Consider the following 52,542-nt stretch of genomic DNA (forward strand, 5'->3'; position numbering starts at 1 on the left):
TCCCATTCTCTCCAGCACGTGCCGCTTCAATAGCGGCATTTAAGGCAAGAAGATTCGTTTGTTCGGCAATATTAGTAATTGCAGCGAGAGCTGTATCAATCTGTTGTGTACGTGTAACAAGTTTATTTATTACTTTTGATGTTTCCTCGACAACATCATGCACACTATTCATTTGAAGAATAGAGTGATTTATCACTTCACTACCGATATTTATTCGTTCTGTAGTCGTTACTGCTACCTCAGCGACTACTGCTGAAGATTCAGCTACAGTTTGCACCCCGGTTGTAATTTCTTCCATTGAGGATGAGCTCTCCTGAATACTAGTTACCTGTCCTTCTATTTTTGTTTTTACTTCTAAAACAGTCTGTACAACCTCATTTGAAATACTAGACGCTCGATTTGTATCTTGTAATACGCCCTCCGTAGTAAAAATAACCTCTTGTGTTGTCATCTTAACATTCGCAATTAATTGTTGAAGGTTATCTAACATACTATTAAAAGACTGAACAATATGCCCTAATTCATTATTTGCTTTATAAGGAGTACGTGTTGTTAAATCTCCAGCTGCTACTTTTTCCATATCATTTTGTAGTAATGCAAGTGGTTTTCGGATAGTTAATTTAATAACATATCCAATTAATATAATTATTAAAATTGCTAAAATCGAAATACTAACAAACATTATCATTGTATTTTGAGCACTATTATTATTTTCCTTCTGTAAAAGCTCTGCATTATTACTATTATATAAAATCAATTCACGAATTGATTTTATTGATTTTTGCATATTAGGTTCAATCTCTTTTAGATAATATGCATATGCTTCCTCATTATTAGACTTCCCTAATTCTTGTGCTTTCTTCATTTGAGTCCTTAATTCATTAAATGTTTCATGAAACGTGTTATATAATTCTTTTTCTTTAGTAGAAATAAGTTTAGCCTCAAACTGCTTTAAAAGATGATCATTTTCCTTACGAATCCCATCCATTTCTCTTATTAATTCGTTCATTCTTTTTTCATCTTTTGATAACATTATTTCCATAAAGTTCATATTAACGTGATAAAAATTAGATTCTACAATTCCAATCCACTCAATTGGCAGTAAATTATCCTCATACATATTAGAGGAAGTACTTTTCCCTCTTTCTAACCCCCAAAACCCTATTAGGGATAATACTATACATGCAATACTTGATATAGTTATTAATATGTTTAGTTTTGTACCAATCTTACTGTTTCTTAATAATTCCAATTCACTTTCCCCATTCTAATATATAGTTTAAATAATGTATTTTATACCAAGAATCCAAAAATTACGATGTTTATTTTGTAATATGTAATTTTGCATATCGTCCACTACTGATTCAAAATAACCTAACATTGTAATTTTCGTTTTCCAAAAATTCATGATCATGAACACATCTCATTAATTCTTGAACTTCTTACCCAAAATATCCGCATATACTGTGGCACCAGGGAAAACCATCACTGGTATGATATATAAATTACGCTTCCATACAAGACTAGCTTAAAAATATTTTTCTTATTGCTCATTTTTCTATTTCCCCTCTATTAGAAGTACTCCTAGCACATCACACTAATAAAAACGATAGTATTAAAAAATAAGGAAAGACATAATACGTATGTCTTTCCTCTAAAATTGTAATACTCAATATGCTCTTGGCTCTATTTGATTTTCCATTTAAATCCTCACATATCTTTCTTTATAATATCTCCTAACTCCATCCAATTTGTAATACGCGGGATATTGAGATATTGATTGTAAGAAGTAGTTTTTGCATATACATTTATCGGTTTTCCTATTAACGTTTCTAAAACAGCCGGCTTATCATCAAAGAAATAGTTTAATTTTATTTCTTGTATGAAGTGTATTTTTTCTTCATCCTTCATTCCATAGAAAAAGCGATCTTCATGTACCGGAAATCCTTTTTCTATTAACCATTTTTTTGTTTGCTCTCCATGCTCTTTAGGTCGCGCCGTTATATAGTAAATTTCATGTCCCTGTCTTTCTAATTCTTGCAATGTCTCTACAGCATACGGAAACGGTGAACAAGAAGTATAATAAATCTCATCCAGCAAACTATTCCACATATGACCGCCTTCCTCCGAAGTCATGCCAAATGCTTCATGAATTTCAATTGTTTTTAAAGAATGGAATACATCCAACCCTACTTTTTTGTTTAATTTCTTATTATATAAATGAAAAGCATGCTGCCTTAAATCAATTAATGTATCATCGATATCAAATCCAAACTTCACTCTTCATCGCTCCTTTCTGCAATCCATTTACCGGAACATATAAGTAGTTTTTATTCCCCTTATTTCTCATCTTTCCGATATGCTGGATAGCCAATAAATCTATAATCTTTTCCAATCTGGGTAAATGATATATCCTTAAATTCAATTGCATCTTTCATTTTAGTAATACCAGTCCCCTCTACAAAACTAGGCGCCAATCTACCTCCAATAATTTTAGGTGCGAAATATAAAATAATTTTATCCATTAGTTTATTTTCAATAAACGAAGCATTTACTTCTCCACCACCTTCAATAAGCAGGGAGGAAACTCCTTTTTGTCCTAAAACATCAAGCATTTCATGTAAGTTTATATGCTTTTCTCCGCTAGTAACAAATACTTTAACTCCTGCATTTTCTAATGCTTTCTTTTTTTCCTCTGCATGATTACTTGTTGTAAATATCCAGGTAGGAGCTTCTCTATCTGTAACAACGTTAGCTTCCATCGGTATGCGTAACGTCGAGTCCAATATTACTCGAATTGGATTTCGGCCATTTGGAATACGCGTTGTCAATGATGGATTATCCTTTTGAACAGTATTCGCTCCTACTAAAATAGCCGCATTTTCGTTTCGTATTTGGTGTACTTCTTGTCTTGCTTCTGTAGATGTAATCCACTTACTATCCGATAAAGACGTAGCGATTTTCCCATCTAATGTAACTCCTGATTTAATCGTTACAAATGGGCGCTTTGTCAAAATATATTTATTAAAGACTTCATTCATTTTTTTAGATTCTTCTTCACACACTCCTACAAGTACTTCAATACCTGCATCTTGTAGAATTTTAATTCCACGTCCAGAAACAAGCGGGTTTGGATCAAGTGTAGCAACTACTACCTTCTTAATTCCTGCTTGTACAATTGCTCCAGCACAAGGCCCTGTTCTACCATGATGAGAACAAGGTTCAAGAGTTACATAAATTGTACCACCACGTGCCTGTTCTCCAGCCATACGTATCGCATGTATTTCGGCATGTGGTTCTCCGGCCTTCATATGTGCTCCGACCCCTACAATTCGATTATCATTTACAATTACAGATCCAACCAATGGATTTGGAGTCGTTTGTCCCTTCATAGCCTTGGCATTTTCTAGTGCTAGCTTCATATACAATTCATGCTCAAGCATGTAAGTGTCCCCCTTCAAAATGTCCAGAACGCTGAATCTTCGTTTGCAAATATTTCTCATTAAACTCTGAGACATCACCCCATAACGGTTCACGACTCGTAACATTTAATCCAGCTTTTTGTAACGCTTCTAATTTTTTCGGATTATTTGTAATAAGTTTTACAGGTTTTGAGCGTAGCGCTTTTAATACTTCAATTGTATCATCATAGTTTCGAACATCATCTTCAAAACCTAGGTTCAGATTAGCTTCTACTGTATCTAACCCATTTTCTTGCAAGAGGTACGTCATAGCTTTACTAAACAAGCCAATTCCTCTTCCTTCATGATTCGCTAAGTAAAATAAAGCACCTGAACCATGTTCTATAATCATTTGTAAAGACTGCTTTAATTGGAATCCACAGTCACAACGTTTACTACCAAAGATATCACCGGTGTGACAAATACTATGCATACGAATTAGGGCATCTTCAGAATTCTCAAAATCACCATATACAAGTACACTAGATTGCTGCATATCAGCTAAATTAATAGATGAGAGTTTTTCGATAATTCCTTCTACACTATTTGTAACCTCACTACATTGTAACCAAGAATACCATTGAAAAACTTTAGTCTCCCCATATAAATTAATTGGCAATTTGATAGGGCCTACTAAATAAATATCCTTTCCATCTTGATGTATAAATTGAATTTTATCTTCTAACATATGAATTGTATCTGTTGTAACCATTAGGTACCTCCTAGTATAGAGAATCTCTAAAATTCTCTTCCATTGTTATATTTTTTATTGTTTAACTTACACAACGTAAGTGTTTTTACAGATGCTATTCTTTTTTCTCTCAGCTTATATGCAATATGTATCATTACAACTTTGGCCATTTAAAGAAAAGAGTTTTAGTTACATAAAACAACTTAGTTACTTTATGTAAGTGAGTATACATTCGTAATCAATTTACGTCAAGTAATTAATTATAAAAACATTTGTTACTAATAGTAAGATGTTATATAATTTATTTTAGGAGGTGAAGGAAAATGAATGATTCTACATTATGCCCTCGCTTTGAAAAAGGAATGAAATTTTTTAGTCAACGATGGACAGCACTAATTATTTACCAACTTTTTTCTGGATCTCAGCGCTTTTGTACACTTGAATCTTCTCTTCCTGTTAGCGGAAGATTACTTTCAGAAAGATTGAAAGAATTAGAACTAGAAGGAATTGTCGAACGTAAAGTCTTTCCTGAGACACCAGTTCGTATAGAATATTCTTTAACTCAAAAAGGATTTGCTTTAGAAGCTATTATTCGCGGAATAGAAGAATGGTCACAGGAATGGATAGAACTTGAGGAATAACATAAAAGCTTTTTCGTATATAGTTTTAAGTAATCAAATTACAGATACCTATTATTAAAACGCTAATTTTTCAAGCATTTATGAAAAGCTAGCGTTTTTTAATAAATAAAATGTAAGAAATAAAGCAAGGTGATCAAAACGATCACCTTGTTCCCTTACAGATTAAAATAGTGTTTTAAAATCTTTTATTCATACATACTCGATTAATAAAAAAAACGAATAAGCTTTTTTATTAATAAACAGTTTTATTTTTACAATACAGTTAGCTTCCCCTGCTATTTGCGGACAGTAAGACCACCACTGATTAAATTTCGATTTTATTACATTCGAATATTACTTATGAAATTTCACACGCTCTTCAAGTGGTTGGAATTCTTTTTCACCTGGTGCAGCTGTTGGATTACCAAATGGCATTTGTGCAATTAGTTTCCAATTAGCAGGGACATTCCATTCTTGTTTTACCTCATCGTCAATTAACGGATTATAATGTTGTAATGATGCCCCTAATCCCTCTGCTTCTAAACCTGTCCACACGACTAATTGGTGCATACCTGATGCTTGGTGTGACCAAATTGGGAAGTTTTCAGCATATGCAGCAAATTTTTCTTGAAGCGATTTAACGATAGCCTCATCTTCAAAGAATAATACTGTTCCATAACCAGCTTTAAAAGAATCCATTTTTTGTTGCGTTCCTGAAAAATCTCCATCTCCAACTACTTTTCTTAATGTTTCAGTGGTAATATCCCATAATTTATCATGAGCTTCACCAAATAATACAACTAATCGTGCAGTTTGAGAATTGAAAGCGGATGGAGTATATTTCACAGCAAACTCCACGATTTCTTTAATTTTTTCATCCGATACTTGTACCTCTTTATTAATCCCATAGTAAGTACGTCTTTCTTTCAGTGCAGTATAGAAATCTTTTGTCATAATTACGTTCCTCCTAAGTTTTAATATTCTTCAAAATGATACATCTCGAAGATAATATGCGTTTAAATGAGTTCATTTTTGAATCATTGAACTTCCTAGCACCCATTGCCAGTCATTCTAAATCTAAACACACTGCTTCCTTCAGTTTTCCTAAAAAAAGCCTTATAACATCATTCATAAAATCTAATCATCATTCGGTACTATTTTACCCATTCTCTATTCATGTATCCTGCTTGTTTCATATTTACACAAAGATGAAATGTAGCTACTTTAATCACCAAATTTCACATTAATTTAGAGCATCTTCAATTACAGCAATTTCGCTCACTCGAACAAAACGATGCAATTTAAAGAACATTGCACAATTAAGTACTACCTGTAAAAGAACCCTCTTAGCCGACTATAAGAAAAAATAATAAAAAGCCAAAAACGAACAATAATATGTTCATTCTTGGCTTTTACTTAACCATCACATTTACTTTTACTATTGCTTCAAATGATTTTTAACTGCCCTTATTACCAATTCGTGATCTTCTTCTGGTGGTAATCCTGAAACTGTTATCATTCCAATAGCCCCTACGTTTTTTATTCTGATAGGAAAACATCCACCAAACGCAGCGTATTCTGAAGTATCTAAAAGATATTTTTCATTATAGGAGACCCCAGTTATTTCACTTTGTATCTGCATATAATACGAGCTACGATCATGCAGGGAAACGACTCGTTTTTTACGCTCAATCCATTTCGTATTTTCCTCATTTGTCCCTGTCATCTTGAAATGAAATAATTGCACACCATTTTTCGTTATATCAACAGCAATCAATTTCTCCTCTCGCTTTGCTGTTTCAACGATAAATAAACCTAGTTGCAAGGCATCATCATTTGTAAAAGAGGAAAATTGAAGTGTTTCCTCCTCTTTTAAAATTTGTTTACTTATTTCATTCAAATTTGAAGTACTCATATCTTTAACCTCCATAATTGTTTTATGCCACACCGACATTTTTTCGAAATTATTAGGCCATATAGTACAACCTTTCAATCAATCTGATTCTAAATAAACTACTGTAACATCTTTGGTAACTAGTAGTACCGTAAAGCTTGTTTTCTTCTTACTGGTGCTATTATGAATGACATTCAAAGTTATAAAAAGTACTATTCTACTTATCCCTATCTTACAGAGACTATTATGAAATATATTTAACATCTTAAAAATGTATGTACTAAAGAATAATATTTTTAATCACTAACTTTTTTGATCAATCGTTATAATCCAATTTCATCAAAATTTTTATCAATTATTACACTATCCAACAATAGGAGGAAACAAAGATGGATGAAAATATATCCAAAAGCTGAAAAGCAGTTGAGTCCCTTGAGAGAATAGTTATAATTCACTACATATAGAAATAGACATACAAAAACGCCATCCTTTCCTATAATTCTAAAGAAAGAATAGCGTATTCTTTTCAAAAATGAGTTCTTTTATTGAAAAACTTTGATTCTATATTATACATAAAAGGGCAACCAATGCTAAAACAGCTGGAAGTCCTTGTTTCACAATAATTGATTTATTAGATGTGAAACCTCCGAAAATAGCTGCTATCACCACACAAATCACGAAAAATAATTGGACCATATAACCAATTGGATTGAGCCCAAGTACAAGTCCCCAAATGAGACCAGCCGCTAAAAATCCATTATATAAACCTTGGTTTGCAAACATAATGGCTACGTTTCGATCTCCTTCTAAATGCTTCGGTAATTTGAAAGCACGTTTCGCTACTTTTGAATCAATAAAAAACATTTCAAGGATCATGATAAACAAATGTTCTAATGCTACGATCCCGACTAAAATAGCTGCGATTATTTCCACACTATTCTGCCCCCTACACTCTCTATTCTTTAATATTCTCTACATTTTTTTGCATCTGTAATAGAACATGAATAAGTATTTTGCGTTCTTCTCCACTGATATTTACGAACATTTCCTTCATAAAATGTTCCTTTTCTTTCTTGTTAAAATATTAATTGATGTATCAATTATTGATACATCAATTAATATACATCTCTCTTTTTATTTTTGCAAGTTTTTTGCTCAATTGGTTTTATTTTGTTCCAGCAACTTTAAACCAATTCAAAACATCAGTTCGTATTTCTAGAAATCATAATTACTTTAAGTTCATTCTGACAATCATATTTAACTACATATATAAAAGAATTGAGTTATATCTCCATCAATTTATAAAAATTAATTTTTTCTAAAAACAGATACTTTACGTTTTTTATAGTAATAAAAATCATTTTTGTTTCAGAGGCAATCCATTTTGTTAGCTTGATGGGCATAGGATAGCACCCAGATGACGAACCAATTATCTTTCAAGAAGACGGCTAGAAAACTGGATTTGGTACAGGAATTGCCTACTTCCCCCGATTCAGATAGTACTAATTTAGAGCTAATTGCTCCAAAAGGTCCATTTAGACGTGATTAATTAAAATATATTAATACTGAAAAACCACCTTTATGAGAGGTGGTTTTTTGTTGCTAATGGTGAAGATTAATATTGAGGTCTGATTGAGACCTATTCCTTTTCCACATCTTTCATCATACCATCGAAAGAATAGTCTTATAGCTATTTCAAATATTTCGGCAGTACTATATCGCTAGCAAGCTAAAATTTCATGGTACTCAAAAAAAATCTGCTGAATCATAACCAAAAAGTTCATTTTATCATTTCGGGGTAATTCGAAATTCTTAAGTTGTCGGGCACGGGGTACAGCTGAAAAACAGTGTATATTCATTAACTTCAAACTAATTTTGATGTAACAAAATTTGTATTTATACCTTTTTAACGAATTCAGATTTTAATTTCATAGCTCCAAAACCATCAATTTTACAATCAATATCATGATCTCCATCAACTAATCGGATACTCTTTACTTTTGTACCAATTTTTACAACTGATGAAGTTCCTTTTACTTTAAGATCTTTAATTACTGTTACAGAATCACCATCGTTTAAAATATTTCCATTTGCATCTTTAATTACCTTTGTATCTTCACTATTTTCAGCTTCTAATTCTAAAGTCCACTCATGAGCACATTCTGGACAAACAAAAAGATTCCCATCTTCGTAAGTGTATTCTGAATTACATTTTGGACAATTTGGTAAATTAGGCATATTTTTATTTCCTCCACTCGTTTTCGTTTATTCTATTAAATAAATATTATTTTTAATTTCCGTTTTTCGTTTTTCGTTTTTCGTTTAAATGTACGGAAAATATTCTCTTCTTGCTTTTTGATACTTATTTGTTGAATGTATAAAAAAACTACTTGTTCACACCTTGTAAAAAATCTTCTCCACATTCTCCAAAGCAAACTTTCTTCTTCTCTACTTTTTTAATAAAATGATTAAAAAAGTAGATTAACTCAAACAAACTTTGTATGTGAAGTGAAATTTTTAAAAATCTAATGCATTTTCTTTATTCTTTATTGTATTGATTTCCTGAGATTGCTGAGAAAGCCCTGTACATTCATGAAAAGCAAAATGCTTACACCCTATACATTTTTTTGTATTCAGATGTCCTAAAGCACAATTAATTGCTTCTCCGGTATGATTAAAAAAGTTTTCTTCCCCAATCTCAGCGTACAATCCATTCTTATCTAGATTGGCTTTTAGCTCTGATTGAATTCCAGAAATAAGAAGTACGCCACCTTGTTTTTTGAAGTGCTGAACAATATTCCTAAAGTAAGACTCTCCTGTGGTATCAATAAAAGGAACTTTTCCCATACGTAAAATTAAAACATTAGGTTTATAATGAATAGTCGCTAAAATATTTTGTTCAAATGTTTGAGCAGCCCCAAAAAATAATGGCCCTTCTATTGTATAAATGCTAATTTGTGGGCAATCATGAGCTTTATTTACCACATGTGGTAGCAATTTTTCATTTCTTTTTGTATGATCAGGAAGCACTTTTGATATGACAAGCATATTACTCATACGTTTTGTAAACAAAATAATAGCTAATATAAGACCAATCTCTACAGCTGTTGTTAAACTAGTAAATACAGTAAGTAAAAATGTTACCAATAATACAAGAGAATCTCCCGTCTTCATTTTAAGTATGTGATAAAAATGTTTCTGCTCGCTCATATTCCAAGCTACCACCATTAAAATCGGGGCCATACTAGCAAGTGGAATATGTGAAGCATATGGCGCTAACAGTAGAAGTGTAAATAACACAAATCCTCCGTGAATAACACCCGCCATCGGAGATACAGCTCCACTCTTAATATTAGTTGCTGTACGTGCAATCGCTCCAGTTGCCGGAATTCCGCCAAATAACGGGGTAACAATATTGGCAATCCCCTGACCGATAAGCTCTTTGTTACTGTTGTGTTTACTATTTGTCATACCATCTGCCACGACAGCGGATAAAAGTGATTCAATTCCACCGAGCATCGCAATAACAAATGCAGGACCAATTAACTGCTTTATACGTTCTAATGTGATTTCTGGTATATCAAAATGAGGAAGTGTATTTGGAATCGTACCATATGCTGTACCAATAGTAGGTACATAACCTGAGAAAAATACAGTTGCAATTACAGTTGAAATAACAACACCTACTAATGAACCAGGCACTTTTGGTAAAATCTTTGGTGTTATGAGTATAACAAAAAAGCAAATCAAAGCAGTTATAACACTATAAAAATTGGTAGTACTGATATGAGTGAAGAGTTCCTTCAAATTCGCTAGAAATTCCTCATGCTTTTTTATACCTGTTAAACCTAAAAAACTAGCAATTTGTCCCGTAAAAATAATAACAGCAATACCTGAAGTAAAACCAATTGTTACAGGACGTGGAATAAACTTAATTAAAGAGCCTAGCTTGAAGATTCCCATAAGACATAAAATAATTCCAGCTAACAAACCCGCGAGTAGTAAATTTTCGTATCCATAGGTAATTACAACTCCTAAAAGAATCGGAACAAAAGCACCTGTAGGTCCTCCAATTTGATACTTCGAACCACCAAACAGTGAAATGAGTATTCCAGCAATACAGGTTGTATAAATCCCATACTCTGGCTTAACACCAGAGGCAATAGCAAAAGACATAGCAAGTGGAATCGCAACAACTCCAACAATCATTCCTGAAAGAAGATCCTTTTGAAAATGTGCTAATGAATATCCTTCAAACCTTCCTGTAAATAACTTTCTCATTACAAACCCTTCTTTTCTATTTTTAATAGATCTGGATTACAAATGTATTTCTCGGTCCCTTATACAGAAAATTGTCCTTTTCACAAAAAGAAAAACCATCCTAATATTTACTATATGTTTTACTTAAATGACACTCCAATTCACCTATATCTCCACCTTGTTGTACATAGGATTTCAATCTTTCTGCTAGACGTTCTCCGGCTCGACTATCTAGCTTCTTCGTATCAATAAACGATCTAATCCTTACCTTATCTGGAGTAATATCTCTACGAAACATTTGTCCTGGAATTTCACTCCAAAAACGATTCCATTCATCCAGTAATCCTATTTGATCAAATAAAAAACCTTGAATTCCACATAACCAAGCTGTACAAGCAGTATTTCTTTTTCGACATCCAACTCCATCTTGTAAATGTTGGCATGAAAAACAACAAGAATTTCCACTTTTTATACAAACTTCACAAACGTAATGAGCTCCTAATGAGCGAAATGTTTCAATCCCATGTTGGATGATATCTTCTTTCTTAACCTCAATACTCAACCTATCCCTCCTTAGCCATCATTTCACTTTCTGCTCCATCTAGCTCTTCTAACATTGAAATCGTATCGATTAAATGGTTGTTAAAAATCTTCCGTGCAACCACCAATAAATCCACAATAATAGGGTCTCGTAAAGAATATAAAACTCTTTTTCCATCTTTTCTACCAACAACAATGTTTTTTGAACGTAGTACACTTAATTGCTGAGAAACAGCTGAACCTTCCTTATTTAGAATATCTTGAATTTCGTTTACGCTTTTTTCACCTTCTGACAATAATTCTAAGATACCTATTCGCAAAGGGTGTGCTAAGGCTTTAAAGAAATCTGCTTTAAATTGTTGCATTTCGTTTCCCATTGAAATCCCTCCGTTACTTTTCCTCAATTTTCAAAAGTACCATATACATCTTCAAATGTTTGAATATGTATATGGTACTTTTAAAACCTCGAATTTTCAATAAAAATTTTACAATATTAAATAAGCATCAAATAGAGATACTATTCAAATTCAGGTTCAAAATTTATTATCCAAAATAAAAGCGCCTAACATATTAGGGATATATAATACGTTAGGCGCTTGATATTTAAAATTTCTCGATTTAGGTCTTGATAATATTGGATGAGTATATAACCAAAATGCTAGATGACTAATATGAATAAACTTATTTGTAAAATTAATTCATTAGAATATTTTAAGAGCAAGTTTTGAAAAAAACTATTCAAAACTTGCTCCTTCTTTTCTCAGATCCAACTATTTTGATACTAAAACCAACAGTAGTGAATTAGAATAATGATTTAATACTTGCTAAGACAGTAAGTACACCTACAATAATAACAAATACGTTACTCATTTTCCCTTTGTATTTAGCTAGTACTGGAACTTTTTGAATCGCATACATCGGTAATAGACATAAGATAGCAGCAACTAAAGGACCGCTTAGAGAATCAATAAGTCCAAGAATACTTGGATTTGTATAAGCAACAAACCAGCATGATAATACAACAAAAGTAAGGATTATTGTCTTAATTGTTTTTTCTTCAATATCTTTTCCACGTGATTTACCGAACTTAATAATCATGTCACGCATTACTTCAAATGCTCCGATATAATGGCCAAGGAAAGACTTTGTAATAGCCACAAAAGCAATAATTGGAGCTGCAATAGTGATTACAGGCGAATTAAGCTCATTAGCAAGATATGAAAGAATTGATAAGTTTTGTTCTTTTGCCATTTTTATATCATCTGGAGTCAAGCTCAATGCGCTACTCCAAACGAAGAACATAACAACAGCGAATGTCATGATATAACAAACCTTTTGTATTTGCGCACATTTAGCATCAGTGGCTTCGATTCCATACGTAGCTCTCTGTTTCACAACAAATGATGAAATCATAGGTGAATGATTAAATGAGAATACGATGATTGGTAGAATCATCAATATCGCCCCAAAATAGCCTGTTCCTGTTGAAGCAGTTGAAACAGCTGAAAAACTAAGCATTGACGTATTCCACTGTGGAATTAAAGATATTGCAATAAAAAGTAGAGAAACTATGAAAGGATACACTAACATACTCATTACCTTTACAGTAATATCTTGACCAAAATTTAGTATAGCGATAAGACCAAGAACTAATACAAGTGATAAAATAGCTCTTGGAGGTTCTGGCATGTGCAATTGATGCACGATAAAACTACTTGCAGTGTTTGTAAGCGCAACCGAATACATTAGTACGATTGTATAAATTGAACCGAAATATACGATGTTAAAAATGATACTCGCTTTATTTCCGAAATACTCTCTAATTGTACCTGTGATCCCCTCATCAGCAGAATTAGAAGCGTATATCATTTTAGCAAGCGCCCTATGTGAGTAGTACATAACTGGATATGCAAGTAATGTAATTAGTAGTAAAGATAATAAACCACCTGAACCTGCATTAATCGGTAAAAAGAGCACCCCTGCTCCAATTGCAGTTCCAAATAGACTCAGTGCCCATGTAGTATCCTGCTTATGCCACTTTTTCGGATCTGCATATTGCTCATTTTTTGGTGCGGTATTTTCAGCTTGAACTTCTATTTTCTTTGCAGTATTCCCGTTCATATAATAACTCCCCCTTGTATCTATTCCTGCATCTCTCTTTACATTTAACAAATATTCCCTTTCTGGAAAATGAATTCCTTACAAGTTGCCCCACATTGTATGTCCTTCATCATAATAAATCCAAATTGAAACATTCACTAATTAGCGTCCTAATATAATTGTTAGCGTTCACAAAAAAGTTTACTCGTAATATCCGCTCTTTATATAAAGACCCCTTAAGAGAACAATATAGAATAGACTTCATAAATACGTTGCAACATTTCTAATAACAGTGTATTACTTTAATGGTTTCTCTTTTTTACTTTTAACAGTAATTTTAGCTAAACCGGCCTCTCTTCATTTGCGAGGCATTTCTTTCTCAATTCTATACATTACCTTCATAACTTCGGTAGCACTGATGATATTGCTTACACAAGCCACTGAAGCACATTACATACATTTCGCCTCTAATCACACACCTTTCTTACTAATAATCGCATTTTTTATATTTTCTCCAGAGATAATAAAATTTCTCTCGACGCCCTCATTATAACGTGTATATTTATAAAATTAATATTTTTATATTTTCAGAAATATTAAAGAGGAATAATTTTATATGGATAATATTTTACAGTTAGCATGTAGCCATTGTTTTTATCGCTTAAAGCTGAATTAGTTAGTAAAAAAATATAATAATACATTGTTTTTCTAGGTGACTTATTATAAAGATACTTATATCCCCTTTTATCAAAAAATCTTATTTTAAACATAAAAGATATTCTAATAAATAATTAATGTAGGTAAAAAGAAAAAAATCCCAAAATACAAAAACCAAATTTTAGGATATATATTATTAATATTGAATTCATATACAATTTAAAAAGCTACACTGAGCAAAAAGCAAAAAAGCTGCCCCATATGGACAGCTCATTTACATAATTATCGTTATCAGGAATACACAAACAAATCACTTCAATATCATCTTAATTGTAGTTTGTTCGGCTCTTCTTCAGGGATAGCTCTATGTTTGTAATGCATTGTTTTTACATCATTTCCTTTTATGCGAAAAGTAATTGTGTCCTCTTCATAAGGCGGATTGTGTGCACCCTCAAAAGTTTAAATTTTAAAATCCCTCATTAACTAGCTCTTTTATCGAGTTTAATTTTGAAGAAAGCTCGATAAACCATTCTTCATCCCCTGTTAATAATGCAAGATCTATAAGATAAAGGATTTGTTCCTTATTTATTACCTTTGATTCAGGGAGTTTGTTAACGTGTTTACTAAAGAGTAAAATCGCTTCGTTTATTGTGTACTGGCCGTCACGTTTCACAATACTAACTGTAACTATATCCTCTACATCATCAAGTGATACAATATAACCAACTATTAATTCACCTTCATTTGATATTCCACGAACCCAATCTCCTACTTTTAAAACATGATTATTATTTGACATCATACCGTTTCACCTTCCTATAAATATTTTTTGTGACGATAAAAAAGATATAAAAACAATTATACTGTAATATTTTTCATTACATTTAAGTGTTAAGAACTCACGGCTATATAATAATTAAGCCGCTTAACGCTCTTGATTGATAAGGTCAACAACTTCTTTCATTGTATAATTCTTTAAGTATTCACCTAGATGCTCTTCAGCACCTAAGAAAATAGCGAAAAGAACTTTTCGCATGTTCGAACCTACAACACACTGATTGTTTGATTCTGGACACTTCGGCTGCAAAGCACCTTCAGAGGTTATCTGATAAATATGCCAAAGATTAATTTCATCTAAATCGCGAGCGAAAATAAAACCGCCACCAGTCCCCTCTTTCGATTGTATAAACTTATGTTTTTTTAACAAACTTAGTACTTTCCGAATGCGTACTGGATGTACACCTGCACTTTCTGAAATAGCATTACTTGTTGACATCCGATCTGGCTGTAAAGCTAAATAAGTTAAACTGTGTATGGCCAAGGTAAAGTCGCTGTTCATGATTTTCCTCCTACGATCAAAAATATTGTTTCTCATATATTAACTGTAGCCATAAATATTACAGATAGGTTAGAACGTTAAAACATATAGAATACTTCTTGCCATAAAAAATTAATTCTCTTATATTCTATCCGGTCCCACCTATATCTGATAACTTCATTTAGCTTTTTAAGTTGAAAATAAAATTAAACACTCCACTGTTTCTTCACTTGTTCTTCTGCCAACTGTTTAATTTTTGTCCAAATCGTATCTTTACTCACAATAACATTTGTTTGATAATTTCTATCATTATAATTAACTGTAACACATACTTCAATCATCTTCTGCTTCCTCCTTTCAAAAAACTTTTTCTAAAAATACTACTTATTAATTGGCCAATTTTTGCAATTCAATGTTCAAAAACGTTCGAACGCTACGTGGTAAAAATTTACGAATTTCTTCCTCATTAAAACCAATCTGCAATCTTTTCTCGTCCAGCATAATTGGGCGACGTAACATTAGTGGATGCTCAATTATTAATGTATAAAATTCATTGAGCGAGAGCTCCTCAATATTTATATTTAAGTCCTGAAAAGTTTTGGATCTAGTTGAAATAATTTCAGTAGCCCCCTCTTCAGTTAAACGAAGAATTGATTTCAGCTCATCAACTGTCATAGAATTTGATACGATGTTTTTTTCAATATAATCAATTTGATGCTCTTCAAGCCATGCTTTCGCTTTTCGGCATGAGGCACAGCTTGCTGTTGTATATAGAATTACCATATTTAACTCACTCCTTTAATGTTATGAAACGTACATTTTAAACATCGGTTATTGAAATGTATTAAAAAAAATTACAGTTTAGAATCAAATACAAGCAATATTATTTATTCGAGAATATTTAATTTATCTACATTTTACAGACGATAACAACTCACTTCTAAAAACTATACTGTAATTTTAAACTTTACAGTTCTATAAATCAAATGTTAAGTCTTGGATTCATTCTATTAACGTATAATAGGAGCAGTTGAGACAATACTTGCCTCAACCGATTTTTATATCTCTTTATAATTTTTTGCAGTAATGACTGTTTCAAACTCAAATGTTTCGGGTAGATGATCTGCATAAGAATATTCAAAAGTTCGTCCATCCGTTAAGTAAGCTACTTGTTCAACTCGCATTAGGAAATCCTGATTTGTTAAGTTCATAAACTGCTTTTCCCTATCATCTGGGCGAATTCCTTTAACCCTGACAACAGATGTCCCTACTTCAAGACCAAGTTTATTTTGAATATGTGAGTATATCGACTCCTCTAAAACAGAAGCCTCAACACCTGGGATAACCGAAATTGGCATCCATGTATGCTCCATAATCGTCGGAATGCTGTGAATGATGCGGAGGCGAATGATTTTATAGACGAAATCACCGATTGAAACTCCCAATTTCTCAGCAACTACTTCATCAGCCCCAACAATCGCAAACTCGATAATTTTACTTTCTACCTCACTGCCGTATACAGCTTTCGTACCCGTTAAAGTTTGAATCATTCGTGCCTTTTCCTGTTGACGCCAATCTTGCACCACTGTTCCACTTCCGCGTCGGCGGATGATGTAGCCATCTCTAACTAATAGATCCAGCGCTTTCTTAATAGTAAGGGCTGAAACACCAAATTCTTCAGCAAGGACGGGGCTACTCGGAATTTTTTCGTTGATTTTATATTCACCACCTAAAATTTGCTGTTTAATCTTTTGATAAATGCCGAGGTATTTTACTTGTGTTGATCCGCTTGCCATTTTCATACCTCCTTTATACTGCAAACTCTCTTCTATTCATTCAAATGTAAAGCCTCAAGTTTGTAAACTGAAGGTGATGGGGCAGCAAATCCATTTTCTAAGATTTCAATATTCGTTACCGCTTCTTCGTCTTTCACAAGTTTTGGTGCACCATTTATAATTGTTTCATACGCGGCATCATAGAAACGACCGTAATCACCAAGTGGCGTTTTAATTTGTTTTTCAATCCAGTCACCATTTGCATTACGATACTTAGCAACTCCATAGTACATCGGTGAATCTTCACCAAACCCTGCACTCTCAGGCATAATCCCCGCTTTCAAATCATTTTCCTGCTGATCTTCACCATATTTAATAAATGATCCGTTTGTTCCATGAACGATAAAGCGTGGATAATCTTTTGCTACGACATGGTTCGTTTTCAGCTTAATCTTCAACTGATTTCCGTAATGTAAACCAACATCGAAATAGTTATCAACCGCACCTTCCATTTCATTATTACGAATATCGTATGTCACCGTATCTGGACGGCCGAATAGTGAAATCATACGGTCCATCGTATGAATACCTAAACTGTAAAATGAACCTTCTTCTTTTGGAGCTTCATGAGTGATTGAACCAGGACGGAAATAATCAATATGTGATTCAATCTCAATAATATCACCAAGGAATCCTTGTTCAATTACTTGCTTCACAGCTAAAAAATCACCATCAAAACGGCGGTTTTGATAAGGCATAACTACTACACCTTTTTCTCGTCCTAAAGCTAATAATTCTTTCGCATGTTCCACTGTATCGCAAAATGGTTTTTCAACGATAACTGATTTTCCAGCAAGTATAACTTTTTTTGCTAATTCATAATGCGTATGTGCTGGCGTACAGATCGTCACCACTTGAATTTCCTTGTCATTCAACAATTCGTCCAAATCAGTAGTGAAGTAAACACCTTTTTCCTTATATGGAGCCGCTAATTTTTCATTTATTTGACGTACAAAAATCGTTTTTATTTTTATATTATTACGCGTGTTTACATAAGGTAAGTGATAGCGGTTAGCTGACTTTCCAAATCCAATAAAGCCCATTGTTAATGTCATATTTTTCAACTTCCTTGCTCATAAATTTTCGTTTCTATATTTATTATATAATTTAATTATTAAAAGTATATAGTTTTAACTTTATAATTATATATTAAATAAAAAATCCACGATAAAATTCGTTCTCACTATAAGTTATGGACCTATAAAGTGAAACTTTAATCAGTGGGGCGATTTATTCTCTACTGATTATTTACCCGTAAATACCGGGATGAAAAGGAGCGTAATGAACATGGCATATACTACTATATCTATGGAAATTTTCGGATCAACTGAACAAGTATGGCAATTAATCGGAGGTTTCAACTCCCTTCCAGACTGGTTACCTTATATACCTAGCAGTAAATTAACTGAAGGCGGTCGTGTACGTCATCTAGCTAATCCAGATGGTGAAACAATTATAGAACGCTTAGAAGTATTCAATGATAAGGAACGCTACTACACGTATTCAATCATGAATGCACCGTTCCCGGTCACTAATTATTTATCTACAATCCAAGTTAAAGAAGGTACTGAAAGTAACACATCGTTAGTAGAGTGGTCTGGTACGTTCACTCCTGTTGCGGTTAGTGATGAAGAGGCAATAAATCTGTTTCATGGTATATACAGCGATGGACTGAAAGCATTGCAGCAAGCATTTCTAGATTGATTCATGTAATTGATTGAGACGAAAAAGTTAATTAACAGTCAAACATTCGACTTTGTGGTTAAGTTCATTATGAAAGATAAACAAATACAAATTTCATGCCTGCTTGTTAATGACAAGAAATAAAAAATACTACCTCCAAATGGAAGGTAGTATTTTTTTATTAATCAGGAAAAACAATTAATCCCTCTTCTTTTTCCTCCTGTTTTAAATCTTCTTCTGGGAAGGTTACAGTTGAATTTTTATCCCCTGTTTTTTTTGTTTCTTCACCTGGAAATACGAAAGTTGAATTTTCTTTTCCTTCATTTTTTTCTACGTTATCTGGAAATACCATAGAATCATTGGTAGTCAAATCACTATGAAAACCAAGGTTAGACAAAATCGCTTTTAAATCTGGTAAAACCCCTATTTTATCAGATGATGGATTATTAGACTTTGTGCCTGTATTAGGATTACTTAAAATTGCTCTCAATTCTTTTGGTGTATATGCCTTACCTAAATGTTCTTTAGCAATCCCTTGAATTGATACAGCAGCCCCAGCGATTATAGGCGAAGCGCTAGAAGTACCACGGAAATTAGAAGTATAACGATTCATTATACTCTGATCTGTAACTTTTTGTCCTTTACTATTTTGATTTTGATATGTATCTAATGTGTCAACATACTCTCCCCAACCATATACATCAATTCTACTACCATAGTTAGAGAAACCTAAACGTTTATGAGGAACTCTTGCAGTAGATGCTCCAACTATAATAGCTCCTGAATCTTTAAAGTCTGGACTATTTCGATTTAAAATCTGTTTACCATTACGGTCTTTAAATTCATCTAAATCAATCCCACCATTACCAGCTGCTTCTACAATAATAATGCCTTTATCTGTACCTTTGCGAATTGCGTTAAATATACTCGGGTATACTTCTACTGGTAAAGGGTCATCTCCATATCCATCATATTTAAAGGATTCCTCTATTAATAAAACATCTCCAGCCTGTAAAGAATCTACGGCACTTAAAATAGCATCTCTTACATCGATTCTCCCATTATCTCGGATCACTGAAATTACTTTTGCCTTTGCTTTTGGTGCAATCCCAATGTTCCCAATCCGATTGTCAGCTGCAGAAACAACACCTAGAACTGAAGTACCATGAGAAAGATCATTACTCATTTTTCCAGACATAAATTCAATATTTTGACCGACTAAATCTTCATGATTTAATAACCAGCCTTCTTCCAAATCTACAAAAGTTGCTCCTTGACCATCTCCTCCTTTAATTCCCCAAGCATAAGGAGCATTAATTCCTAAAGGTGCCTCTTCAAGATATCCCTGTCTCGAAAATCTAGGTTCATCATAAGGATTGACTGATAATACAGGCAATCTCGAGCTAGTTGTTGTATTTATACTCTTATTAGAACGAACTAGTATTTTACTAGAATTGTCATTAGCAGCATATACTGTATTTGTTACAAATGTCGTACCTACCCCAGCAAAAGTTGTAATTGCAAGTGATGATATCAACATACCTTTAAAATTTTTCATCTTTCCACCCCTAGTTTTCTATTAGAATTAACATATTTAATAATGTGTATGAACCGAAAAGCTTTTTATCTTATTATAAAAATTAATAGATTTTTATAACTTTTTGATTTACATAAAAACTCCTTTCATTCTTGTAATTCAATGTGTATATTTCAAAATAACAAACTCACTGTAACTATTATAGTTACACCTTTATTGATTTTCAACTACGAAATATAAATTTTTAAAAATAAATTTATATTACTTTAAAACAGAGCTAACCTTTTACGCATATAAAAAAACAAATTATCTGTGCAAATTACAGCGGTGAATAAGTTTATAGACTGCAAAAAAACAAGAAAAAGCAAAACACTAAGTGCTTTGCTCCTTATAAAATTCCTTTTAACTTTTCACCAATTAACCTCGCTACATACTCATAGCCTTCTGGTCCAAAGTGTAATCCATCTTTTTCACCATTTTCTACAAATCTTTTATAATCCCGTTCTTGAATCATTTCAGCGAATACGTTTAGAAAATAACTTCCTGTTTCCCTCGCCACTTTCTCCACCACGTCTGCATACTGACCAAGCACTCTATTTGTTCTATTACGCTGTCTTTCTTCATCAACTGGTGCAGGACTAATCAGTAGTACTTTATCTGATGAAATATGGTTCACAATCTTCTCTAAGTTTTCTTTATATGCTTGTAATGACACTTGAGAAAAAGAAACCGCATCATTCGTACCAAGAAAAACTGTTACGAAATCTGGTTTATATGATATTACATCTTCTTCAATCCTATTTAACGCATCGAATGTATTATCCCCTGGAACACCTGCATTCACTACTTTCCACTTCGGAAACATCTCTTGCAAACGTGGTGTTAATCTCGGCATTCCATCAAAAAATGTTTCATCAGCTGTAATACTATCTCCAAAGCATACTAACGTTTTCATTAAGCTACTCTCCTTTTACGTATGAAACAACTTTCCTTCTATTGCTTTTATATATCTTTCAGCAGAACGTTCAACTGCCTCATCTGCATTTTCTTTTACTACTCGATGAAAAGCATTGTATAAACGATTAAACTGTAACGGCTTCACTCGGTTCACCATTTCTTCCACTTTTCTCGCTGGTAATGGAATTAAGTTTGGATAGCTATACATAAAACTTACCCACCGCTCATCCGCTACAACTTGAATAATATCACCTGTTAACAAAATCCCTTTTCCATCATTACCTTCTTCCCAATGCAATACAGAACCACCACTAAAATGTCCTCCAAGACGATGTACAGTAATCCCATCCGCTAATTGTAAAGACTCACCAGACCAATAAATAATACGACTACTTGGGCGCATCACCCATTCTTTATCATCTTCATGTATATAAATTGGTACATCAAATGTCTCTGCCCATTCTACTTGCGTTGAATAATAATGAGGATGAGACAATGCAATCGCATCTAATCCACCAAGCTCTTTTATTTTCGCAATTGTCGTTTCATCTAAATACGTAATGCAGTCCCATAGTAAACGATATGACTCTGTTTTCACTATAAATGCCGTTTGACCGATCGCAAATCCTGGTTTTGTCGTAATACTATAAAGTCCATTTTCCTCTTCGATTATTTCATTTTTATATGTATCATCTGTTTGCAAATTTTCTAAAGTCGTCCAAGACTGCCCTTTCGGATTCACATATTGCCTCTCTTCATCACAAATATGACAACTCACCGGTTCCTCTACACTCGCTGCATACTGCACACCGCACGTTGTACAAACGTAATTTTTCATCATAATTCCCCCTATCCCTATATTTTTATTAAACTGATTTTTGTTGATAATAATCTACTTTTTCATTTCCAATTAATAAACTTATAAAAGTAAGTAAATAAACAACTGTAACTGACAATGGAATTACAGTAAATCCTTTTTGGCTTCTGCAACATTCATCTCACTATCTCCCCCAAAATATTTGTACTATAAAGTCACCTCAACCTCGTCCATCCAATAACGCCAAGCTGCTAAATAATCTTCTAAATCTTTCGGGTGGTGCCGTAAACATGTATCTATACGCAAATATAATCCTATGACTATTTCTTCATATAAATCACGGTCTTTTTTATAAAATACACATTGTTTCATCGCATAATCGATTGTTTCTTTTGTTAAATCTTCCGGGGTTGAACAGAACGCATAAATCAAATCATATATAGGATCTCCTAACACTGGTAAAGGATCAATTACACCGTGCAGTTTATTCCCTTGAAATATAAAATTATGAAATCCAAGATCACCATGCAATAAAAATGGCTGATTTATTCCAGTCCCCCTACTTGGACTATTTGCTAACTTAAAAACCGTTCTATACTCTTCCTCACTTATGTAACGTCTTACATTTTCATGAGCTTCCATCACATTTGTCGTTAAAAATTCATTCCAAGATTGAACTGGGCTTTCTTTCCATCCCCAGCCATCAACCTCTGTAGCTACTTCATACTTATTGATAACTTCCTTTACAAGTTTACTAAGAACACTCCGTTTATGGCCTAGTTTGCAAGAAGTTGTGCCCTCAAGGAATGAGTAAACAATGTAGCGATTTAAAGGTTCCTTATATAAAAGCTTTGGAAATAATTCGTCCTTTTTATAAAACTGAAGAAAATAAGCTTCTTCACGTATGACATCCGATTCATTCAACTTTATAACGTATTGTTCATCTAACAAATATATAGTACTTGTCGTTCCCCCGTTTAATGCTTTTACGCTATTTGGATAATGTGAAATAACTTTTTCCTTAACTAGTTGTGCAGTGATTATTGAAATGTCCATTCTCTCACCCTTCAACTCCGAATATTTCCTTAATTCAAAAGACAACTTTACTATTATTTGACAAACATAAGGGAATTCCTCCTAAAAATCTTAATATAACAAAAGATAATTTTATTTCATTTCAACTGCTTCCTTCAATATTCCATCATAAAGTTCATTCCATTTATGGTAATGCGATGTGATTTCTTCACTCCAAATGATCTTCATTTAATCTAGTAATTTCTATTGAATTATCTCTTTCTTTTAACTTAAGAACCAAACTTTCTACACCAAACACTTCTGTAAACGTATGACTGCCTACAATTAAATTAATTCCTTTAAATTTCGCATGTTGCACTGTATATAATGTTTTTTCACCTGTTATGTACGTGTCACATCCTTTTTCTAATGCACGTTCAATCAAATTTGTATTGTTTCCTGCACCGGTTAAGATCGCAATCCGTTTTACTGGTTTATCGTGATTTCTCCAGCTCTTCACTTTCTCTTCCATTTTTTCTTCAAGTTTTCCAACTAAGTTTGAAAAAGGAATCGCTTCTTTATATTCTCCTATTCCCGGTAGTTCTTCTTCCTCATAGGTTGAATATTCCAGTATTGTATCTATCCCAATTGCGTTAAATAACGATGTACACGTGCCAAACTTTACAAAATCTAACGGCAAATGAATCCAAAAATGATTCATTTCATATTGCTTCAATTTCTCAATACAAGCCTCTTCCATACCAAATAAAAAACTCCACGGCGCATGATGTGTAACTATCATATCGACTCCATTTCGATACGCTTCTTCAATAGTTTCTAACGTTAAATTTGTTGTGTAACCGATTTTGTGAAATTCATCTTTACTTATATAAGTAAAACCATATTCATCATCGCCATATTTATGAAGATGCTCTCCAAATAGTGATGTTATATGTTCATTAAACTGCTTTATATTCATTTTTATTTCTCCTTTCATTTACTTTTATATTTCATAAATAAGGAAATACTAAATTACAACGTTACATACATATAGGAGGACAATATGAAACCTGAATTTTTAAAAGCTGTACATGATGCAATCGGAAATGTCGAACACATTCATATAGAGGAAAGCGGTGCTGACAGCTTACTTATTCATCATGATGATGCACAGCAGTTACAACAAGTTGCTAAGGCGTTAGAAAATAATAATTTCCGCTCCGCTTTAAGAACAACTGGAAATGCTTCGTACATTGAAGTATTGAACAGATAATGAAAGTCCGGATGTATTCCGGGCTTTCTTTTTATCCCGCTATTCACCGGGCAGTAAGACCCCACTGATTAAAGTTTCACTTTATATTGAAACTTCAAACTCTTTCACATACACCGCTGTTCCAGCAATATCTATTTGTAACTTTTCGTTTTCTATCCCTTTCGTTACATAAACAGTTACACGACCATCTTTATTTATTTCCTGTCCTTGCTCAACGATTAAACTCAATTCATGTTCAAAACCTTTCTCTAAATACTCCGCATAATACGCTCCCATTACACCTGAAGCTGTTCCTGTCACTGGATCTTCAATCGTCCCAGCGTAAGCTGATGAAAAATGACGGCCGTGCATTTGTGCTATTTCATCATAAGTTTCTAGACAAATTGGGTGAATAGAAGCATTAGGTATTTCTTTTAATACTGATGGAAATGCAGCATTATTAGGTTTCATTCTCTCACATGCATTAAGATTTTTAATCGGTACAATTACAGTCCAATTACCAGTACTTCCATATACAATCGGTAAACTTACATCTAAATCATTTACTTCTAAACCGATACTATGAGCTAATTCTTCTGCTGAACCTGTAAATTCTTTAAACTGAGGTGCTGCCTGTCTCATTTTAATAAAGGTTTCTCCATTTTCATTTACACCTATTTGTATCGGTAAAATCCCAGCCTTCGTTTCAATCATAAGGTTACTTTTCTCTTCTAATAAACCTTTTTCGCGCAAGGCATATATCGTCCCTACTGTCCCATGACCACATAACTCCATTTCAAAACCAGGTGTAAAATAGCGCATTCTTATATCTCCTACTTCTGAGGAAAGAACAAAAGTTGTTTCGTTATATCCAACTTTTTCAGCAATAATTTGCATTTCCTCTTCCGTTAATCCATCTGCTTCTAATACAATACCTGCTGGATTTCCCTTATTTGGTTTATTCGTAAATGCGTCGTAATGAAATACGTTTATAGTCTTCATTTTCTTTTTCCCTAACCTTCTTTAAAAATTTTATAATAAAGCTCTACCTCCGTTTTCAACGAACAATTATTTCTCCAAAATATTCTCTGCATCTTTTCATTTGAAGTATGTGTGCTTCCGATGTAATAAGTAGCCTCTATTTCCTTTAACATATGTAAAGATTGAAGATGCAGCCGGGAAGCAATTCCTTTCCCACGATAATAAGGCATTACCCCAAAATAAAATAATCGTCCTTCACTTTCTGTTCCAGTTTCTATATGCGGTATGGACATACCAATCGGCTCATTTTTATCATAAAAAACAATACATGACTTTTCCCAACCCTTACCTAACTCTGTTTGTACAGAATAAAAATGTTCATCGATAGTTAAAATTGAAGTTTGATTCCCTGAACCCGACATACATTGTTCCCAAATATATTTAAAATCTTTTTCCGATAACGTTCCTTCTGCTATTGATCAATATGTATATTGTCTTTCAAGCTCTTCTACATTGTTCAATTCTCTACATACTTCTATCTTTGCGGCATACAAAGAAAAACCGGCATCAAGTAACACTTTTGCGCTTGAGTTATGACTACTAAACCTTTTGTTTAATACAATACTCGCTCTTTTTAACTCCCAATTAAAACAAACCTCTTCAAATCTACTTATCTTTTCTTTATATGTTTGTACGTTATACAAAACGTCTTCTTCGATTTCTTCAATCGTTACTGCATTTGGTAAGCCATTTAAGACTTTTTTAGAAGGGCCAAACAAATTCTGAATGATTGCAAGATCGTATATCACCACTTTATTTCACCTACACCTGGCTCAATAAACTTCCCTGAAACATGCTCGTTTGAATCTATTACCCAATCATATATATTTTTTGCTCCTTCAGCCGGAGTCATATTCGCATCAAAAGCACCAGTGTCAGTCTTTAATTTTCCTGGGTGAATAGCAGTTACATGAATTCCTTTATCCTCAAACTCTTGTTGTAAACAGAGCGTTAACATATTTTGTGCAGCTTTAGCAATTCGATATGAATATGAAAACTGACCTTGTGGAAACTCTTTGTTCGCCATTTTATGCAATGAACCTAACCGAGAGGACACATTTATGATTCTCGGATGATCCGATTTAGCTAAAGCCATATATGTACCTTTTACAGCTCGAATTACACCTAAGCAATGAATATTAAATAAGTCCGTTAACTCTTCTGAATTTGTATGTAAAGCCTCAGTCTCCTTTCCAGTAATTCCTGCGTTATTGATAACTAGATCTATATACTCTGCATATTCCTCAAGCTGGTTTTTCATTTGCTCCGTACTCTCATCAACTGATAAGTCTGCTAATATAGGAAAACATCTGCAACTAAACATTTTCTTCAATTGTGTTAACGCAACCTCAGTTCTAACTAACGGATAAACGATATGTCCATTTTCATGAAACACTTTTACTAACTGTAACCCTAATCCGCGATTTCCACCTGTAATTAGCACTCTCATATATTCATCTCCTTATTTTTAAAATAAATAAGAAAATCCATCCACTTACCATTCTCTAATGAAAACGCCTCTCTCTTGCATTCAAAAGAAAAACCTGCTCTTTCCGCAAGACGAACGGATGGTTCATTATCAACATGTATATGTAACTCGATTCTATGAAAATGAAGACGATTAAAAAATAACGGTAACGCGGCTTTTACACTTTCTATCCCATATCCATTTTTCCAATATTGATTATGAATAGAGTAGCCCATCATTGCCCACTGATAGTCCATACGTAAAATTTTTATAAGCTCTAACTTACCAATATTAGCTCCGTCTTCTTTACGAAAAATACCTAATACGTACATCTCATCTCGATGTGCTGCTTCATCAAAGCCTCTTATCCATTCCGTGAACCATTCTTTTGTTGATGATGCCATAACTTGATAACCATCGTCATATTTATACTGAGATGGTAACCTCTTATTAAATCCATCTAACCAACTTTCATAATCATCTTTTTGAAACGGACGGATCATAAGTCTCTCTGTCTCTATTTGTAATAGCGGCAGCTTCATTTACATCTCTTCCCTTGATTAATATTTGAATATTCTTTATTATCTTACACAAAATACAAAATCTAGTAAATTATTATGTTTTTGATAAACAAGGGCCTGTTAAACTACAATATTAATTTTTGAGAAATACAAAAAGGAAACCCTGTTCTAAAGGGTTTCCTTTTGTCATCACACTACCAAACTTATCTGTAATTTAAAACGTTGTATTCTGTCTTTAATATTCCATAAACATCAACATCTTCATATGTATTTAATAAAAGTCTATTTTGTCTCAATGTGCCTTCTTTACGTAAACCCGACTTCTCTAATACTTTAATCGACGATCTATTTCTGGAAATGGCAGATGCCCAAATTTTGTTTAGACCTAATTCGATAAAGCCAAATTGAATCATTCTGTTTACAGCCTCAGTTGCAAAACCCTTTCCCCAATAATTCTTACCAATCCAATAACCAAGTTCACCTCTATTGTTACCCTTGTCAATTCTTAGTGTAATTGTACCTACAATTTCTCTTGATTCTTTAGAGACAATTCCTAAAGGATATTCAATTCCTTTCCTAATAAGTTCTGGTTGCATATCAACCCAATCTTGCGCGAACTCCAATTTATATGGATGCGGAAGCCCAAGAATATTAGCTAATTCCTTGTCATTAGCCAATTCTTTAATTCTAAAAACATCATCATTGGTAAAAGGTTCTATACATAAATGCTCAGTTTCTAATTTTATAGCCATCTTTTCTCCCCCTTGTACTGAAATTAGTTAGATCCCTTTATTTTCAATATTACACCAAAAACACAAAATTTTTAAAATCTTTATGATGTCTACTAACAGAACCATAAACAAAAAATCCAGTTATGCTTTGTACATAACTGGATTCCTCATCATTTAATCGTTTTTATTTTACAAGTATATTTTCTCTTAATTCCCTTTTCAATACTTTCCCTAAAGCATTTTTCGGTAATTTGTTCATAAATACAACTTTGGGTATTTTATAGCTTGCTAGTTTTTCTTTACAATACTGTATAATTTCTTCTTCCGTTAAAAACGTTTGCATGTCTTTTACAATGTACGCTGTCGGAACCTCTCCCCAAAAGTCATCTGGAACTCCAACTACTGCAACTTCTAAAACACCATGTATTTCATGAATAACATCTTCTACTTGATCTGGATATACGTTGTCACCACCGCGTATAATAACGTCTTTATATCTTCCCATAATATGCAGGAATCCATCATCATCTATCATGCCAGCATCACCCATGTTAAACCAGTTATCTTTTACTACCTTCTTTGTCGCCTTTTCATTATTCCAATATCCTTTAAACATGTATGGACTTTTCACATGAATCTCTCCAACTTCATTTGTTGTTAGTTCATGTCCTGTTTCCGGATGAATAATTTTCACCTCTACATTTTTCAAGGTCTTTCCTACAGAAGACATCTTTTCTTTTCCCATCATTGGATGCCATGAGGTTACAACCCAACCTTCTGTACTACCATAGCCTTGCACCATATATATGCCTTTTTCCATATATTTTTGAATGAGTGTTTCTGGCACTTTTGTACCACCGCTTTGTGCTACTTTAAAGGTTGAAATGTTACGTTCTTTTTTATTTAGTTCATCAAGCATGTAACTATAAACGGCTGGGAAAGCAAGCATCGTAGTAATTTTCTCTTCCTCAATCTTATCCCAAATAAGAGCAGGATTCGAATTAGCTAAGAAGATCATCGTAACGCCATGATAAATACAATTTAAAATAGAAAGCACGCCACTCATATGAAACAATGGATGCACAGATAAAAAGCGTTCACCTGCTGGGATTTCTCTTTGTCCCGCAATTTCAGCAAAATAATGATGTAAGTTTTTATGTCCAATTACACATGCTTTTGCCTGTCCAGTCGTTCCTGATGTAAACAAGTAAATGGCATCGTCTTCTTCATGAACTTCTACGTTCGGTTCTGTCGTTGGCTGTTTTTGCAACTCTAATTCAAATGAACCAAAGTCTTCTTTTGTTGTTTGAATTACATAAGGAATTTCTTTAACAGCATCAACCTTTAATAACACTTCATTAAATTCTTCATCAATAACTAACACTTTTAATTTCGCTTCTTTTACAATCGTTTCTAATTCATAAACAGTCAGCTGATGATTTAGCGGAATAAATACCGCTCCAATTTTTAAACTTGCCATCATAACGCTTGGAAATGGGTGATTATTTTTGCATAGTATTCCTATACGATCTCCTCTTTGCACACCATTATGTAACAAATAATGTGCAAACTGATTTACTCGTTCATTATATTGCTGAAACGAATATCTTTTCGTCCCCCCTACAAGCGCTTCCAAATTTGGTGATTGAATTGCTCTCTTTTGTAATAATTGTCGCATCGTTCTCAAGTAAAACTCCCCTTTATATATGTTAGGTTTTTTATTTTACCAGATTAACTATTAATTTACTAAAGATTACACTTAGTGAATATAAGAAGAATATAAAATATCCATTTACTTTACAAGTAAATGGATATTTCCCATTATATATTAGAATACTTCTTGTTCATCACATATTGCACATACTCAGGTGCACTTTTATCAATCTCTTCATCACCTAGTTTATATTCTGCACCATATAAATAAAAGGAAGGTATAAATTCCATACCTGTGTATAAGCATGTAGCTTGGAATGGTTTCGTCAACTCATCCATTGTAATCCCACTATTTTCATAGTCTTTTTCTAATCCACCTATAGAAATAGCTACACCAAATTCTTTCCCCTTCACTTTATCTCCTTTAGATCCGTACGCAAATCCATATGTTAATACATCATCGAACCATTTTTTTAATAATGGTGGTGAGCTGTACCAGTAAAGCGGAAATTGAAATATATATCTGTCATGTTCTACTAATAACTTTTGCTCTTCTTCAATATTAAACTCCCAATTCGGTGCCACTTTATACAATTCATGCACCGTAATTTCATCCGAATATTTCTCAAGTTCTTCAATCCATCTTTTATTAATTTTTGATTTTTCAATATCAGGATGTGCTACAATTACAAGTGTTTTCATCTTTTTTCATCCCCTTTATAAATTATTCAACCCTTTACGTATTAGTATGAATGAGTCACATATAATTGAAAAGTACGTACTTTAAAGTGCTATAGGAACCTTAAAGTACCTGTGGAGGTGTTATATGAATCAAAATGATAATTGCCCAATTGCAACAACACTCGATGTAATCGGTGGAAAATGGAAAGTTCATATTTTATGTATTTTGTCAGATGGAAAAATGCGAACAAATGAAATTAAACGAGAAATCCCAAACATTACACAAAAGGTTCTTACACAACAACTTCGGCAACTTGAAGCTGATGGGATTATCTATCGTACCGTATATCAAGAAGTTCCACCAAAGGTTGAGTACACACTAAGTGAATACGGAAAATCTTTAATGCAAATAATGGATAATCTGTTTGAATGGGGAAAAGATCATCAGATTAAAAGATTACATGACTAAAAAAGCACTATATACTTTGTTTCATCCTCTACGTTCATATTTTTTATTTCTATAAAGTTTATTTTCATCATTTTTTAGCTAACTTGTTTTCTTAGATTGATGGACGTGACCCCACATCCATCAATCTAAAAAGATACAATTAGAAAAATGAGATTTCTATAAAGTTTCGCATATAAACACTACTTCCGCCTCATTAAACGCTCGCTCTACTTTTTCTAATCTCAATTGTACGTAAGCTATAAAGAAGCACCCCTAAACCGAGAATTTTTTCATTATTAGACGCATTAGAACCTAAGGTAATAGTAGGTACATTTAAACCCATAAACCTTTCACTCCATTCTATAGGCATATAAAAAGATACTCCTTAAAAATAAAAACGCTATTCTCTCTGTAAAATCATAGAAAAGAATAGCGCTTTTTATTTTGAAATAGAAATCATCATTTAAACTAAACATGCTAATATTGATTTTGTGCGATTGTCAGTTACCTCATAATAAATTTCTAATCCTTTCCGAGTACCTGTAACCATTTTAGCAGCTTTTAGTTTAGATAAATGTTGACTAATTGTACTTTGAGGCATTTGTAAATCCCCATACATTGTTGTTACATTAGTAGGACCTTTTGCAAGCATTATTTTTACTAAAGATAGACGAACTGGATGCGCCAATACCTTTAACACCTCAGCGATTTCTTGAAACATTTCTTTTTTTTCTTTCATCTTATTTCTCCCCTTTTATATACATATTTATGTTATCCATATATATAATTCGAAGGTATATGCGTTTTTGTGTCCGTCATTTTAAAAAAATATAAAAAAACTTTAATCCGAAACTAAAGGATTAGCTTAACATAATGTCTCACCATTAATGATGAATAGGAATCTCATTATAGAAGCAGCAGTTTTTATACTACACCTCTACATTCAACTAACTAAAACCAATGAAAAAAAGAGCAGATAGTCTGCCCTTTTATGATGCCTCCTTATGTTCCGTGGAATGTTTAACACTCCCCAGTCTCTTTAATTTATTCCACCCTACCGCTACTCCTCGAATTGATGAGAATATAGATTTAATGACAACATAAGTCATAAATTGACGATAAATAAAGCGTTGTAAAATTAACCATGCCAATGGTTTTGGGTTCTCTTCCTCTAATTTAAATGCGAATAGAGAAGCGAGAAGATCCATTAAAAAGAAAACAAGATAAAATCCTAAAACTTTTAGCGGATTACTACTAAATAGTCCTATAATCATTAATATATCTGCAAAAGGAGCAATGAATTGCAGCACATATTGGAATAACCACATATTAGGCAGTGCAATAAATCCTAATGTTTTATGCTTTGGATTACATAACGCTTTTCGATGTTTCCAAAGACATTGAAGTGTACCATATGACCAACGATACCGCTGTTTAATGAGACTTTTCACATCTTCAGGTGATTCCGTAAAAGCATGCGCTTTTTCTTCATATACAATTCTATGCCCTTGACGTAAAAATGTAATAGTAAGATCCGTATCTTCTGCTAACGTATCTTCGCTTAAATATCCAGATTCAACTACATTCTTTTTGCGCCACGCCCCAATAGCTCCTGGAACTACTGTAATACAATTTAACTCATCAAAAGCTCTACGTTCTAAATTAAACCCTGTAATGTACTCAACATGTTGCCAAGTAGTTAACAAATTCCGTCTATTCCCCACTTTGACATTACCTGAAACTGCAGCTACATTCTGATCTTCAAAGTGTCTAACCATTAGAGAAATGGCGTCTTGCGCAATAATAGTATCCGCATCTAAAGTGACAATGATTTCTCCTCGCGATTGTTGAAACCCTAGGTTCATTGCCGATGATTTCCCGCCGTTTTCTTTCTGAATGAGACGAACTTTAGGGTGTTTATAAAATGTTTCTTTCATTACTTTTGACGTACCATCTGTCGATCCGTCATCCACAACAATAACTTCAAATTCTCTATAATTACTATCCAAAATTGAGTGAATTGTCTTGACTATCACCTTTTCTTCATTATATGCTGCTATGACAACACTAACAAAAGGTTGATAGGACGAATTAATATAGCGAGATAACGTTTTTCTTTTCTGCTTCCATGCAAAATAAATTAAGAATAAAAATCGAAAAATCCCTAATCCAATAGCAATATAAAAAATAGTTGTTAATATATGCTTAAAGTATCCTGCCCCTGAAAAGACAGCTTTATTGTAAAGTAAATATTGCTTCCCCTCAGAAGAAACAGGAGGCATAATTTCATCTCGTTCTTTATTCATTAAATCTGAAATTGTTACAAAACTATATCCATGCTTTTTTAGGTCTTTAATAATGATTGGGAGCGCCTCTACTGTATGTGTACGGTTCCCTCCCGCATCATGGAGAAGAATAATATTTCCCTCTCCCTTATAAATGGGATTAAGAGCACGCTTTACTAATTCATTTGTTGATGGTGTTGCCCAGTCTTCGGGATCAACTTTTTCCGCTACCATTGTATAGTTCATATTTTGTGCACGTAAAATAGGCAATATTTCATTTGATGAATCTGGGTTAGCATCCGCTTCATATGGTGGTCTAAATAAAACCGTAGAATGTCCAGTTACTTCCTGAATTAAACGTTGCGTCGTATTAAGTTCTACTTTCGTTCGTAGTAAAGACGTATCTGCTATGTTAGGATGCTTGAAAGTATGATTGCCAATTTCATGCCCTTCATCGTATATTCTTTTTACAATACTAGTATTTAGTTGCGCGTTTTCACCAAGTACAAAAAAAGCAGCTTTTATTTGATTCTCTTTTAATATATCTAATATTTCTGGCGTATATTTCGGGTCTGGTCCATCATCAAATGTTAATACTACTTGTTTCCCATTTGGTTTTCCATATCGTTGCACTTCATATGCAGATGGTAAGGATCTATATACTTCATCTGTAATATACTCATCTTTGCCTACTTTAAAATCTCTCAATCCATTTTTTCTTTCATTCTCAATCTGTAAAATTTCACCTTGTCCAGAATAATTCACTTCATCTAAACTACTGATTTTATGTAATACATTAGGATTTTTTTGTACCTCAATAGGATTTTTTAAAACTTTCCATATTGTAGGATCTTCTGCTCCTAATCTCCATAGCGCAAACCCCTTTGCATGATTGTCCATTGCGATTTTCACTTGATTATAAAGAGTAACACCGTCTAAGAACCAAGCAGTATGTTCTTTCTCTCCTGTTTTATATCTAAAATACGGATTTCCACTCATCTTATCCCATTGAATTTTTATATTTGAATCATGAGCCATTGCCATAACTTCTGAGAAAGTCATAGACTTTGCAGCTTCTTTACTATTTACTTCCCAATCATATCCATAGTTACCGAAAGCAACTATAAGTTTATTAGACGGAATATTCAGTTCTTTCAATGTATGTTGGAACCATTTATTTGAAGCAATTGGTCCTGGTTCCCCGGCTCCATAGTGCTCATCGTACATCATTACAATCATTCGATCTATTATTTTTGCTAACGCACTATAATCAAAAGCCTTATCATTAGCTGGAACATCTTGTGTAACGAGCAAATCATGTTCATGAAATTCCTTAGTAAGTTCTTTCATAAAATTTGTTAAGTTTTCTTTATCACTTTCAGGTACGGACTCAAAGTCAATATTAATACCTGAAAACTGACTCTTTTTAACTTCGCTTACTAAATTATTAATAAATTTCGTCTTCACATCATTCGGCGAATTCAGTAACTTATGGATAAGCTCACTATCAGGGCCAGAAGCTTTTTCTGTATAGTTAGTAAGTAACGGCATAATCTTCACATGATTTTTTTTTGCTAGTTTTACAATCTCAGGTTTTATCTCACTTCTAATCGTTAAATCTGCTTTTAAATGATACCACTCTGGTACTAACGTAGTTAATGAATCGATATTTTCTTTTAAAGAAGCGGTACTATTTTCATCCCAGTTTACATAAAAACCATACACTTCTTTAGGATGTTTACTATCCTTCGGCGGATTCACCAAATTTTTATTATCCTTCGTTTCGGTATTTGGGTTAAATTCTTCCTTCTTTAACTGCTGATCACTAAGTTTTTGATTAATTGGTACAAGTTTAGTATCTTGTTGTACAGCGGTATTCATATTTGGAATTTCTGGTGTTGAAAAAATACTTTGAAAGAAAAAATAAAATACAACACTTACACTAACTATTGAGATACATAGAAACCAAATAAAGGCTATGTTTCTCCTTCCTTTCGGATCATAAAAAACAGGTTTTTCTTTATCTTGTTGAATGTTTTTCTCCATTATATTTTTCACATACTCCTTCTTAATAGAACTATAGAATATTAAAGTGCAACTTTAATCAGTGGGGGTTTTGTTCACCCCCCACTAATCATCAGCCCTCACCAATCGGGCTGCCCAGCAAATAGCGGAATAAATCCTTTTAGCTTTGAAATGAATCTCTCACTTCCATATTCTATTGATTCTTCTTTTCATTCCCTTGCTGGTGGCCTCTATTTTCTTGTTGAGACCCCCTACCATTGTTCCCTTGCTCGTTTCCGTCATTTTCTTTCTGGGATCCTCTTCCATTGTTCCCTTGCTGATTCCCATTATTTCCTTGTTGAGGATTTCTTCCATTGTTCCCTTGCCCATTTCCATTATTCCCTTGTTGAGACCCTCTTCCATTGTTCCCTTGCTCGTTTTCGTTATTTCCCTGTTGAGATCCTCTTCCGTTGTTCCCTTGCTCGTTTCCATCATTTTCTTTCTGGGATCCTCTTCCGTTGTTCCCTTGCCCATTTCCATTATTCCCTTGTTGAGATCCTCTTCCGTTGTTCCCTTGCCCATTTCCATTATTCCCTTGTTGAGATCCTCTTCCGTTATTCCCTTGCTGATTCCCATTATTTCCTTGTTGAGCTTCTCTACTGTTATTCTCCTGTTGATTCCCTCTATTTTCTTGCTGAGATCCTCTTCCATTGTTTTCTTTTATTTGCTTCGATGGCTGTTCCTCTGTTTTCTTTTGTTCTTTCTGCTCTTGCTTTTCATATTTTTTCTCTTTTACAGGAGACAAATCGAGTGTTGCATCAGGAGATGACTCCGGCTGTGATTGCACCTCTTCTTCGTTTTTCACCGGATTAGACGGGGTGACAGGAGGCGTAAGTGATTTGTTCTTCTCATTCTCTTGCTTTATATAGACACCTGTGCCAATTCCAGCTTTTCTAGCATTCTCTCGTATTTGCATTGTGCTACTTTGATATTCAACTGTAATATGTTTTAGCTCATATTCTTTCTTTAATTCTTTCATTGCCTTTTCCAAAAGTGGTTCTAGTGCCTTGTCCTTTGCAACAGCTGTTAGCATAACTTGCTTATCATTCGTTAAATACTTATCCTCTTGACTTTGATTTATAATAGTACGTATTACTTCTTGTAATTGTTTATTTTCCCATTGCTTCAATTCTTTTAAAATACGCCTTCCATCATCATTACAAGCCTGCAAATCTATAACACGAAAATCCTTCGTTACGCTCACCTCTAAACTTGGATTTATATCAACTGAGACGTAAGCAAATACTTTTTCTTCTGGTTGGTTGTAGAAAAACAAAACTGCAAATAGAAAACAAGCAACAAGTATTGATGCAGGCTTTAAAAAGAAAGGAATCGAAAAATGCGATGCTTTTTGTTCTTGCTCATCAAACGAGATTTCCTCCCCGATTATGCAAGAATCCCCTTTTCTTTTACACGTAATAAACTCTCCATTTGGTGTTAAAACAACTACGCTATGCTTTTTTATATCCATCACAATTCCTTTAGTCATCATGCTTTTCCCCTCTTATGTAATCCAGAATATATGTATAGTTGTTTGCAAAAATAATACACATTGCAATAATGTATTTTCTATGTCGTTCCAACGTTTTACGACTTACCCTAACACGCGGTTCAATCTGTTTAAGCGGTAACTTTTTCTTTCGGAACAGCTCTTCCATCATTTCCTCTTCTTTTATAATAATTTTCACAATTTCTATTAATTGCTCACGCGTATCACGATGCTTAGGAGATTCTTTAGCAAGCTCTGAGAATGTGATTTTAAACTCAGCTAGCACACTTTGAAAATGAAGAATTTCCTCCTTACGGTTACTATTTTCCATCTCTTTCATATACTCCGTAAGCGACACTTGCATTTCTAACATTTCCTCTTGCTCATCTTCTTTTAAAAAGACAAAGTTATGTTTAGACTCCTTACGTATATAGTCAATTACATCTCTTTTTATAAGAAGATCAGCAAACGCTAAAAAGGATTTTCCTTTTGTATAGGAATACTTTTCAATTGCTTCGTTAAACGCAAACAATCCAATGCTATATTCATCATCCTGTTCTGTAATATATCGGCGGCAGACAGATGAGATTGATTTTCTAATAAAAGGTTGATACTGTACGATAAACGCTTCTTTATCTTCTTCATTATTTTGTATGTTACATACGATATCTTCTATTTTCGGTTTTCTTAAGATCTTCATTACTAAACTCAACACTTGTAATCTCCCAGCCTCCTTCAAATAGTAAAATGGCCACTACACAAGTGACCATTTAACCAGATTTTCTTGGTACTTTTCTTCGGTCTTGTTTTCTTGCTGTTAGTTATATTTTTAGAGTCTAACGTTTTCTTAATGATTTTTTCTTTTCTCTCGGCACTACAGTTAAGTTTGTATTTTTATCTACTTTCTTATTTTCTACCGTTCGTTTTGCTTATTCTTTTTCTATTTTATCTGCAATCCTTGAATAACTCTCCTCTATATAATTGGTAATTTAATCCTTTTACTTTGGATGCCCACTTAATCTAGTAATTTTATTAATACTTCTATATTCTTTCATAGTCATTTTTCTTCTATTTATTTTTTCCACTATACATATTCGGAGGAGTACAAAGTTTTATGGGGGTCAAAAAATATTTTTATAAAAAAATACATATTTATTTCAAAAATAAAAACCATCAATTTGAAAAAGGGTAATCAAATTGATGTTTTTCTTATAGTATCTATTAAATTAAGTTGGATTCTCATCATATCTAAAAAAAGTACTAGCTATCCTCTGCCGCTTTTCTCCACTTTTATCTTTCTTGGTTATCATAATATGTCTTATCTGCGTATTTTCTATCATTTCCTTTTAGATAAGCTAAAATTACTTTTGGATTTTTAAATAAAGTCCAGTCTCCATATGTATCAAATCTTCTGCATGAAGTTATCATTCCATTTTTAATAGTACCGAATTTCTTATTATTTTTCTTTCCCCACTCTTTTAAACGTTTTGCGAAATCTGCATCTTCTGCCATAAGCATGTTTTCATTAAATCCATTGATTGCCATAAAGTCTTTTCTATAGCACCAAAAAATCCCTACAGATATAGCTCCGTACTTAAAAAGTAAAGGGATTATGATTAACATTGCGGAGAGAAATATTCCTAAAGATATTCTTTCAAACTTCCCATTCACCCCACCACCAATGTATTTACCTGAAGCTAAATATTTATCTACATTAAACAACATAGACTCTGTCATTATCGTATCAGCGTCTATAGTAACGATTATTTCTCCACTGGCTATTTTAGCCCCTGCATTTCGAATTTTAGATAAGTTTTTATCGTTATTTTTCAATGTAATACAATTATAAGATTTTGCTATTTCCTCTGTTTTATCTGTACAACGATTTAAAACAACTATAACTTCCGTTTGCTCTTTATATGCCTCTGATGCCTTTGCAATTGAATCTAAACATTTTCTAATGTACTTTTCTTCATTATGCGCAGGAATTATAATAGAAAACTTCACATCTTTTTTCAAATTAACTCCTAAAGATTCGTTTGTCTCAGTCATAATATTCCCCCCTTATTTTATAAGGTAAATATCTGTTATACATAACGTATATTAAAATTCAATAAATTATATGATAGGAACTGTAGGTAAACTATTACTTGAGTATTAAAAAACAAAAACGTTATTCTTTCTAAATAAGCAAAATTACTAGAAAGAATAACGTTTTTTATTAGTTACATTAATATTTTATTCGTTGCTTTATTTCTTCAAAACGAGCATGTATAATTTTTCTGATATCTGGATGATTCTTATATAAAGTAACAGTATACATGATGGAAGATGCAAGAATAGTAGACCATATTAACCAACCTCCAGCATGAGAAAGAACTTTAATTATTTCACTCTTAAATTCTTCCTGTCCGTCATGAAATGTATAGCTGAGTAGTTACCTTATTTTAAAAAAAACATTCTGATTATTTCTTTTTCACTTCTTCTACAAATTCCCATGTCTCTCCGTTATCTTTTGATTGATAAAGTGCACTACTATCGCCATTGTAGTCTCCATCTGCCCCTTGTCCAACTAACATATTAAAAACCCCATCTTTCTCATATGGCATACTAGGAGAATCAAAAGGACTTATTGTGGACTGTGTATGATCTAATTTCACTTCATGCGGCGGATATTCTACCTTTTTGAAAGATACTCCCCCATCATCTGTGCGATATAACTCTCCTTCATTACCAGAAGGCCTAATTGCTCCTAAAAACCCAAGTTTATCATTTATAAAAATGATTCCTGATACACTACCAATCCCCCCATTAAATGGGTCTGGATTGATAACCTCCCATGTTTTCCCTTCATCACTAGTCTTGCTTAATGAATAAAAGGCGCTCCCTAATGCTTTATCTGTCATATTTAGTTTATAACCAACTTCTTTCGATAGGAAAAACTGTTCTTTTTCATTCTTTAAATCTTGTTGTTCCTTCTCTTTAAGCATATCTTCTTTTGGAGGCGTCTTTGATTTACTCCAACTTGCGTCACTTATTAAATTATATCTAGCAGGGACCAGCTCTTTCTCTTTTCCAGGGACAAATATAGATACAGTATATCCAATGATATCAGAAGCTGCTTCTTTAACACTCTGCCTCTTACCATCCTCAGTAATATTAATAATTCCCTCTGTATTGGATCCCCAATTTCTTTTTCCATAATAAATCAACCCATACTTACTTTCATTCCATTTTTTGACCGTTTGCTTAACTGGGATCGCCTTAACCGTTTTAATTAAAGGTTCTACTAATTTATCATCATTATAATCAGGCTTTGCATATCCATCTCGTATTATAGTAATATCTTCTGATTTCTTCTTATTATAAGAGATTAAATAAGTTTCTTCTTTCCCATCAACATTTTTCCCATAAACAAATGTATCAAACGCTGTGATTGTTCCATCTGAATGAAATGTAAGATCAAAATCAGTTGCCATATACAATTTCTTTGGCAAAGGATATTTTTTATTGATATCTTCAAAAATACCTTCTACTCCAGATTTATATATATTATTATGTTTAAGTTTAACTGACCTTTCATGTTTTAACTTTTCTATAAACCATGCCAATTTGCCATTGTAATTTATTGCACTTTTATAAATCTGCATCCCATAAAATGATGTAATTGCAACAATAATGATAATAGAAATGGATCTCCATGCTATTGAATTTGTTAATTTTTTAGATTCATATTCTCTATTTTTTATCACCCGCATTGTAGTAAATGTAGTTATGGATATAAAAAGTACTATACATAATAACAAAATGTAAATATTATAATTCATTCTTCCGTACTGACAGTATAAGGCCAACTCATAACAAAAAATCCCGTATACAATTATTAGTATTGGATTTGTTACTAATGACAGAAGTATCCTTTTTGTATTTTCTCTAAATATAGAAACCACTCCTAATTATATGAATTACTGATATTAAGTATACTTTATGAATATTCACCATTCTTATCATTGGATTTATACACATTCAAATAATATTTTCCTTGTTTCGCTACGAGTTTTCCCTTTATAGTATTTCCTTCATCTTTACCACAAGCTACGTAATTTTACATGTCTGATTCATGATAAAGTACCCATGTCATCCCAATATTTTGTTCATTTATCACAGAAATAACTACTTCTTTCAGAACTATAACATCAAACGTTTAAACATCTGTCTGATCAGGAGTAATCAGATTCCCTTTTACAAGCGTATTGGAAGTCCTTCTCCTCTTCGAGGGATCCACCTGTTTGCAGTTCTTGTTTTACAGTAACTTTTGTTTGTTTTTTACTTTCTTTTCTTTTCCTCTACTATCTTCCACTGTTAGTTCCACATTATATGTTCCTTTTTCTCCATATACGTGGGTAGGATTCGCTTCTGTACTTGTTGTACCATCACTATAAAATTTATTTTCTTCATTAAAAAGCATTTTTAATTTTTTTATATACTCTTACTGTCGACGTTCAAAAGCTAAACGTACTGCAAGACCTGTCAATACGCTTGCCATAAGCCAACGCTGCACTCGCAGCCACGTTGGACGTGTGCCAAACCATTTCGCAATTTTACTTGCTGTACATACAATTAGAAGGTTAACTATAAAGCTAACAGTGATTTGCGTAAGGCCCAAAACTGCACCTTGAAAAAGCAACGATCCCTTCTCTGGATCTTCAAATTGAGGTAAAAGTGATACATACAAAATAGCAATCTTTGGATTCAGAAGATTAGTCATGAGTCCCATTAAAAATAATTTCCGTGGTGGTTCATTAGAAATCGTACGAGGTTCCATAATAGATATAGCACCCGGTTTAATCGAATTCCAAGCTAGCCAGAGTAAGTAAGCAGCACCTGCCCACTTTACTGCCTCATATACAGCGGGAACCGCAAGGAATAGAACTGTAAGTCCAAACATAGTTGCGATTATATAGATTACAAATCCGAGCATGATGCCCAATAAAGAAATAAATCCCGCCATACGTCCCTGCGTAATGGAACGGGAAATGAGATAAATCATATTAGGCCCAAGTGAACAAACCATGCTAAGCGAAACAATTGCAAAAGCTATCAAGGTACTCAAGCTGACCATAAACCTTCCCCCTTTATGTTACATAAAATTTCCTATTATACATTTTATCATGATTGGGGAGAGAAAAAATTAATATAAACCGATGCAGCTAAGTAATATTATCGGATCGAATGTAGTGTAATCACATATTTCTCATTCTCTTAAGTAAGGACTAAAAATAACCTATCCATAGAGCTACTAAAACCACTACGAATAAAGCAAAGCAACATGTAATATTTCGAATCCACTTTTGTATATCACCAAAATACCTTTCTATAAATATAGCATTGATAGTAAGCATAAGAAATAAAACAATGTAAGTAAAAGCACCCAATTTATCGTTAAACTTCTCATTTGTAAATGTACTTACATGAAGGAATAGAAAAACAAACGTTACTATGAATAGCTCAAATAGCCTTTTTTTATTCACCCCACCACCACCTTACAGTAATTCCCTTTCATTCGATTTTATCAGAACATACTGTGTAGCAGCACATGAATATTATATTCATGTTAAAAAGGCCAACAATCCAAGATTGTTAGCCTCTACTCCCCATATTCGTACCTTTTATCACTTTACTTCCTAACAACTGGAATCCACATTTCACCAAACACTAAGCCGTTTCTTTTCCCCATCTCAACCGTTGTATTTGGTCCACCAACATAAGCAAACTCATTTGCATCTGGTAAAGCTTGACCGAAGGCGATGCCAGTCAACTTATTACTTAACTCTTCAGCTGTTTTGTCTTCCCCTTTTACTACTAAGTATTCTCCCCTCGGAAACTGAATCACTCTAGATTCTTCTTCTATTTGTGCTTCTGTCATGACACCCGCATAATACATCATTTTGTTATTCACCGCTTCGCTCACAGAAAAAATGTATTCATTTGTCGCTAAAGCTTTTAAAGTGTCCAGCCTTCCATCTTCTTTAACAGCCGACCAAAAGTCTTCCTTTTCTTTATTTATTCCAGCAAAGTCTGTGTACTCACTCTTAATTTCAGTTCCAATACCTAACACAATAAAGCTATCTTTTTCTTCTATAGTATAATTTTTCATATACAAAACCTGCCTCTTTTTTTATTAATCAAACGATTTATCTTTTCATCTGATACGTTTATAATATCTTTAAACCATGTCAAAAAATGATACTGTTTAGGAGACCAAAATGAAAAAAGTTGAACGGATTAATACAATTATGCGATATATTAACAACCGCTCTCACTTTACAATTTCTGAAATCATACGAGAATTTAACATATCACGATCGACAGCTATTAGAGACATTAGAGAAATTGAAGCTATGGGAATGCCACTTGTCGCTGAAGTTGGGAGAACGGGTGGATATTTTGTTATGCATAATTCTATCCTGCCCGTTGTTCGCTTTACTGATAATGAAGTGAAAGCTCTTTTTATTGCCTTTATGGCTACGAGGAATCAACAACTTCCCTACCTAAAGAGTCGTCAATCTTTAGCCGAAAAACTACTAGGACTCATCTCAGAAACCCAGCAGGATGACCTTGTTCTTTTAAATCAACTCTTGCTGTTCCAAGGAACTAATCCTTATAATCCCGATCTACTTGAGCTTTCTGATCTCCCCCATCCTATGTTAGAAAAACTCATTCAAATCCTTCTTTTGGATAACCATTTATTGATTACCATTAAAAAAGATGAAGAAATTAAGTCTTATCCAATTTATCTATTACACCTTTATCAAGAAAAAAGCCATTGGATTATTGAAGGATTTGACTTAAAAGAAGAAAAGAAGTTAATGTTTCCTGTCGATGATCTCATCAATATCGAACCATACACGACGAATAAAAGGCTCAATAAGAAAAAGATTTTAGAAAAACTAAGTAAGAAGGCTGAAGCAATTAACCTTGTACTTGAACTTGGTCCGACAGCAATTGCCCAGTTCAAAAAATACCATCCTTTAAAAATTTCAATATCTTATACTAATCCTTACCAATCCACAGCCATTTTAAAAACTTTTATTAATGTTAACAATCCCGATGAAGTGACGGAAATAATAAACTGGCTGCTTTTTCTAGGGAAGGATATTAAAATCAAAGAAATACCCGATGAAGTATTAGCAGATTTACAAAAACGAGTGTGCTTATACATTCCATAAGCAGTGAGCCTCAAATATTAAGCTTTATCACTGGACAATTATTCTATTTTTAAATACCATTTCATTTACTACAATGAGAGCATGATAAATAATAAAAGCACGGAAAATCTCCCGTGCTTTTCTAAATATATATTATTCCTGAAGGTTTCGTTTATCTCGTTTCTTACCCTAACTGACGTTTAAATGCTTTACTGGCGAAAAAGTAAGAGATGACCATTATACCTACGCACCAAGCGAGCGCAATCCAAATATCGTTTCCAACAGTTCCTTCATATAAAAGAGCACGAATCGCATTCACGATTGAAGTTACAGGCTGATTCTCTGCAAACGCACGAACAATTTTTGGCATCGTTTCGGTAGGCACAAAGGCCGAACTAATAAATGGAAGAAAAACTAGCGGGTACGAGTAAGCAGTCGCCCCTTCCATAGACCTCGCTTTCAATCCTGGAATGATAGCTAGCCATGTTAGCGCCAGCGTAAACATCCCAAGTATCCCAGCTACCGCGAGCCAATCTAGAATATTAGCACTGGAACGGAAACCCATTAAGAGTGCAACAAGAATAACCACCACGATAGTAAGTACATTAGCAACCAGAGAGGTTAGAACGTGAGCCCACAATATCGATGAGCGCTTAATAGGCATCGTAATGAAACGTGCCATCAGCCCACTCTTTACATCCGTAAAGAGTCGCACGGAAGTGTAAGCTACACCGGATGCGATAGCCATTAGCAAAATTCCCGGCAATAAATAATTAACGTAGTTTTCCGTTCCAGTTTTTATTGCGCCGCCAAACACGTAGACAAATAATAGCATCATCATAATCGGTGTAATCGCTACTGTAATAATTGTATCCGGACTGCGCATAATGTTACGCATTAAACGATCTAGTAATACACCTGTTTTACTTTTCATTTACACCTCCTCCTTTTTGCCAATGATCGCAAGGAATATTTCTTCCAATGTCGGTTGCTTCTCGATATACTCCACTTTTGCTGGCGGGAACATCTCTTTTAGTTCAGCAAGAGTACCTGTCGTAATAATTTTTCCGCCATGCAAAATAGCGATACGGTCTGCCAGTTGTTCTGCTTCCTCCAAGTACTGAGTCGTAAGCAAAATAGTTGTACCACTATCAGCAAGTTCCTTGACTGTATCCCACACTTCAATCCGCGCTTCAGGATCGAGTCCAGTCGTTGGTTCGTCAAGAAAAATAACTGCTGGCGCCCCAATCAAACTCATCGCGATATCAAGCCGGCGCTTCATCCCACCTGAATACTGATCTGCCCTTTGGTTTGCCGCATCAGTCAGGCTAAATCTTGCAAGTAGATTGTCAGCAACTTGAGCGGGATTGGAAACACCACGTAGCCTAGCAATCATTATCAAGTTTTCCCTCCCAGTCAGCATACCGTCTAAAGCTGCGAACTGCCCTGTCAAACTGATACTTTGACGAACATGATTTGGTTGACGCTGTACATCAAATCCGCAAATACTTACTTCACCGCCATCTTGCTTCATTAGCGTCGAAAGGATGTTGACCGTTGTCGTCTTTCCCGCTCCATTTGAGCCTAGCAGCGCGAAAATTTCTCCACGCTGCACCTCAAAATCTATCCCTTTTAAAACTTCCTTGTCTTTAAAGGATTTTTTCAAGCCTTTTATAGAAATCGCTGCATTACTCATACTTTTTTCCTCCCTATAAAAATGTTTTGCGGAGATAATTTATTTACCTCTATCTATTTAGTACCACTGATATTCTGTACCACTTAGTACCAAGCTAAAAATATAACTGAATAGCTATGGTGGCAATTCATATGTGTAACCAGCTAATCAGTCGGTATTACTTATTCCATTTATTTTTTTCTCAATTTCTTCATAATACTTTCATTCAAATCTTCACGATACTTGGAGACGTAAGTTTTAGCATTTGCCACTAGTTCGTCAGCAAAGGAAGCCACGTCATCCCCAGTAATGTCAAGCACTTGTCTTCCTTCTGCTGCACCAGCTTCAAACAAATCGATTAATTCATACTGTATGTGTAACATATCCATCCCGTTACCCGCTGAGAAATTCCACATGTAGTTTTGAATTTTCTTAAATACAAATTGGTAGTCCTCTGGCAGAGCCTCAACTCGTGCCATCATCATTTTGTACTCTTTTTTATCACCAATTAACTTTTTGAACATTTCTAACATCTTATTTTCCTCCTTTTTTATAAAACCGAACAAGAAATTCCCAAAGTATCGGCCGGAACGTTTTATCTTATGAACCTATTTTGACTTCAAGACGTTAATTTTTGACGATACAAAATCCCATTTTTTCCAAAACAATTCAAGCTCTTGGCGGCCCTCTTCATTTAATGAATAAAACTTACGAGGCGGTCCCATATCTGATGGTTTCTTTTCAATATTCACAAGCTTTTTCTTCTCTAATCGTACAAGGATGGTATACACCGTACCTTCCACAACTTCGGTAAACCCAAGATCATTCAGATGGCGGGTAATCTCATAGCCATACGTTTCACGGCGACTGATGATTTCCAGTACACACCCTTCCAGTGAACCTTTTAGCATTTCAGTTAAATTTTCCATGTCCTGATCCTCCTTTACCCCCTATTCTGTCTGACTTATATTCAGTATCACAGAGTACTAAGGCGAATTTTTTACTGAATAGCTTTTGAGTAAAACCACACTATTCAGTATTACTTATTACAACTACATTGTATGACTAAGTAGTTGTGGATGTCAACTTTATTTTCAAAAAAATTAAAAATCCGCTTTACCCTAACCGGATACAGCCTCCTTTTTTGTTGTAAGGGCCATCAAACTAGTAAAACAGAGCTGATTCAAAGTGTAATTTAAATCAGCTCTGCTTTATTGTTTTCATACCGTTATATCTTGTTTTTTCACGATACAAATTGTTTCTCCCTACCATTCCCATTGCATATAAAGCATAAAGGCAAGTGCGGTCAGAGAAAATTCCCAGAGATTATCCGTACATGATACGAGCCTCCAAAATACAATTCTATTAGAAATCTGTTCTCTATATTCTCTTTTATTTTATTTCTGATAGTTGATTAGCAACACTATCTAAAAATTTTTCTACCTTTTCTTTTGATGTATCCGGCGCATGATAACCGATCGTAAATGTAAGCCTTCCATTATAAGAGCTTGCTCCCATTGAAAAGAATGGTGCATACATAATAGGTGATGTCATATACCCGTCCTCAGCTTGAATTTCACCAAACTGAATAGGTTCCTCAGCGATTACTCCCAAATTTGTCAGTAATGGCAACGCCATCCCCATCTGTACAGCCTGTTCATATTGCTGATTATACATTTCCTTCACTGTAGATAGCTTCATTTCTGCCAGTAACTCCATTCCTGCTGCTGAAGAAAGACCTGGATTTTGAGACTTTATTTTATCCATTGATTGTTTAACTCGAACAAGAGTCTGCTTAAATGTTTCATCGTCTTCCATTTTAATCACTGGCATTTCCATACCGGATAAGTTGCAAATAGCACCAGTTGTATTATTAGGCAGATATCGACGTAAATCAATTGTCAAGCCAATCATTTTTTCTGCAGTGCGAGGTTCTGCATACACAGTGAAATGTGATAAAGCTCGGAAGTATGCAGTCATGATTACATCATTCAAGGTAGCCTGTTGAGCTTTTGTCCATTGGGTTAAACGTAGAGTTTGCTCATGGCTCAATCGCCGTACGGACATTTGGGGAAATTTATTTTTGTTAGGTTGAGATGGAAAAGACCATAACGATGCCTGTTGTTCTTGGTTAGGACGATACGCACTTTTTATGTCCGATATTCCAGCGTATTTGAATACATGTGATTGATCTCGACAACTCTCATTTCCCTCATCAAATTCCTTTATAATTTGCTTCTTAGACCGTCCCAATGAAAGGTGAGTATATATCATTCCAAGCAATTTAATATATTCCTTGACTCCTGCACCATCTGAACATAGATGAGACAATTTCACAACTAACATATCTGTTGTAGTGCCCCGTAATAATTTCGTTTGAACCATAGGCCCCTGAATACGATCACCAGGTTCCTTAATAAAATCTATTGCCATTATTTCAAGTTCTTGATTATTTCCTTCTGCAAAAAAGCAAATAGATGAGTTAGTGTCAGATGAATGTTCCTCCCAGTAAGGAATATCATTTTCTACAAACCGGCTGTTCAAAACTGGTTGCAATTGCAACGTTATCCTTACTGATTCTTCAAGTATTTCCTTGGATATACCTACAGGAAAATAAAGAACTGCATTAATTTGTTGATCTGCAGAATAAAGACCTAATACATAATTCATTCGATCTTGTGGTGTTACTGAATACTTTCTTTTCTCCATAATTCCGTCCCCCTTTAGGACTTTTTGTATAACCCTATTTTCCATATGCTTATAATTTTTCTAGTCATTTTTCTTCAAGAGCTAATAACGCTTATTTTTCGAATTTTTAACGAAATCATCTTCTCCGTATTGGTTGCATTCTTTTTGCAGGTGATATATTCATTATTTTATTGTTATTAACACTGCCTAACCTCACAATAAAACCAAACAAGAATAAATTAAGTTTACATATACGTAAACATTTTATTATAACGTCTATAAATTATCAATATAGCAAATAAATCATTTTTATGTCTGTCAATAAAAAATAATATATTCAAGGGCCACTTCATCATATAAGATTGATGTGCATGTAAATGTACCCATATCACTTTCAAAATAAGAATGAGAATTTTTTCAACAAAATAAGCTGCAGTTATTGATTTTACAGTAAGAAAAGCCCCTCCATTTTGAAAATGCGCAATCAAAATGAGTAGGGCTATTTCCAATTTAAATTTTATAAAAGAATGATTATCATAAATAATATTTTACTTTTTAGTCTACCTTATTATTTTCAATCCATTTTCCTAATAAATGAATGGATTTTATCCATATAATTTGAGGTGGTATCGTTGGTTTTTAAAAATAGAAAGCTTATTTTCAAATCAAATGAAAAAGAGGTAAAATTATAGATATTCATGTAGAAATTTCGTTTTGGGGATACTTAAAATCTTAAGGTGATGGGCATGTGGTGTTACACTTTAAAAGCTTTATAAAATTTATAGATATAGCGATTTTCTTTATTAATAATCATTTGTATGTACGTTTACTCACACACATACAAATGATTTATAAAGCTACAATTAAGTGAAAACATCTTTTCCGTTACGATAACATCATAGCCATGTCTTCTGCTGCATTTGTAATTAGTTTTAAACCAAATGTTTCTTGTAATACATCAAGCACGCCAGGTGAAATAAATTCAGGAGCCTTTGGACCGATGCGAATATCTTGAATCCCAAGACTAAATAGCCCGAGTAAAATGGCAACCGCTTTTTGTTCAAACCATGATAGCACAATACTTACTGGCAATTCATTCACTTCACATTGGAAAGCATCAGCTAATGCAGCCGCTATTTTCACTGTAGAAATGGAATTATTACACTGTCCTAAATCAATGTAACGCGGAATTTCCGTACCAGGTACAACACCGTAATCCACATCATTAAAGCGGAATTTCCCGCAAGAAGTTGTTAAAATAACCGTTTCTTGCGGAAGCGACGTTGCTAATTCACGATAATATTCTCCGCCTTTTCCCGGTGCATCACAACCGGCGATAACAAAGAAACGCTTTATTTTCCCTTCTTTTACTGCATCAATAATTTCTGGAGCTAATGACAATACTGTATTATGATGAAAGCCTGTCACTAACTGTTCATCTGACTCCATATGTACTTCTGGAAGTTCTAGCGCTTTTTGAATCAATGGTGTAAAATCATCATTTTCAATTTTTTGTACACCTTCTAAACCTGCAATGTCATATGAAAAGAATCGATCAGAGTACGATCCTTTAATTGGCATAACACAGTTTGTTGTAGCTAATATGGCAACAGTAAATTTTTCAAAAAGGCGTCTTTGATCATACCATGCCTTACCGATGTTTCCTTTTAAATGTTTATATTTTTTCAGCTGCGGATATCCGTGTGCTGGTAGCATTTCAGAATGTGTATAAATATTAATGCCTTTTCCTTCTGTTTGCTTTAATAATTCTTCTAGTGCAAATAAATTATGCCCCGTAACTACAATTGCTTTACCTTCTACACGATTTTGTGTAATTTGTACAGGCTCTGGCACACCAAAATGATTCGTATGTGCCTCATCTAATAATTCCATCACCCGTAAAGCTGATTTCCCCACTTTCATAGCCATATCAATATGCTCTTGTTCGTTAAAGTTAGAATTTGTTAATGTCATATATAAAGCTTCTTGTGTTGTAGCATCTACAAATGCATCCGTATATCCTAGCTGAGCAGCATGTGTGCGATAAGCTGCAATTCCTTTTAGCCCAAACACAATCGTATCTTGTAAACTCGCAATCGTTTCATTCTTGCCGCACACACCCATTACTTTACATCCGCCTGCTGGCGTTTGTTCACATTGATAACAAAACATATCATCCCACCCTCTCCCAATCATTCATTACACCTTAAGCATAATACCCATTGAAAAAAAGTGATGTGATATCAATCACAATAATATATAAAGATTTGTGACAGTTCATATTGTTGACATAATATTTTTATTGACACTAAAAAATATGCATTAGTGTACACACATCTTTCGATACTTTTAAATAGCTAATTAATTTGGAGAAATATATACAACGAAAAAAATTTTTGAATCCCATGTACAAATAGTTGCAATTCATCACATATGAAATAGATATAAAAATACGCTCTTCTTTCTATCATTCAATAGAAAGAAGAGCGCATTTGTCATTTTAAGGAACTATCATTTTTTATTAAAGTCTTTATTGTAAACCTTTTTATTTACAATACATTTACATTATCTTAACATTACTTACATTATTTATATGATATATTTATATAGAAGCTACTTAAGAAATTTCATATACATTTTATCTTTATGATCTCTTATCTAATCAATAAAAAGATCATGTTATATTTTTATAACAGGGGTGAATTACGATGACTGAAACTTTAAAAACACTTATAATGCTTGATGCTACTTATGTTGTTATAGCAATTATGACAGTACTAGTATTTGTATACTTGGAATTAAAATCTCAGTAATATATGCTGGCGTAATCAACAGATTCAGCATTTAAATATAGTTAGAAGAAAGAGAGGAGAAAATTATTTCTCCTCTCTTTTGTATTTCTACAATTTCTTATTTTAATAAATCCAATGTATGTAAAAGTAATCCCCTGTCTCCTACTTCTCCATGACCAGGTACTACCGAATTTATATTTCTATATCGCTTCAGCACATTCTCAATCGATGTGGACCATTCATTTACATAAGCATCCGCAACGTTTCCTAAATCTTTCGCGGACGTAGATTTCACTAAACAGCCTCCAACTAAAATATTGTATTGCGGTAACCATACGACAATATTATCTTCTGTATGCCCTTTCCCTGGATAAAATGTTTCTACTTTCATATTTCCAAACTTCAAATTTGTAACGGTTTGTAAATCTCCAAGTGGCTCTTCATATCCACTTTTCTTTGCTAGTTCTGCAGTTAATGCTGTACTATGCGCTTTAATGCCTCTTTCTTTCAACGTTTTTATTCCGCCAATTCGATCAGCGTGCGCATGTGTAATAATGACATCCGTTACGCGCTTCTGAAATTTCTTTTCTACCATTTCTATTAGTTCCTTCGTTAATTTGTCATCCCAAGAAGAATCCACAAGTACTAACCCTTTAGAAGTATTAAGAACTAGACCGTTCGAAGGAACTGCTTCTCCATTAAAAGAACCTAACTCCGTATGAACCCATACATTCTTGTTTAACTGAGATATTGAAATGGTTCCCGTCTCATTTTTTATTACTGTTTTCTCTACCTTTTGTGATGCTTGTACAGAAGAAATTGTGCTAACAAATTGAATTGTTCCTAGTAAACCTACACATAATCCTACTTTTAACAACGTATTCTTTTTCATGTTATCAACCCTTTCTTTCAAGCTAAATAGTTATTACCTATATTAGACAATTTATCTCAAATGTTTGTTCCATATAATTGGACACTTTATTATCGCCGCTTATGTAAATACACGCATGGTGCAGTAAAAAAGATCACCCAAATTGAAGTGCACCCCAATTGTTAGACACATAACTAACAATTGGAGGTGCATTTTTTATGGCTAAATTTTCTTCAAAAGATAAAATACAAGCAGTAAAACGATATCTAGAAGGTACGGAAGGCGGAAAAA

52 protein-coding genes and 5 pseudogenes (1 of these 57 running past the window's edge) are annotated in these 52,542 nt (G+C 33.6%); 5 read left to right on the forward strand and 52 right to left on the reverse strand.

Features of this window, described 5'->3' with window-relative positions; translation table 11 throughout:
• The 5 genes from D1166_RS04885 to D1166_RS04900 form a co-directional block, all read right to left on the reverse strand.
• Positions 1 to 1,252 carry the 5' portion of a methyl-accepting chemotaxis protein gene (locus D1166_RS04885; RefSeq protein WP_000421999.1) on the reverse strand. 473 nt of this gene lie to the left of the window's left edge, so 1,252 of the gene's 1,725 nt are visible here — the first part of the coding sequence; its start codon is at positions 1,250 to 1,252; its stop codon lies beyond the left edge, outside the window.
• A 27-nt stretch (positions 1,253 to 1,279) separates the two neighbouring features.
• Complete coding sequence (locus tag D1166_RS31710) at positions 1,280 to 1,408, reverse strand: hypothetical protein (protein WP_255422337.1); 129 nt, start codon at positions 1,406 to 1,408, stop codon at positions 1,280 to 1,282.
• A 302-nt stretch (positions 1,409 to 1,710) separates the two neighbouring features.
• The gene (locus D1166_RS04890; protein ID WP_000668223.1) at positions 1,711 to 2,280 is read right to left on the reverse strand and encodes a 5' nucleotidase, NT5C type; all 570 of its coding nucleotides are present in this window, start codon (positions 2,278 to 2,280) and stop codon (positions 1,711 to 1,713) included.
• Positions 2,281 to 2,339: 59 nt separating this feature from the next.
• Positions 2,340 to 3,443, reverse strand: coding sequence for a bifunctional diaminohydroxyphosphoribosylaminopyrimidine deaminase/5-amino-6-(5-phosphoribosylamino)uracil reductase RibD (ribD, locus tag D1166_RS04895; protein ID WP_000889433.1), 1,104 nt, complete (start codon positions 3,441 to 3,443; stop codon positions 2,340 to 2,342).
• On the reverse strand, positions 3,436 to 4,173 hold the full coding sequence (locus D1166_RS04900; RefSeq protein ID WP_000258863.1) for a GTP cyclohydrolase II: 738 nt from the start codon (positions 4,171 to 4,173) through the stop codon (positions 3,436 to 3,438). Before D1166_RS04900 ends, ribD begins: the two co-directional genes overlap by 8 nt.
• Before the next feature lie 302 nt (positions 4,174 to 4,475).
• Between D1166_RS04900 and D1166_RS04905 the strand changes: the two genes are divergently transcribed.
• Entirely contained in the window at positions 4,476 to 4,793 is a 318-nt protein-coding gene (locus tag D1166_RS04905; RefSeq protein ID WP_001000104.1) for a winged helix-turn-helix transcriptional regulator, read from the forward strand.
• 333 nt (positions 4,794 to 5,126) lie between these two features.
• Here D1166_RS04905 and D1166_RS04910 read toward each other — a convergent pair whose 3' ends face one another.
• The 15 genes and pseudogenes from D1166_RS04910 to D1166_RS04985 all read right to left on the reverse strand — a co-directional run bounded on the left by D1166_RS04910 (position 5,127) and on the right by D1166_RS04985 (position 18,431).
• Positions 5,127 to 5,726, reverse strand: coding sequence for a nitroreductase family protein (locus D1166_RS04910; RefSeq protein WP_000158938.1), 600 nt, complete (start codon positions 5,724 to 5,726; stop codon positions 5,127 to 5,129).
• A 484-nt stretch (positions 5,727 to 6,210) separates the two neighbouring features.
• Positions 6,211 to 6,726, reverse strand: coding sequence for a heme-degrading domain-containing protein (locus tag D1166_RS04915; protein WP_100070332.1), 516 nt, complete (start codon positions 6,724 to 6,726; stop codon positions 6,211 to 6,213).
• A 501-nt stretch (positions 6,727 to 7,227) separates the two neighbouring features.
• Positions 7,228 to 7,599: a DUF1304 domain-containing protein gene (locus D1166_RS04920; RefSeq protein WP_000402471.1), complete on the reverse strand. Its 372-nt coding sequence runs from the start codon at positions 7,597 to 7,599 to the stop codon at positions 7,228 to 7,230.
• 963 nt (positions 7,600 to 8,562) lie between these two features.
• The gene (locus D1166_RS04930) at positions 8,563 to 8,904 is read right to left on the reverse strand and encodes a zinc ribbon domain-containing protein YjdM (protein ID WP_001133198.1); all 342 of its coding nucleotides are present in this window, start codon (positions 8,902 to 8,904) and stop codon (positions 8,563 to 8,565) included.
• A 279-nt stretch (positions 8,905 to 9,183) separates the two neighbouring features.
• Complete coding sequence (locus D1166_RS04935; protein WP_001228488.1) at positions 9,184 to 10,947, reverse strand: SulP family inorganic anion transporter; 1,764 nt, start codon at positions 10,945 to 10,947, stop codon at positions 9,184 to 9,186.
• Between the two features lie 100 nt (positions 10,948 to 11,047).
• Positions 11,048 to 11,488, reverse strand: coding sequence for a hypothetical protein (locus tag D1166_RS04940; RefSeq protein ID WP_000021461.1), 441 nt, complete (start codon positions 11,486 to 11,488; stop codon positions 11,048 to 11,050).
• A gap of 1 nt (position 11,489) precedes the next feature.
• Positions 11,490 to 11,843, reverse strand: coding sequence for an ArsR/SmtB family transcription factor (locus D1166_RS04945; protein ID WP_000526189.1), 354 nt, complete (start codon positions 11,841 to 11,843; stop codon positions 11,490 to 11,492).
• 424 nt (positions 11,844 to 12,267) lie between these two features.
• Positions 12,268 to 13,587, reverse strand: a complete 1,320-nt coding sequence (locus tag D1166_RS04950; protein ID WP_001014183.1) for an aromatic amino acid transport family protein — start codon at positions 13,585 to 13,587, stop codon at positions 12,268 to 12,270.
• A gap of 957 nt (positions 13,588 to 14,544) precedes the next feature.
• Positions 14,545 to 14,682, reverse strand: a pseudogene (locus D1166_RS04955) (DUF3888 domain-containing protein); the annotation flags it as partial.
• Positions 14,683 to 14,689: 7 nt separating this feature from the next.
• Positions 14,690 to 15,025, reverse strand: coding sequence for an IDEAL domain-containing protein (locus D1166_RS04960; protein WP_000987462.1), 336 nt, complete (start codon positions 15,023 to 15,025; stop codon positions 14,690 to 14,692).
• A gap of 123 nt (positions 15,026 to 15,148) precedes the next feature.
• Positions 15,149 to 15,562 (reverse strand): Rrf2-family transcriptional regulator SaiR, encoded by a 414-nt coding sequence (gene saiR, locus D1166_RS04965; protein WP_001083465.1) that lies wholly within the window; start codon positions 15,560 to 15,562, stop codon positions 15,149 to 15,151.
• 185 nt (positions 15,563 to 15,747) lie between these two features.
• Positions 15,748 to 15,882, reverse strand: a complete 135-nt coding sequence (locus D1166_RS04970) for a BA3454 family stress response protein (RefSeq protein ID WP_000573532.1) — start codon at positions 15,880 to 15,882, stop codon at positions 15,748 to 15,750.
• A 46-nt stretch (positions 15,883 to 15,928) separates the two neighbouring features.
• Complete coding sequence (gene spxA / locus D1166_RS04975) at positions 15,929 to 16,324, reverse strand: transcriptional regulator SpxA (protein WP_000236190.1); 396 nt, start codon at positions 16,322 to 16,324, stop codon at positions 15,929 to 15,931.
• 275 nt (positions 16,325 to 16,599) lie between these two features.
• Positions 16,600 to 17,337, reverse strand: a complete 738-nt coding sequence (locus tag D1166_RS04980; protein ID WP_000146295.1) for a GntR family transcriptional regulator — start codon at positions 17,335 to 17,337, stop codon at positions 16,600 to 16,602.
• Positions 17,338 to 17,369: 32 nt separating this feature from the next.
• Positions 17,370 to 18,431, reverse strand: coding sequence for an oxidoreductase (locus tag D1166_RS04985; RefSeq protein ID WP_000176636.1), 1,062 nt, complete (start codon positions 18,429 to 18,431; stop codon positions 17,370 to 17,372).
• 232 nt (positions 18,432 to 18,663) lie between these two features.
• Here D1166_RS04985 and D1166_RS04990 point away from each other — a divergent pair, with 232 nt between their 5' ends.
• Positions 18,664 to 19,080, forward strand: coding sequence for an SRPBCC family protein (locus D1166_RS04990; RefSeq protein WP_000332044.1), 417 nt, complete (start codon positions 18,664 to 18,666; stop codon positions 19,078 to 19,080).
• 160 nt (positions 19,081 to 19,240) lie between these two features.
• Here the strand turns inward: D1166_RS04990 and D1166_RS04995 are convergent, their stop codons facing one another.
• From D1166_RS04995 to D1166_RS05015, 6 genes and pseudogenes are all read right to left on the reverse strand, one after another.
• The gene (locus D1166_RS04995; protein WP_000787692.1) at positions 19,241 to 20,617 is read right to left on the reverse strand and encodes a S8 family peptidase; all 1,377 of its coding nucleotides are present in this window, start codon (positions 20,615 to 20,617) and stop codon (positions 19,241 to 19,243) included.
• Between the two features lie 367 nt (positions 20,618 to 20,984).
• Entirely contained in the window at positions 20,985 to 21,551 is a 567-nt protein-coding gene (locus D1166_RS05000) for an SGNH/GDSL hydrolase family protein (RefSeq protein WP_000855202.1), read from the reverse strand.
• Positions 21,552 to 21,566: 15 nt separating this feature from the next.
• Positions 21,567 to 22,394 (reverse strand): MBL fold metallo-hydrolase, encoded by an 828-nt coding sequence (locus D1166_RS05005; RefSeq protein WP_001986571.1) that lies wholly within the window; start codon positions 22,392 to 22,394, stop codon positions 21,567 to 21,569.
• A 25-nt stretch (positions 22,395 to 22,419) separates the two neighbouring features.
• Positions 22,420 to 22,536 (reverse strand): annotated as a pseudogene (locus tag D1166_RS32290) (DUF7010 family protein); the annotation flags it as partial.
• A gap of 41 nt (positions 22,537 to 22,577) precedes the next feature.
• Positions 22,578 to 23,426, reverse strand: a complete 849-nt coding sequence (locus D1166_RS05010) for a phosphotransferase (RefSeq protein ID WP_001986501.1) — start codon at positions 23,424 to 23,426, stop codon at positions 22,578 to 22,580.
• Positions 23,427 to 23,613: 187 nt separating this feature from the next.
• Positions 23,614 to 24,363 (reverse strand): Nif3-like dinuclear metal center hexameric protein, encoded by a 750-nt coding sequence (locus D1166_RS05015; RefSeq protein WP_001022446.1) that lies wholly within the window; start codon positions 24,361 to 24,363, stop codon positions 23,614 to 23,616.
• Between the two features lie 84 nt (positions 24,364 to 24,447).
• On the opposite strand from D1166_RS05015, the gene D1166_RS05020 reads away from it, so the two are divergent.
• The gene (locus tag D1166_RS05020) at positions 24,448 to 24,657 is read left to right on the forward strand and encodes a hypothetical protein (RefSeq protein WP_000801651.1); all 210 of its coding nucleotides are present in this window, start codon (positions 24,448 to 24,450) and stop codon (positions 24,655 to 24,657) included.
• An 81-nt stretch (positions 24,658 to 24,738) separates the two neighbouring features.
• Here D1166_RS05020 and D1166_RS05025 read toward each other — a convergent pair whose 3' ends face one another.
• The 7 genes and pseudogenes from D1166_RS05025 to D1166_RS05055 all read right to left on the reverse strand — a co-directional run bounded on the left by D1166_RS05025 (position 24,739) and on the right by D1166_RS05055 (position 30,752).
• Complete coding sequence (locus D1166_RS05025; RefSeq protein ID WP_000849329.1) at positions 24,739 to 25,638, reverse strand: PhzF family phenazine biosynthesis isomerase; 900 nt, start codon at positions 25,636 to 25,638, stop codon at positions 24,739 to 24,741.
• An 11-nt stretch (positions 25,639 to 25,649) separates the two neighbouring features.
• Positions 25,650 to 26,426: pseudogene (locus D1166_RS05030) on the reverse strand (GNAT family N-acetyltransferase).
• Positions 26,423 to 27,127: an SDR family NAD(P)-dependent oxidoreductase gene (locus tag D1166_RS05035; protein WP_001264499.1), complete on the reverse strand. Its 705-nt coding sequence runs from the start codon at positions 27,125 to 27,127 to the stop codon at positions 26,423 to 26,425. The pseudogene D1166_RS05030 and the gene D1166_RS05035 overlap by 4 nt, the downstream one beginning before the upstream one ends.
• Positions 27,124 to 27,687, reverse strand: coding sequence for a GNAT family N-acetyltransferase (locus tag D1166_RS05040; RefSeq protein ID WP_000775348.1), 564 nt, complete (start codon positions 27,685 to 27,687; stop codon positions 27,124 to 27,126). Before D1166_RS05040 ends, D1166_RS05035 begins: the two co-directional genes overlap by 4 nt.
• 182 nt (positions 27,688 to 27,869) lie before the next feature.
• Positions 27,870 to 28,418, reverse strand: coding sequence for a GNAT family N-acetyltransferase (locus tag D1166_RS05045; RefSeq protein ID WP_000985518.1), 549 nt, complete (start codon positions 28,416 to 28,418; stop codon positions 27,870 to 27,872).
• Between the two features lie 163 nt (positions 28,419 to 28,581).
• On the reverse strand, positions 28,582 to 30,075 hold the full coding sequence (locus D1166_RS05050) for a class I adenylate-forming enzyme family protein (RefSeq protein WP_080008964.1): 1,494 nt from the start codon (positions 30,073 to 30,075) through the stop codon (positions 28,582 to 28,584).
• A 143-nt stretch (positions 30,076 to 30,218) separates the two neighbouring features.
• On the reverse strand, positions 30,219 to 30,752 hold the full coding sequence (locus D1166_RS05055) for an NAD(P)H-dependent oxidoreductase (protein ID WP_000855230.1): 534 nt from the start codon (positions 30,750 to 30,752) through the stop codon (positions 30,219 to 30,221).
• 124 nt (positions 30,753 to 30,876) lie between these two features.
• Between D1166_RS05055 and D1166_RS05060 the strand changes: the two genes are divergently transcribed.
• Positions 30,877 to 31,200, forward strand: a complete 324-nt coding sequence (locus tag D1166_RS05060; RefSeq protein ID WP_001072981.1) for a winged helix-turn-helix transcriptional regulator — start codon at positions 30,877 to 30,879, stop codon at positions 31,198 to 31,200.
• A gap of 193 nt (positions 31,201 to 31,393) precedes the next feature.
• Here the strand turns inward: D1166_RS05060 and D1166_RS31165 are convergent, their stop codons facing one another.
• The 12 genes and pseudogenes from D1166_RS31165 to D1166_RS05115 all read right to left on the reverse strand — a co-directional run bounded on the left by D1166_RS31165 (position 31,394) and on the right by D1166_RS05115 (position 43,174).
• Entirely contained in the window at positions 31,394 to 31,549 is a 156-nt protein-coding gene (locus D1166_RS31165) for a hypothetical protein (protein ID WP_001121202.1), read from the reverse strand.
• A gap of 93 nt (positions 31,550 to 31,642) precedes the next feature.
• Positions 31,643 to 31,918 (reverse strand): ArsR/SmtB family transcription factor, encoded by a 276-nt coding sequence (locus D1166_RS05065; protein ID WP_000660066.1) that lies wholly within the window; start codon positions 31,916 to 31,918, stop codon positions 31,643 to 31,645.
• Between the two features lie 250 nt (positions 31,919 to 32,168).
• A complete protein-coding gene (locus D1166_RS05070) occupies positions 32,169 to 35,510 on the reverse strand; it encodes a trifunctional glycoside hydrolase family 18/polysaccharide deacetylase/glycosyltransferase family 2 protein (protein WP_000414274.1) in 3,342 nt (1,113 codons plus the stop codon).
• 172 nt (positions 35,511 to 35,682) lie between these two features.
• Entirely contained in the window at positions 35,683 to 37,020 is a 1,338-nt protein-coding gene (locus D1166_RS05075; RefSeq protein ID WP_033689235.1) for an anti-sigma factor domain-containing protein, read from the reverse strand.
• Positions 37,010 to 37,732 (reverse strand): RNA polymerase sigma factor SigI, encoded by a 723-nt coding sequence (gene sigI / locus D1166_RS05080; RefSeq protein ID WP_002098197.1) that lies wholly within the window; start codon positions 37,730 to 37,732, stop codon positions 37,010 to 37,012. The genes D1166_RS05075 and sigI overlap by 11 nt, the downstream gene beginning before the upstream one ends.
• Positions 37,733 to 38,307: 575 nt before the next feature.
• A complete protein-coding gene (locus D1166_RS05085) occupies positions 38,308 to 39,069 on the reverse strand; it encodes a glycosyltransferase family 2 protein (protein ID WP_000140998.1) in 762 nt (253 codons plus the stop codon).
• 178 nt (positions 39,070 to 39,247) lie between these two features.
• A pseudogene (locus D1166_RS05090) lies at positions 39,248 to 39,442 on the reverse strand (hypothetical protein); the annotation flags it as partial.
• 40 nt (positions 39,443 to 39,482) lie between these two features.
• The gene (locus D1166_RS05095; RefSeq protein WP_080008944.1) at positions 39,483 to 40,967 is read right to left on the reverse strand and encodes a WD40/YVTN/BNR-like repeat-containing protein; all 1,485 of its coding nucleotides are present in this window, start codon (positions 40,965 to 40,967) and stop codon (positions 39,483 to 39,485) included.
• A 35-nt stretch (positions 40,968 to 41,002) separates the two neighbouring features.
• Positions 41,003 to 41,458 (reverse strand): annotated as a pseudogene (locus D1166_RS32115) (PKD domain-containing protein); the annotation flags it as partial.
• A 48-nt stretch (positions 41,459 to 41,506) separates the two neighbouring features.
• Positions 41,507 to 42,139: a LysE family translocator gene (locus D1166_RS05105; protein ID WP_000254102.1), complete on the reverse strand. Its 633-nt coding sequence runs from the start codon at positions 42,137 to 42,139 to the stop codon at positions 41,507 to 41,509.
• 151 nt (positions 42,140 to 42,290) lie between these two features.
• On the reverse strand, positions 42,291 to 42,548 hold the full coding sequence (locus tag D1166_RS05110; RefSeq protein WP_001036206.1) for a DUF3963 domain-containing protein: 258 nt from the start codon (positions 42,546 to 42,548) through the stop codon (positions 42,291 to 42,293).
• A gap of 146 nt (positions 42,549 to 42,694) precedes the next feature.
• Positions 42,695 to 43,174, reverse strand: coding sequence for a GyrI-like domain-containing protein (locus tag D1166_RS05115; RefSeq protein ID WP_000801038.1), 480 nt, complete (start codon positions 43,172 to 43,174; stop codon positions 42,695 to 42,697).
• 109 nt (positions 43,175 to 43,283) lie between these two features.
• Here D1166_RS05115 and D1166_RS05120 point away from each other — a divergent pair, with 109 nt between their 5' ends.
• Positions 43,284 to 44,246 (forward strand): helix-turn-helix transcriptional regulator, encoded by a 963-nt coding sequence (locus tag D1166_RS05120; RefSeq protein ID WP_000755062.1) that lies wholly within the window; start codon positions 43,284 to 43,286, stop codon positions 44,244 to 44,246.
• 163 nt (positions 44,247 to 44,409) lie between these two features.
• Here the strand turns inward: D1166_RS05120 and D1166_RS05125 are convergent, their stop codons facing one another.
• From D1166_RS05125 to bla2, 7 genes are all read right to left on the reverse strand, one after another.
• A complete protein-coding gene (locus tag D1166_RS05125; RefSeq protein ID WP_000837792.1) occupies positions 44,410 to 45,159 on the reverse strand; it encodes an ABC transporter permease in 750 nt (249 codons plus the stop codon).
• Positions 45,160 to 45,921 (reverse strand): ABC transporter ATP-binding protein, encoded by a 762-nt coding sequence (locus D1166_RS05130; protein ID WP_097855759.1) that lies wholly within the window; start codon positions 45,919 to 45,921, stop codon positions 45,160 to 45,162.
• 170 nt (positions 45,922 to 46,091) lie between these two features.
• The gene (locus tag D1166_RS05135) at positions 46,092 to 46,433 is read right to left on the reverse strand and encodes a DUF1048 domain-containing protein (RefSeq protein WP_000891986.1); all 342 of its coding nucleotides are present in this window, start codon (positions 46,431 to 46,433) and stop codon (positions 46,092 to 46,094) included.
• A 75-nt stretch (positions 46,434 to 46,508) separates the two neighbouring features.
• Positions 46,509 to 46,829 (reverse strand): PadR family transcriptional regulator, encoded by a 321-nt coding sequence (locus D1166_RS05140; RefSeq protein ID WP_000429488.1) that lies wholly within the window; start codon positions 46,827 to 46,829, stop codon positions 46,509 to 46,511.
• Between the two features lie 463 nt (positions 46,830 to 47,292).
• Positions 47,293 to 48,609 carry a condensation domain-containing protein gene (locus tag D1166_RS05145; RefSeq protein WP_000415482.1) on the reverse strand — a complete coding sequence of 439 codons (1,317 nt, stop codon included), beginning with the start codon at positions 48,607 to 48,609 and terminating at the stop codon, positions 47,293 to 47,295.
• Between the two features lie 864 nt (positions 48,610 to 49,473).
• Positions 49,474 to 50,760 carry a hydroxylamine reductase gene (gene hcp, locus D1166_RS05155; protein ID WP_047386580.1) on the reverse strand — a complete coding sequence of 429 codons (1,287 nt, stop codon included), beginning with the start codon at positions 50,758 to 50,760 and terminating at the stop codon, positions 49,474 to 49,476.
• Between the two features lie 738 nt (positions 50,761 to 51,498).
• On the reverse strand, positions 51,499 to 52,272 hold the full coding sequence (bla2, locus tag D1166_RS05160; RefSeq protein ID WP_000742472.1) for a BcII family subclass B1 metallo-beta-lactamase: 774 nt from the start codon (positions 52,270 to 52,272) through the stop codon (positions 51,499 to 51,501).
• Between the last annotated feature and the right edge of the window lie 270 nt (positions 52,273 to 52,542).

This window comes from Bacillus sp. ISO11, assembly GCF_003458115.1.
GTDB classification, from domain to species: domain Bacteria; phylum Bacillota; class Bacilli; order Bacillales; family Bacillaceae_G; genus Bacillus_A; species Bacillus_A cereus.

Bases quoted from the DNA above. Each gene is read 5' to 3' on its own strand.
- D1166_RS31710 (WP_255422337.1), bottom strand. From the start codon at position 1,408: ATGAATTTTTGGAAAACGAAAATTACAATGTTAGGTTATTTTGAATCA.
- ribD (WP_000889433.1), bottom strand. From the start codon at position 3,443: ATGCTTGAGCATGAATTGTATATGAAGCTAGCACTAGAAAATGCCAAG.
- D1166_RS04900 (WP_000258863.1), bottom strand. From the start codon at position 4,173: ATGGTTACAACAGATACAATTCATATGTTAGAAGATAAAATTCAATTT.
- D1166_RS04905 (WP_001000104.1), top strand. From the start codon at position 4,476: ATGAATGATTCTACATTATGCCCTCGCTTTGAAAAAGGAATGAAATTT.
- D1166_RS04910 (WP_000158938.1), bottom strand. From the start codon at position 5,726: ATGACAAAAGATTTCTATACTGCACTGAAAGAAAGACGTACTTACTAT.
- D1166_RS04915 (WP_100070332.1), bottom strand. From the start codon at position 6,726: ATGTCGGTGTGGCATAAAACAATTATGGAGGTTAAAGATATGAGTACT.
- D1166_RS04930 (WP_001133198.1), bottom strand. From the start codon at position 8,904: ATGCCTAATTTACCAAATTGTCCAAAATGTAATTCAGAATACACTTAC.
- D1166_RS04935 (WP_001228488.1), bottom strand. From the start codon at position 10,947: ATGAGAAAGTTATTTACAGGAAGGTTTGAAGGATATTCATTAGCACAT.
- D1166_RS04945 (WP_000526189.1), bottom strand. From the start codon at position 11,843: ATGGGAAACGAAATGCAACAATTTAAAGCAGATTTCTTTAAAGCCTTA.
- D1166_RS04950 (WP_001014183.1), bottom strand. From the start codon at position 13,587: ATGAACGGGAATACTGCAAAGAAAATAGAAGTTCAAGCTGAAAATACC.
- D1166_RS04960 (WP_000987462.1), bottom strand. From the start codon at position 15,025: ATGATGTCAAATAATAATCATGTTTTAAAAGTAGGAGATTGGGTTCGT.
- saiR (WP_001083465.1), bottom strand. From the start codon at position 15,562: ATGAACAGCGACTTTACCTTGGCCATACACAGTTTAACTTATTTAGCT.
- D1166_RS04970 (WP_000573532.1), bottom strand. From the start codon at position 15,882: ATGATTGAAGTATGTGTTACAGTTAATTATAATGATAGAAATTATCAA.
- spxA (WP_000236190.1), bottom strand. From the start codon at position 16,324: ATGGTAATTCTATATACAACAGCAAGCTGTGCCTCATGCCGAAAAGCG.
- D1166_RS04980 (WP_000146295.1), bottom strand. From the start codon at position 17,337: ATGGCAAGCGGATCAACACAAGTAAAATACCTCGGCATTTATCAAAAG.
- D1166_RS04985 (WP_000176636.1), bottom strand. From the start codon at position 18,431: ATGACATTAACAATGGGCTTTATTGGATTTGGAAAGTCAGCTAACCGC.
- D1166_RS04990 (WP_000332044.1), top strand. From the start codon at position 18,664: ATGGCATATACTACTATATCTATGGAAATTTTCGGATCAACTGAACAA.
- D1166_RS04995 (WP_000787692.1), bottom strand. From the start codon at position 20,617: ATGAAAAATTTTAAAGGTATGTTGATATCATCACTTGCAATTACAACT.
- D1166_RS05000 (WP_000855202.1), bottom strand. From the start codon at position 21,551: ATGAAAACGTTAGTATGCTTTGGAGATAGTATTACAGCTGATGAAACA.
- D1166_RS05005 (WP_001986571.1), bottom strand. From the start codon at position 22,394: ATGATGAAAAATTACGTTTGTACAACGTGCGGTGTGCAGTATGCAGCG.
- D1166_RS05010 (WP_001986501.1), bottom strand. From the start codon at position 23,426: ATGGACATTTCAATAATCACTGCACAACTAGTTAAGGAAAAAGTTATT.
- D1166_RS05015 (WP_001022446.1), bottom strand. From the start codon at position 24,363: ATGAATATAAAGCAGTTTAATGAACATATAACATCACTATTTGGAGAG.
- D1166_RS05020 (WP_000801651.1), top strand. From the start codon at position 24,448: ATGAAACCTGAATTTTTAAAAGCTGTACATGATGCAATCGGAAATGTC.
- D1166_RS05025 (WP_000849329.1), bottom strand. From the start codon at position 25,638: ATGAAGACTATAAACGTATTTCATTACGACGCATTTACGAATAAACCA.
- D1166_RS05035 (WP_001264499.1), bottom strand. From the start codon at position 27,127: ATGAGAGTGCTAATTACAGGTGGAAATCGCGGATTAGGGTTACAGTTA.
- D1166_RS05040 (WP_000775348.1), bottom strand. From the start codon at position 27,687: ATGAAGCTGCCGCTATTACAAATAGAGACAGAGAGACTTATGATCCGT.
- D1166_RS05045 (WP_000985518.1), bottom strand. From the start codon at position 28,418: ATGGCTATAAAATTAGAAACTGAGCATTTATGTATAGAACCTTTTACC.
- D1166_RS05050 (WP_080008964.1), bottom strand. From the start codon at position 30,075: ATGCGACAATTATTACAAAAGAGAGCAATTCAATCACCAAATTTGGAA.
- D1166_RS05055 (WP_000855230.1), bottom strand. From the start codon at position 30,752: ATGAAAACACTTGTAATTGTAGCACATCCTGATATTGAAAAATCAAAA.
- D1166_RS05060 (WP_001072981.1), top strand. From the start codon at position 30,877: ATGAATCAAAATGATAATTGCCCAATTGCAACAACACTCGATGTAATC.
- D1166_RS31165 (WP_001121202.1), bottom strand. From the start codon at position 31,549: ATGCCTATAGAATGGAGTGAAAGGTTTATGGGTTTAAATGTACCTACT.
- D1166_RS05065 (WP_000660066.1), bottom strand. From the start codon at position 31,918: ATGAAAGAAAAAAAAGAAATGTTTCAAGAAATCGCTGAGGTGTTAAAG.
- D1166_RS05070 (WP_000414274.1), bottom strand. From the start codon at position 35,510: ATGGAGAAAAACATTCAACAAGATAAAGAAAAACCTGTTTTTTATGAT.
- D1166_RS05075 (WP_033689235.1), bottom strand. From the start codon at position 37,020: ATGATGACTAAAGGAATTGTGATGGATATAAAAAAGCATAGCGTAGTT.
- D1166_RS05085 (WP_000140998.1), bottom strand. From the start codon at position 39,069: ATGACTGAGACAAACGAATCTTTAGGAGTTAATTTGAAAAAAGATGTG.
- D1166_RS05105 (WP_000254102.1), bottom strand. From the start codon at position 42,139: ATGGTCAGCTTGAGTACCTTGATAGCTTTTGCAATTGTTTCGCTTAGC.
- D1166_RS05115 (WP_000801038.1), bottom strand. From the start codon at position 43,174: ATGAAAAATTATACTATAGAAGAAAAAGATAGCTTTATTGTGTTAGGT.
- D1166_RS05120 (WP_000755062.1), top strand. From the start codon at position 43,284: ATGAAAAAAGTTGAACGGATTAATACAATTATGCGATATATTAACAAC.
- D1166_RS05125 (WP_000837792.1), bottom strand. From the start codon at position 45,159: ATGAAAAGTAAAACAGGTGTATTACTAGATCGTTTAATGCGTAACATT.
- D1166_RS05130 (WP_097855759.1), bottom strand. From the start codon at position 45,921: ATGAGTAATGCAGCGATTTCTATAAAAGGCTTGAAAAAATCCTTTAAA.
- D1166_RS05135 (WP_000891986.1), bottom strand. From the start codon at position 46,433: ATGTTAGAAATGTTCAAAAAGTTAATTGGTGATAAAAAAGAGTACAAA.
- D1166_RS05140 (WP_000429488.1), bottom strand. From the start codon at position 46,829: ATGGAAAATTTAACTGAAATGCTAAAAGGTTCACTGGAAGGGTGTGTA.
- D1166_RS05145 (WP_000415482.1), bottom strand. From the start codon at position 48,609: ATGGAGAAAAGAAAGTATTCAGTAACACCACAAGATCGAATGAATTAT.
- hcp (WP_047386580.1), bottom strand. From the start codon at position 50,760: ATGTTTTGTTATCAATGTGAACAAACGCCAGCAGGCGGATGTAAAGTA.
- bla2 (WP_000742472.1), bottom strand. From the start codon at position 52,272: ATGAAAAAGAATACGTTGTTAAAAGTAGGATTATGTGTAGGTTTACTA.